Consider the following 57,671-nt stretch of genomic DNA (forward strand, 5'->3'; position numbering starts at 1 on the left):
AAGACAACAAGGTCGTTACCAACGGTTCAACTGTGACTGTAACCGATAAAGACGATGACAGTCCCAAAGCGATTACTTTCAGTAAAGTAAACCTTGGTGGTACTGAGATTGCTGGTGCAGAGATCAAGATCTTCAAAGGCGACAAGGCAGAAGGTCAAGCTGTAGAAAGCTGGACTTCAGAAGCTGGTAAGTCTAAAGAATTGAACTTGGCACCAGGCACTTACACCTTCCATGAGGAAGCAGCCCCAACTGGTTACCTCAAAGTGACCGATATCACTTTCCAAGTCAAACATGACGGCACAGTGGAAGTGACCAATGTTGGCGAAAAAGACTCTAAAGGTGAAGATAACAAGGTCGTTACCAACGGTTCAACTGTGACTGTAACCGATAAAGACGATGACAGTCCCAAAGCGATTACTTTCAGTAAAGTAAACCTTGGTGGTACTGAGATTGCTGGTGCAGAGATCAAGATCTTCAAAGGCGATAAGGCAGAAGGCCAAGCTGTAGAAAGCTGGACATCTGAAGCTAGTAAGTCTAAAGAATTGAACTTGGCACCAGGCACTTACACCTTCCATGAGGAAGCAGCTCCAACCGGTTACCTCAAAGTAACGGATATCACTTTCCAAGTCAAAACTGACGGTACAGTGGAAGTGACAAACGTTGGCGAAAAAGACTCTAAGGGTGAAGATAACCGTGTTGTAGCGAATGGTTCAACTGTTACAGTAACAGACAAAGACGACGATCTTCCACGTAAGATTACTTTCAGTAAGGTTAGCCTTGGTGGAGAAGAAATCGCAGGTGCTCAAATCAAGATCTACAAGGGCGAGAAAGCTGAAGGAGATGCAGTAGAAAACTGGACTTCAGAAGCTGGTAAGTCTAAAGACCTCAACTTGGCACCAGGCACTTACACCTTCCATGAGGAAGCAGCTCCAACAGGTTATCTCAAAGTGACCGATATCACTTTCCAAGTCAAACATGACGGCACAGTGGAAGTGACGAATGTTGGAGAAAAAGACTCTAAGGGTGAAGACAACAAAGTCGTTACAAATGGTTCAACTGTTACAGTAACAGACAAAGATGACGATCTTCCACGTAAGATTACCTTCAGTAAGGTCAGCCTTGGTGGAGAAGAAATCGCAGGTGCTCAAATTAAGATCTACAAGGGCGAGAAAGCTGAAGGAGATGCAGTAGAAAACTGGACTTCAGAAGCTGGTAAGTCTAAAGAATTGAACTTGGCACCAGGTACTTACACCTTCCATGAGGAAGCAGCTCCAACTGGTTACCTCAAAGTGACCGATATCACTTTCCAAGTCAAGCATGACGGCACAGTGGAAGTGACGAATGTTGGAGAGAAAGACTCTAAAGGTGAAGACAATAAGGCCGTAACCAACGGCTCAACTATGACTGTAACCGACAAAGACGATGACAGTCCTAAAGCTATTACTTTCAGTAAAGTTAACCTTGGTGGAACTGAAATCGCAGGTGCTCAGATTAAGATCTTCAAAGGCGATAAGGCAGAAGGCCAAGCCGTAGAAAGCTGGACTTCAGAAGCTGGTAAGTCTAAAGACCTCAACTTGGCACCGGGCACTTACACCTTCCATGAGGAAGCAGCTCCAACAGGTTACCTCAAAGTGACCGATATCACTTTCCAAGTCAAACATGACGGTACAGTGGAAGTGACAAACGTTGGTGAAAAAGACTCTAAGGGTGAAGACAACAAGGTCGTAACCGATGGTTCTAAAGTAACTGTAACCGATAAAGATGATGATCTTCCACGTAAGATTACCTTCAGTAAGGTTAGCCTTGGTGGAGAAGAAATCGCAGGAGCTCAGATCAAGATCTTCAAAGGCGATAAGGCAGAAGGCCAAGCTGTAGAAAGCTGGACATCAGAAGCTGGTAAGTCTAAAGATCTCAACTTGGCTCCAGGTACTTACACCTTCCATGAGGAAGCAGCTCCAACAGGTTACCTCAAGGTGACTGACATCACTTTCCAAGTCAAACATGACGGTACAGTGGAAGTGACAAACGTTGGTGAAAAAGACTCTAAGGGTGAAGACAACAAGGTCGTAACCGATGGTTCTAAAGTAACTGTAACCGATAAAGATGATGATCTTCCACGTAAGATTACCTTCAGCAAGGTTAGCCTTGGTGGAGAAGAAATCGCAGGTGCTCAAATTAAGATCTACAAGGGCGACAAGGCAGAAGGCCAAGCTGTAGAAAACTGGACTTCAGAAGTTGGTAAGTCTAAAGATCTCAACTTGGCACCAGGTACTTACACCTTCCATGAGGAAGCAGCGCCAACCGGCTACCTCAAAGTAACTGACATCACTTTCCAAGTCAAACATGACGGCACAGTGGAAGTGACCAATGTTGGAGAAAAAGACTCTAAGGGTGAAGACAACAAGGTCGTAACCGATGGTTCCAAAGTAACTGTAACCGATAAAGACGACGATCTTCCACGTAAGGTAACTTTCAGTAAGATCAACCAATACGGTACCGAAATTGGTAGTGCACAAATTCAAATTTTCCGAGGCAACGAGGCAACTGGTAATCCTGTAGCAGAATGGACTTCAGAAGTAAACAAATCACATGATTTAGAATTAGCTCCTGGAGTATATACTTTCCATGAAGCGACAGCCCCAGCTGGTTACCTAGCTGTTAAAGATATCACTTTCCAAGTGAACTTCGACGGAACGATAACAATTTTGAACGCTAATGGAAACACAGTAGAGTACAAGGATGGGAAGTTAGTAGTAACAGACCAAAGTATTCCAACAATTCCAAGTGTCCCAAATCAACCGAAAAAACCAAACAAACCAAACAAACCAAATAAACCTGATAAACCAGATAATAAAGATCCTAAAGATCCAGGCAATGGAAAACCAAAGGATCCGGATAAGAAAAATCCTAAAGATCCTGGTAAGACAAATCCAAAAGATTCAGAAAAACCACAAGAAAAAGATGAGACTAAGAAAACTTTACCATTAACAGGTACAGAGCTTAGCTTTACACTTCTTGCCCTTGGTTTAACTATGATTGTTGGATGGGGAGTTTATTACGGGACTCGTTTTAAAAACTAAAACAAGAAACAAGTGTCAATGAAAATTGACGCTTGTTTTTTTTATGTTTTGTACTTTTTATCAGAAATAAGTGACAGAACTGAACAGATAAAAATTGCTGATAACTGAAGAAAATTCTATGATTCTCCTAATTTTAGAAAAATCACTCATAAATATGAAAACGGCTTCATTTGTATTGAGATTATGCAACTTGTTTTATAAAATAAGGTGAAGAAAACTATAGAAATAGCTTGCTTCTGTAAAAATGGAAGCGGTTACTCGGTGGAGGACCTTATGGAAAAAGGATATTGGAATCGTAAAAGAGTCTATAGCATCCGGAAATTTACTGTTGGTGCATGCTCAGTGCTTATTGGGACTTGTGCAGTTTTGTTTGGCGCTAGTCTTTCTGCAGGAAACCCTGTTTATGCGGAAGAAGTGGCCGTTAACGCTAGTGCTGAAAGCGTCAAAGAAGAAGGAAAGATTGAGGAAGAGCACTCTGATAAGGCAGTTTCCACTAGTGAATCATCTGAGACTGCAGATGCTAGTCCAACTCTTTCAACACAGGAAACTTTTCCAGAGAAAACAGAAGAGAATTCACCTAGTCCTAAGGTAGAAAAAGAGTTTTCTGAATCAGTAAAGAGTGAAGCAAAAGAAACTAGCGAGTCCTCTGCCCAAGAAGGATCAGAAAAGGATAAGGTGAAATCTGTTACTGAGGAGGAAGTGAGTCAAATGATTGAGGATAGAAAGGTCAATTTTAATCAGAACTGGCACTTTAAATTAAACGCAAATGCTAAGGAAGCAGTAAAAGAAGAAGCTGACGTGACTTCATGGAAAAAATTAGACTTACCTCATGACTGGAGTATCCACTTTGACTTTGATCATGACTCTCCTGCACAAAATGAAGGTGGGCAGCTTAATGGTGGAGATGCTTGGTATCGCAAGCCCCTTAAATTAGATGAAAAAGATTTAGATAAAAATGTTCGCCTGACCTTTGATGGGGTCTATATGGATTCGCAAGTCTATGTGAATGGCCAGCTGGTCGGTCATTATCCAAATGGCTATAATCAATTTTCATACGATATTACAAACTATCTTCACAAAGATGGCCGGGAAAATATCATTGCTGTTCATGTGATTAACAAGCAACCAAGTAGTCGTTGGTATTCAGGAAGCGGAATCTACCGTGATGTTTCTCTTCTTATTAGAGATAAGGTTCATGTCCAAAAGAACGGAACAACTATCTTGACTCCTCAGTTAGAAAGTCAAAAAGATGGAAAGGTAGACACCCTTGTTAGCAGTAAGATTGCTAATACTGATGATAAAGATCATGAAATCACAGCTGAATATCAAATTGTGAGACGAGGTGGAGAAGCTGTAACAGAAGTGATTCGTACTGCCAGTCAAAAACTGAAAGCTCATGAGACTAGTACAATTCAGACAAAGCTACAAGTTGAAAGACCAGAACTGTGGACTGTGCTGAATGATAAGCCTGCCTTGTATGAGCTAGTAACACGGATTTATCGTGATGGTCAGCTTGTTGACGCTAAGAAAGACTTGTTTGGTTATCGCTATTATAACTGGACTCCTAATGAAGGTTTCTCTTTGAATGGTCAGAGAATCAAATTTCACGGGGTTTCCTTGCACCATGATCACGGAGCCCTAGGAGCAGAAGAAAACTATAAGGCTGAGTACCGTCGTCTCAAGCAAATGAAGGAAATGGGGGTTAATTCAATTCGTACGACCCATAATCCTGCTAGTGAACAGACTTTGCGGATTGCGGCAGAGTTAGGATTGCTAGTCCAAGAAGAGGCTTTTGATACTTGGTATGGAGGCAAGAAGCCGTACGATTACGGTCGTTTCTTTGAAAAAGACGCCACTCACCCAGAGGCCAAAAAGGGCGAAAAATGGTCTGATTATGACTTGCGGACAATGGTAGAAAGAGGTAAAAATAACCCTGCCATCGTCATGTGGTCTATCGGAAATGAAATCGGTGAGGCTAATGGAGATGCTCATTCTTTAGCGACTGTTAAACGTCTGGTCAAGGTTATTAAGTCAGTTGATAAAACCCGCTATGTCACGATGGGGGCAGATAAATTCCGCTTCGGTGATGGTAGTGGTGGCCACGAAAAAATCGCTGATGAGCTAGATGCAGTTGGTTTTAACTATTCAGAAGATAATTACAAAGCCTTGCGTGCCAAACATCCAAATTGGTTGATTTATGGTTCTGAAACGTCTTCTGCGACTCGTACACGTGGTAGCTATTTCCATCCAGAGCAAGAATGGGTTGGAAGCAATCAGTCTTGGCGAAACTATGAACAATCGGACTATGGAAATGACCGAGTTGGCTGGGGTAAAACGGCAACAGCTTCTTGGACTTTTGACCGAGATAATGCTGGTTACGCAGGACAATTTATCTGGACTGGAACAGATTATATCGGTGAACCAACTCCTTGGCACAACCAAAACAGCACTCCTGTAAAGAGCTCTTACTTTGGAATAGTGGATACAGCCGGTATTCCTAAAAACGACTATTACCTTTACCAAAGTCAGTGGGTTTCTGCTAAGAAAAAACCAATGGTTCACCTGCTTCCTCACTGGAATTGGGAAGATCAGGAATTAGCAGACAATGTTGCAGATGCTGAAAATAAAATACCAGTCCGTGCATACTCCAATGCTGCTAGTGTTGAATTATTCTTGAACAACCAATCTTTGGGACTCAAAAAATTTAATAAAAAAGAGACAAGTGATGGCCGTAGTTACCAAGAAGGGGCTAATCCTCAAGAACTCTACCTTGAGTGGAAAGTAGCATATCAGCCAGGGATTTTGGAAGCAGTAGCTCGTGATGATCAAGGTAAAGAAATCGCCCGAGATAAGATTGTAACAGCAGGTCAACCTGCAGGTGTACGCTTGGTCAAGGAAGAGCATGCTATTGCAGCAGATGGAAAAGACTTGACCTATATCTACTATGAAATCGTAGACCGTGATGGCAATGTCGTGCCAACTGCTAATAACCTCGTTCGCTTCCAGTTGCATGGGCAAGGTCAACTTGTCGGAGTAGATAATGGCGAGCAGGCTAGTCGTGAACGTTACAAGGAACAAGCAGACGGATCTTGGGTTCGCAAAGCCTTTAACGGGAAAGGGGTTGCCATCGTCAAATCAACAGACCAGGCTGGGAAATTCACCTTAACGGCTCATTCTGATTTATTAAAATCGGACCAGGTGACTATTTTCACTGGAAAGAATGATCAGAAAGACAAGACAGTTTTAGGTACGGAAGTGCCAAAAATCCGAACAGTTTTGGGACAAGCTCCAAACTTGCCAGCGACAGTTCCTTTTGTTTACAGTGACGGAAGTCGGACTGAACAGCCTGTGACTTGGTCACAAGCAGATGTTAGTCATTCAGGCATTGTAACTGTCAAAGGAGAGTCAGATGGCCGTCAGGTAGAAGCGCGAGTTGAAGTTCTAGCCGTTGAAAGAGAGTTACCAGTTATCAAACGAGTAGCACCAGGGACAGATTTGAGTGCTGTAGATAAGTCAGTTGCTCTTGCCTTAACTGATGGGAGTCTTGAACATTATGATGTGGATAAATGGGAAATTGCGCCAGAAGATAAGGAAAAACTTTCTGTCCCAGGTTCCCGCATTCAAATGACTGGGCAACTTGCAGGTACAAAGGTTTCAGCAACCTTACTGGTGACAGATAGTGAAGCAGAAGCACCTGTGAATCCAGCTGTAACTCTTGACGGTGATTCTGTAGCAGGACTAACTAGTCAGAAACCAGTTCATTACCATAGCCTGGCCTACGGATCTCAACTTCCTTTAGTAGCAGCTACTGCTGAAAATGCAGATGTCACAGTTGTTCAAGCTAGTGTTGCAAATGGGTTGCGGGCCAGCATTTATGTTCAACCTAAGGATGGCGGTGCCCTACAGACCTATGCTGTTCAGTTCCTGGAAGAAGCTCCTAAAATTGAACGTTTGAGCTTACAAGTTGAGCAAGCGAATCATTTAAAAGAGGATCAGACTGTTCAATTAACCGTTTTGGCCCATTATCAAGACGGTACTCAGGCGGTCTTACAGGCTGATAAGGTTGCTTTCTCTACAACAGGAGAGGGAGAGCTGGCTGTTCGTAAAGGAATGCTTGAATTACACAAGCCTGGAATTGTCACACTCAAAGCTGAATACGAGGGAGCAGAAGGACAAGTAAACTTGACGATTCAGGCTAATACAGAAAATAAAACGGTTCAATCCGTTCGTCCTGTTAGTGTGGTAACTGATTTGCATCAAGAACCAAATCTTCCAACCACTGTTACTGTTGAGTACGACAAAGGATTCCCTAAAGTTCATAAAGTTACTTGGCAAGCAGTGGCTAAGGAGGAACTTGATCGCTACCATACTTTTGAAGTAGTAGGAAAGGTCGAAGGTATTGATCAAAAAGCCATTGCTAAAGTTTCTGTTGAAGGGATCATTGCAGTCGAAGAAGTCAGTGTTACGACACCAATTGCAGAAGCTCCACACTTGCCAGAGAGTGTACGGACTTACCACTCAAATGGTCAGGTCTCGTCAGCAAAAGTTACTTGGGAGCCTATTGCACCTAGTCAATATCAAAAAGAAGGCGTCTTTACTGTGTCAGGACAGGTGGAAGGAAGTTCTTTACCAACCAAGCTTCATGTACGAGTATCTTCTCAAACAGAAAATGGGGCTAACATCTCTGATCAATGGACAGGTTCAGAATTGCCACTTGCTTTTGCTTCAGATTCTAACCCTAGCGATTTAGTATCTAATGTTAATGATAAAGTGATCTCTTATACGGATCAGCCAGCCAACCGTTGGACTAACTGGAACCGTCGTGAAGAAGATTCGGTAGGGGTTCTCTTTGGAGATTCTGGTATCTTGACTAAACGGTCAGTAGACAATCTAAATGTAGCCTTCCATGAAGATCACGGGGTTGGGGCACCTAAGTCTTATGTGATTGAATATTATGTTGGTAAAGCTACGCCAACAGCTCCAAAAAATCCTAGCTTTGTAGAAAGCGAAGAACATGTCTTTAATGATGATAGCAATTGGAAACCTGTGACCAATCTGAAAGCTCCAGATCAGCTAAAAGCAGGTGAAATGAATCACTTTAACTTTGATAAGGTAGATACCTATGCTGTTCGTATTCGTATGGTGAGAGCAGATGACAAACTTGGAACCTCTATCACAGAAGTTCAAATCTTCTCGAAACAAGTTGCTCCAGCTAAGCAAGCACAGACTAGAATACAGGTGGCGGGACAAGATTTGCCAAACTTTAATCCGGACTTGACGGACTACTATTTAGAAGCTAAGGATGGGAAGGCGGATGTAGTAACCGCAAGCGTCAGCAACAATGGTCTGGCAACTGTTGTACCAAGTGTCCACGAGGGAGATCCCGTTCGTGTTATCGTCAAGGCTGAAAATGGAGATATTCTAGGTGAGTATCGCATCCACTTTACAAATGATAAAGATCTGTTAGCACGTAAACCAATAGCGACAGTAAAACAAGCTCGCCTGCTCCAACTAGGTCAAAATTTAGAGTTGCCAAGCAAGGTCCCTGTTTACTTTACAGGGGAAAAAGACTATGAAGTGAAAGATTTGGCTGTCGAATGGGAACCTGTTCCAGCTGAAAGCTTATCAAAAGCTGGGCAGTTTACTGTTCATGGTCGTCTGGTTGGAAGCGACTTATCTGTCGAGCTAAGAGTCCGAGTGACTGATAAGTTAGGCGAATCTGTATCAGACAATCCTTACTATGATGAAAATAGCAATCAGGCTTTTGCATCTGAGACAAATGATGCTGATCCAGATTCTCATGATCGAGTGGATTATATCAACGACGGGGACCTTGATGAGAGCCGACGTTGGACAAATTGGTCTGCGACACCATCAGCTAATCCAGATGTTTCAGCAGGTGTTATCTTCAAAGAAAACGGTAAGATTGTCGAACGAACAATCAATCAAGCCAAACTGCACTTCTTTGCTGATAGCGGTACAGATGCTCCGTCTAAACTAGTCTTAGAGCGTTATGTTGGCCCAGACTTTGATGTTCCAACCTATTATTCAAACTATCGAGCTTATGAATCCAACCACTTGTTTAACAATCCTGATAACTGGGAGTCCGTTCCTTACAATATGAAGCAAGATATCCAGGCTGGTACAGAACTGACAGCAACCTTTAATGCTGTGAAATCCAAGGCTATGAGATGGAGAATGGATAGAAAAGCGAATAAGAATGGAGTTGCCTTGATTGAGATGACTTTCTTGGCACCAAGTGAGTTGCCTAAAGAAAGTACAAAATCAAAAATCTTGCTTAATGGCAAAGAACTTCCGGACTTCTCTGCGGAGCGCTTAGAATATCAAGTGTCCTATAGTGGTCAACGTCCTAAAGTGACAGTAGAAGAAAATGACCAAGTGGCTTCGACTGTTGTAGATAGTGGAGATAACCGTTTGCCAGTCTTGGTTCGACTTCTGTCTGAGAGTGGTAAGCAGGTTAAGGAATACCGTATTCAATTGACGGAAGAAAAAACTACTGCTGGTAAGGTAGCAGCTGCAGTTCAAGAAGAACTTCCACGTCTAGAAGTCGAAGAAAAAGCACTTCCTTATCAGACATTTGAAAAAGAAGACGCCAATCTCTACCTTGGGGAAACCCGTGTAGAAGAAGAGGGGCAAAATGGTAAGGAAAGAATCTTTACTGAAGTTGCTTCAGACGGTCAGCGAGCAGAAAAACTACGAGAAGTGGTTCAAGCTCCTATCAATCGTGTCCTGCTTGTCGGTACTAAGAAAGGAACAGCTCTTCCAGAAGATGATATCAAAGATTTGGTTCTCTATAGACCAGAGCTTCTGATAGAGGAAGAAGAGGTTGATTTCCAAGTGCAAGAGCGAAAGAATCATATGCTTCCAGCTGGTCAAACGCGTATCATCCAAGAAGGCCGTAAAGGTATTCGTGTGAACTTAGTCGAACTTGAAAATGGCAAGCGCACTCTTAAAGAAAGCTACAATAAATTAGAAGCACAAGATCAGATTCTAGAAGTGGGAACTGCCCTTTCAGAAGAGAAAACAAAGTCACAAGATACTTATAAAGCTAATTCACAAACTTCTGGGCAAGACAAAGATCAGATTATAGAAGAAAAAGTTCAAGTCACCAAAGCTGTGAAAGAAGATCATACAGAAGCTAAATCTGAAGAAGTGAAGCTTCAAGAAGCAAAAGTCAAATCAACCGAAAAAGGTTACTTACCGAATACAGGAAGTCAGTCCGATCAAGCAGCGATAACCACGGGCTTAGCTCTATTGGGCTTAGGCACGGGTCTCGCAGCAAGGAAACGTAGAAAAGAAGGCTGAGATTCAATGATAAGGTAAGAGGACAGTTAGTTGAACCAGACGAAGAGATCAGGGAGTAGTCCCTGATCTTTTTTGTACCATTAAGATCTTTCTAACAGGCTGATTCTAGCAAGATAAGCTTCATATTGTCTTCTTGTGTTGAAAGATGACAAAATTGTAAGCTTTAAAAGCCCAAATGAAAGGTTAAGTTATGGAAGCGAGTTTAAAAAAGCAGTATCCTTATAAGTGTAAAGGAAAGGGAAAGAAAGTTTCCCTTGATAAAAGCAAATGTTATAAAGGAGGCCTAATATGAAAACGAAACTTTTTAACCAAGACAAACGTCCTCTAAAAGCACAAAAGATTTCTAAAGAAGAAATCGAGAAGACTCGCTTAGGCTGTGCCTCTAGTCAATATTACTTCTGGTTGCAGTATAGTCATTAAGGAATATCCAGTTCCAACTTCTATAAAGAGAAAGTTTATCAAAACTTTCTCTTTATACGATTAAAAATCAAAGATGACAAAAATGTAAGATTAGAAGTAAGATTGTAAGGTTAGGTTATGGAAAGCCGAGTACAAATTCGGTAGAATAAGATTATCAAAAGAAAGAAGTGTTTAGAATGAAATTATTTAAGATCAGTCAAAAGAAAGACAGACCTTCCATTCGTCCAAGTCAAAAAGAAATTGAATGGACGAAATTCGGATGCCAAGCCAATCAGGCAGCTCAAGAAATGTACTTAGGATTTTAAAGGAGAAGTTATGAGTTTATTAGATGTACAACACGTAAAAAAGATTTACAAGACCCGTTTTCAGGGCAATCAAGTAGAAGCGCTCAAGGATATCCACTTCACAGTGGATGAGGGCGACTATGTGGCCATCATGGGAGAGTCTGGCTCAGGTAAGTCAACACTCCTCAATATCTTGGCCATGCTAGATAAGCCAACAGAAGGCCAAGTCTTTCTGAATGGGACTGATACAGCGACTATCAAAAATAGCCAAGCATCCAGCTTCCGCCGAGAAAAACTAGGCTTTGTCTTTCAGGATTTCAACTTGCTGGACACCTTGTCAGTCAAGGATAATATCCTCTTGCCTTTAGTGCTTTCTCGACGCCCCATCACAGAGATGATGCAAAAATTGGTCAGCACTTGTACTGAATTAGGAATTAATCAGCTACAAGAAAAGTATCCATACGAGATTTCCGGTGGTCAGAAGCAGCGGGTTGCAGTGGCGCGTGCTATCATCACTGAGCCAGAGATTTTATTAGCGGATGAGCCAACAGGAGCACTGGATTCCAAGTCATCGGCTGCACTATTAGATGTTTTTGACGATATTAACGATCGGGGTCAGACTATTTTGATGGTGACCCACTCGACATCAGCAGCCAGCAGAGCCAAGCGGGTACTCTTTATCAAGGATGGCATTCTCTACAATCAAATTTTCCGAGGAGATAAGACGGAACGTCAGATGTTCCAGGAGATTTCTGATACTTTGACTGTCATGGCAAGTGAGGTGGGTGCTCATGATTAGATTAACCGGTAAGCTTGCGCTTTCCAATCTGGTGAAAAATCGTAAGCTCTATTATCCCTTTGCCCTCGCGACCTGTCTGGCAGTAGCTATTTCCTACATCTTTTTCTCTCTGACCTTTAATCCCCATTTGGCAGAAATGGCTGGAGCGAGTGCCGTTTCCATGGTCTTGGCTCTAGGATTAATTATTGTTAGTATTACCACATCTATTATTGTTTTTTATGCCAATAGTTTTGTCATTAAAAATCGGTCCAAAGAATTAGGGCTCTATAGTATGCTGGGGCTGAATAGATTTCATCTCTTTATCATGATGATCATAGAGTTGATAGTATTTGGGCTGGTGACACTCATAATTGGTCTGGGGCTAGGACTTTTATTTGACCAGTTGATTTACGCTTTATTGCTGAAAATCATGGATCTGAAAGTTGTTTTGACTTCAACTTTTCAGCCTCTGGTACTATTCCTAGTCACTTTCTTCTATGGCTTTGTATTTTTCTTCTTGATGATTAAAAATGGCTTGTATTTGAGAAAATTAGATGCCCTCCAGCTCGTCAAGGAAAAAAATAGTGGTGAAAAGAAAAGTCGCTTCCTAGGACTGCAAACCATTTTAGGTTTAGCCTCTCTTATTTATGGTTATTACTTAGCATCAGGAGTAACCAATCCAATAGCAGCAATCCTTGTTTTCTTTGTTGCAGTTCTCTTCGTCATTTTAGGAACGTATCTTCTCTTCAATGCTGGAATCACGAAATTTTTACATTTCTTACAAAAGAGAAAAACTTACTACTATCAGCCCAATAATATGATTTCGGTGTCCAACCTAATCTTCCGAATGAAAAAAAATGCTGTTGGTCTGGCAACAATTACAATCTTGTCAACCATGGTTCTGGTGACCTTGTCTGGCGGTGCTAATATCTATGCTGGTGGAGAATATATGCAAAATGCCATGTTCCCTCATGATATCAGCCTACAAGGAAAGGGTGTGAATGGTCAGCAAATAGATCAAGTCTTGACAGAGTTTGCTCAAGAGCAGAACTTACCCGTGACTAAAAAAGCTGTCTATCAGTACTATACTATGGGAGTCAAAAGTCTAAATGGCAATCAGCTGGACTTATACCCAAGTACTCAAAAAGCAGTAGCGCCCAATATCTATATCTTGGCTGTCTCTGAAGCGGTTTATCAAGACATGACTGGAAAGTCACTTAATCTTGAAGAAAATGAAGTGGCAGTATTCCAACAAGGTTTGAAACTGCAAGATCAAGAAACACTGACAATCGCTGACCAAACTTTGAAAATCAAGAAAGTATTAAAAGAAGACTTTATTTTTGGTCATTTACCAGATCAGATGAATATGATTGTTCCTGGGAAAATCTATATGGTGGTTAAAGATTCAAGTAAGACCTTCGCTAGCATGATGGAAAAATATGCTGTCAATAGCAACTATTACGGAGGTCTGAATCTGGATCTGCCAAAAGACCAGCAAAGTAAATTGAGAGATGCCTATCAAGAAAAGCTCAGTGCCTATAATACAACTCTGCCTGAAAATCATGCAGTCTATGGATCAATATCGACTTCTGATAAGCAAGAAATCAAGGGGATGCTGGGAGGTATGTTCTTTATCGGAATCTTCTTATCCGTCGTCTTTATGCTTGGAACTGTACTCATCATCTATTACAAGCAGATATCTGAAGGTTATGAAGATCGAGATCGCTTTGTGATCCTGCAAAAGGTCGGTTTAGATGAAAAACAAATCAAGCAAACCATTCGTAGACAGATCTTGATAGTTTTCTTCCTACCTTTGGCCTTTGCCTTTATCCATCTAGCCTTTGCTTACCATATGCTAAGCCTCATCTTATCAGCTCTTGGAGTACTCAATGCTAGCTTAATGTTGGCAGTAACCTTGGGAGTCTGTGCAATCTTCTTTATCAGCTATATTATTGTCTTTGCGATTACATCACGTAGCTATCGCAAAATCATTTCAATGTAAGAAGTTGGGAATTTCCCAACTTCTATTTTTATGGATGGAAGCAAAGTCAAAAGTGATGTTGCTATTTCTAAATACGGAAACTTGTGATATAATGAACCGTCTATATTTTGGAGGAGATGGTGATGGATATTTTTCGTAAAAAAGATGTCAGCAAGTCTAGGACTGGGATGAAAAGACATCTAAAGATTCACGATTTGATTTTATTAGGAATTGGAGCTATGGTGGGAACAGGGATTTTCACTATCACAGGGATTGGAGCAGCCAATTATGCTGGTCCGTCCTTGATTATTTCGATTATCATTTCAGCGCTTTGTGTGAGCATGTCAGCTCTTTTTTACGCTGAATTTGCTTCTCGCATTCCGGCCAATGGTGGGGCTTATAGCTATATCTATGCTGTCTTTGGTGAGTTTCCGGCATGGATTGCTGGCTGGCTGACTATTATGGAATTTATGACTGCTATCTCAGGTGTTGCTTCTGGCTGGGGATCCTATTTAAAGGGGCTATTGAGTGGCTTTGGCATCCAGCTCCCTACTGCCTTAAATGGCACCTTTAATCCTAAAGAGGGGACTTATGTAGATCTCTTGCCTATCTTGGTTTTACTTTTTGTCACCGCAGTTGTCTTGTTAAATTCTAAAGCTGCTCTGCGCTTTAACTCAGCCTTGGTAGTTCTGAAATTTTCAGCTTTAGCACTTTTTGTTATTGCGGGTCTTTTCTTTATCAAGCCAGAAAATTGGTCTAACTTTGCTCCTTTTGGTTTTGGTGAGATTTATGGCGGGAAGGTCGGTATTATGGCTGGGGCTTCGCTCATGTTCTTTGCCTTTCTAGGCTTTGAGTCCATTTCTATGGCGGTCGACGAAATCAAGGAACCTCAAAAGAATGTTCCGCGTGGGATTGTCCTGTCCTTAACCGTTGTGACCATTCTTTATATTTTGGTGACCTTGGTCCTGACAGGGATTGTTCACTATACTAAGCTTAATGTTTCAGATGCGGTAGCCTTTGCTCTTCGCAGTGTTGGCCTTGGCTTGGCGGCAAATTACGTTTCAGTTGTGGCGATTCTGACCTTGATTACCGTTTGCATTTCCATGACCTTTGCCCTGTCTCGAATGATCTACAGTATTGCGCGTGATGGTCTCTTACCTCGATCATTTAGACAATTGACAGAGACCAGTCGGGTACCAAAGAATGCAACGATTCTGGTAGGGATTGCTTCAGCCATCTGTGCGGGTATCTTCCCCTTGGCTAGTATCGCATCTTTCCTTAATATCTGTACCTTGGCCTATCTGATTTTATTAGCTGTGGCAGTCTTGAAATTGCGGAAAGACAAAGGAATGCCCAAAGCTGGAGAATTCAAAACGCCTTTAGTCCCTCTGACGCCAATCTTGTCCATTGTTATCTGTCTATCCTTTATGACCCAGTATACTAAGGAAACCTGGCAAGCTTTCGGTATTGCTTTACTGGTGGGAAGTTTGATTTATTTTGGATATGGCTACAAGCATTCTGAGATTTATGCAGATCATTAATTTTTATCGCGAAAATATTAGACAGAGCTGTTTGTAGCTCTGTCTTTTTTAAGAAAAAAATCAGATTGATATGAGAAAGCAAAAGTTTTCCAAATAGAATCTTTCGTCTAAAGAAAATCGGAAGAAGAACGGTCACCTGAAGACAGCAGGGAAGGCTACTTTTCTGATATAATAAAATGTAAAACGAGGTGACAAATGATTCGTAAAGTAAAACTAAGTGACGCCGCAGCCATTCAGCGAATTAATGCTGAGAGTCTAGGATATGATTTTGATAGGGAAGCGACGGAAGCGCAACTAAAGAGGCTTCTAGAGAATGACCAGCATTTGATTTTGGTAGCTGAAGAAGGCGGTCAGGTCATAGGCTACGCTCATGCGGCTAGCTACGACTGTCTCTATTTCCCGTCCTTGCTCAATCTCTTGGCTTTGGCCGTCGCTCAGGATTTTCAAGGGCAGGGACATGGCAGAGCGCTAATGCAAGCATTGCGTGACGAGGGAAAAGCGGCAGGTTACACAGGAATTCGGATTAATTCAGGCATTGCCCGCACATCAGCCCATAAATTTTATCGTAGTCTTGGCTGCAGCGAAAAAGCAGACCAAAAACGATTTTATTGGGGATTTTAGAGAAACTAAGGAGACGGTCATGAGAAAAAAGAAGTTAGTATATGTTTTATTGAGTATTCTTTTGTTGGGAGCTTTAGGTCTACTCTCCTTATGGGTTATTGGAATAAATACTAAAGTTTATATCAATAGACAAGAAACAAAATTCAAAAGCATTCAGCTTTTCGATAATAATAAGTTTGTATTGGTTGCTGTAGGTGAGAAAGATAATTATGGTCATATTTACTATGGACAAAATTATGTTTCAACTATTGCTGTTCATTCTTGGCGAATTGGAGAAGTTAAAAACTCTCCACCAATTGGGAAAGAAGAATACTATAAGATAATCAGCTACGATTTAAATAGCCCTAATCTATCAAAGAAAGAACTAGACCTGTATGAATTACCTAGAATTCAGACACAAAAATTTAGACTCAATGAAGTCTTAAGCAGTTATTATGGTAATGGGAAAGACTATATGGCACGAGACAATCTTTACCAATATGTTAATGGAGAATATTTTGAGCAAAGTTTTTTACTGGATATTGATAATGAGGAGCTCTTTTTCAAAGATGTTGCTCAAAGAAGAAATGAGATGGATACAAATAGCTCTTATAATCAAAATATTAGTTTCGGACCTGGAAATCTTTTTGATAGCTTTCGATTTAAGTTGGAGGAGCTACATTTAAGTGAAAGTGATGGGAAACTTAGGCCAGATCCTGATTATCGCAATAAAATTGATATTTCCAATACCAACTTTGCTCAACTATATCCAGAAGTAGCTAAGAATATGAAAGATATAGATCGACTTTATTTCCGACCTGAACAGTATAACCAAAAAGAATGGTTTGATAACCTCTTGCATTGGTTTGCGCTTAAGGGGCAGGATGTAATGGAAGTGTATGCGACGGATTCTGCAACAGGTGAGAAAACACAAATCAAGTCATTTGATGACTATTTAGCATGGCGAGAAGCCCACCCTGAGGAGGTGAAAAAACATGAGTAATAAAATTAAACCGCTAACTCAGAAGCATGCTTTGGAAATTGCTAAGGACTGGCATTATGAGGCGCCCTATGATTTTTATGATATGAAAAATGACCTGGAGGATTATGAAGAAATAATCTCCCCAGAGGCGCGTGGGGACCGTTATTATCAAGTCATGCGAGAGGGGAAGCTATATGGATTTTTCTGCTTGGAGCAGAAAGGAGAGCGAAATTTGGAGCTTGGTTTGGGCATGAAGCCGGAGCATTGTGGAAAGGGTCAGAGCGCTACATTTCTGCAGGAAATTCTGGACTTTATCATGGCAAATTTTGCGCCCCAAGTCATAAGTCTATCAGTGGCTGACTTCAATCACCGAGCCCAGCAACTTTATCTCAACATGGGCTTTGAAGTGGTGAGGCGCATTCCGCAGGAAAGCAATGGCGATATCCATCTCTTTGTGGAGATGGAGAAAAACGCTGATTTTTAGATCATCTTTCAGAAGGAAGATAAGATTAAATTGAACTTTCTGATTATAAAGATGTTTTAAACCGTGGTGATTAAATATGAGAAAAATAATTTTTATTGGACAGAGCGGTGATGAGGCTGTCTACTATAATACACGAACGAGAGAGGCCTTAGTGGCGAGTAAAAGTGCCCTCTTAAATACAGAAGGCGCAAGGAAGTCCAATAGGGCCATTATTCCTTTGATGTTGGTTTTTGCGTTATTTGGTGGAGGTGTTGGACTTGCTATTTTTCCCTTTATTTCTCCATTTAGATTAAACGAGAGGATGATTCCAATCATTTTACTAGCCATATTTTTAGTTTTTGTTGGAAGTATTTATATGTTGGAAAAAGCATTGTATAAAAATGTTCGTTCCACAGTTTTGGCAAACGAAGAACAATTTAAAGCTGCAGTGAATGGAAATTTATTTTGGGAAGGATTTTCCGATAAGAAAGCAACATTAGGTAAAATTTTCTTTTTCTTGTTTGTTATCTTGGTTCTTCTATTTTGTTTAGGAATTGTAAGTTTATTTGGAATACCAGGAATGCTTATTCCTTATTATAACCATGAGTGGTTTGATCTTTCATTATTATTTTCACCAGTGGCAGGGGTACTTCCAGCAGTGGTCGTAATTGCTCTATTCCAAAACAACCCTATCCGCTGGTTCTTAGCTGTGCGGAAGTATGAGCAGGGGAAAGTGATATTTGAGGAAGAGAAGTGAGAGGAGGATAGGATGAAAGATAGATACTTATTTTTCTGCTTCTTCCGGACCTAATGGTATTAGGAGATACAATACAATGATTTGATCACAGAAGGAGCAAACTAATATGAAAAAAACTATCCTAAGTCTCTTCGTCCTCCTTGTAGCAGGTCTCTGTATCTTTGGTTTTCTGAGATATCGAGACTATGACTCTCTAAAAAACCCAATTGATGAAATCTATTATGCGAGTGTTCATTATAAAAATATTCTGGGCTTACCAGATATGAGTAAGATTATAGAAAGTAATACGGCTTATGTAGGTGAGCCAGCCTGGATATACTATCGTCGTGCCAAACCTAGGTTGGCAGATGATGAAGATTTGCAGCTATATATCAATTCCGATGGTCTGCTTGCTGTTCTGTATAGTAAAAAGTTATCAGGAGATACTTATCTCAATATTGACTATGTATATGAGGACAGTCTCGTTAAACAAAATGTTTCCATTGCTTTCTCCAAAGTTTCAGATTTTACTGTTCAAGCATTAATTGATCAGTCTAAAAAAATGGGATATGATGAAACTGCTAGTGAAATATATCGCTTTAATGGAATGGAAGAGCCACCGCCTAAGAGTCTAGTGTCAAAAGAGGAGATATTGGACTATCTGAAGGATTACGATATTGGTCAGGCTTGGTTGGCAGAAAAATCTGATCAAATTCTCTACACCTATTTTCTAGATATTTGGTTTAAAGAGGGAAGTCAGCGCTATTCAAAAGAAAATATGGGCGATTTGAAAGTGAAATACTCGGATACCATAGGAAAACAGTGAGTATGCCATATAGAATTTAATAAGTTTTTTTCATTAAAAAAGTTATACACCTTTTCGATTCAAAGGTGAATTATCATAAGACAGTGTAGCTCTTAGAGGATATTAATACGAAATTGAAATAGATCGACTATCGCTATATTTCCGTTAGAATCTGTATGGTATTTTTCCCTTGTTTGAATTGGTTCACAATCAAAATGATTTACTGATTGACTGAGTGGTAATTTTTGGGGGAACGCGAATGCGTAAGAGATTTTGATCTGATAGTTTTCTCTCTTAAGACTGGTATAATATCTGTAGAGATATTGAAACACTTTCTACTCCCTATTTAGTTAATATAATTGGGAATTTCTTATCAACATCTATGATGAGATCAGACATGATAAAATTGAACTTTCTGATTATAAAAATGTTTTAAACCATGGTGATTGAATATGAGAAAAATGATTTGTTAAGCAGAAGAGGTACACTAGATGACAAAAAATCTGAATAAGATATGTAAATTTATTATTTGTTTAATATCTATATTGTTTATTTCAGCTTGTTCTTCAAAAGAGAAAAATGAGAAATCAAGTAATATAAAGGAATCTTATCAATATACAATTTATAATGCTAATGCAGATATTCAAAATTTTGAATTTATCCATAATAAAAACGGCATCGTTGTTGAATGGAAATTTGATGAAAAAGAACGTAAAGAATCAATTGCGTCTCCGGATTCATCAGATTGGGTTAGGGTAAATTCAAATTATTTGGTTAGGCACAGGGAGCGAGTGAGAGGGGTTGTTCCGTCTATAAAAATGAAGTCAGATGAATACGCCTATCTAGATATCTTTGATTTAACCAATAAAAAAGCTACTAAAAAAGAAGTTGACGTTTGGAAATTGATGGTCAACTATTTGAAAAATGACAATATTGAGCTACATGGGACCTTACCAACCCTTAGAAGAATAGGTGACAACGATTATGTTGTACTTTCAATAACCGAACAGAAAAAATATCGTTATTTTTTACTAAATCTAAAAACTCTTAAAATAGATGCAGAAAAAACAGAGCAAGAGTTGAATGAGAAAAATAAAATAGATCTCATGTTAGATACGAAAGAGGCTCTTAGAGCAGGTGTGGAACCTTTTGATAATGGATTTTGGAAATCAGAAGATTATAAGGGGGATATCAATTTAAGAAATTCTAACTCATCAGCCTTCAAGCTATTTTCTAAAAAGAACAGCTTTGCTTATAAGGTAATTCAATCAGAGAATGGGGCCATTACAAATGGTAAGGAGCTCATTGAACTCGAAACGGAATTTTTGAAAACAGGAGTATCTGTTTATGATGGATTATACTTGCCGGGTAAGTGGAGCACTGAAGGGCAGGACACAAAAATCATGAGCTATGAAGATATTCAGAAATATTATAATGGCAAATTAGAGTTAGAATAATGAGCACAATCTTGGGCAAAATTTCATATCTCAACCAGAGAACCAAATTGCCAAGAGCAATCATCGTCTAATATAATTACTAATGCTAAGTAGTAAATTTGTAAGTAAATATCAATAAAACAAAGGAGAAAACCATGACATTTGAAGAGATTTTACCTGGCCTTAAGGCCAAGAAAAAATATGTGCGTACAGGCTGGGGCGGGGCAGAAAACTACGTCCAGCTTTTTGACACGATTGAGCAGAATGGGGTGGCTCTTGAAGTGACACCTTATTTCCTCATCAATGTTTCAGGTGAGGGGGAGGGTTTCTCCATGTGGAGTCCGACTCCTTGTGATGTCCTTGCGACAGATTGGGTGGAAGTAGATGACTAAGACAGTACTAGTGACGGGGGCTAGCTCTGGTATTGGTAGAGCTCAAGCCCAGAGCTTTTTGGAAAATGGTTACCGAGTTTACGGGGTGGACAAGGATGAAAATCCTGGCTTTCTAAATGAGCTTCGTTTTGTCAAGTTGGATTTGACAGGTGATTTGACACCACTCTTTACCAGCTTGCCTGAGGTAGACATTCTCTGCAATACAGCAGGAATCTTGGACGATTACCGTCCCCTAAACGAGACCAGCGATGAGGACTGGGATCAGATTTTTGCGCTTAATCTGACCGCTACCATGAAAATTACCCGCTTTTACCTACAGAAAATGCTGGAGAAAAAGTCTGGTATCATCATTAATATGTGTTCGATTGCTAGCTTTCTGGCTGGCGGTGGCGGTGTTGCCTATACAGCCTCTAAGCATGCTCTGGCTGGTCTGACCAAGCAGATAGCATTGGACTATGCGGATAAAAATATCCAAGTCTTTGGCTTGGCGCCTGGCGCTGTCAAGACAGCTATGACTGCCGCAGATTTTGAGCCAGGCGGACTAGCTGACTGGGTTGCTGAGGAAACGCCAATCAAGCGCTGGCTGGATCCTCAGGAAGTAGCTGATGTCAGCCTCTTTCTAGCCAGTGGTAAGGCAGCTGCTATGCAGGGCGAGATTATCAAAATCGACGGTGGCTGGAGTTTGAAGTAAGTGAATGAAGAATGCGAACAATGAAAAAGCTAAGAATTTTTTCAAATCCTGGACCAAAAATATGGTACTTTACGGTTTGGATGCTGGCCTAGGGCAGTTCTTTGTGAACGCGCCTGAGACATCCTGCCTTTACCAACTAGGAAATTTCATTTTTCCGGCTGGTCAGGTGGATTTGGATTTTTGGCAGGATTATAGTAGCCAGTATGGTCTGGCTGATAAGATTATCATCTCTGAAGATTTCAGCTGGCAAGAGTTTCTGGATAGTCAGAGTGGACTGGAGCGGTTTACTCGCTACGCTTTTTCGGACAGGGCTGATTTTGATACAGAGGATTTGGAGAAATGGCTGAGCAGGCTACCAGCAAACTACCACCTTTGTTCGATCGATGTGATGAGCTATGAGCGTTTGGCTGAGGAAGTCTGGTCTCAGGATTTGCAGGGTAACTTTTCCGATTTTGACCATTTTCAAGTGTCGGGTGGCTTTGGTTTTTTAGTATATTCAGGAGAGGAAATCATCGCTGCTGTATCGACAGGATTAGTCTATCGTGGAGCCCTTGAGATTGAAATTGCTACCAAGCCAGCCTACCAAAGGCAGGGCTTGGCCAAAATCTTGGGTGCCCAGATGATTTTAGAAGCCCAAAACCATTCACTCTTTCCTCTCTGGGATGCGCACAATGAAGCTTCCAAGAAGGTTGCAGAAAGCTTGGGCTATCAGTGTCTAGGAGCTTATCCGGCTTATGAATGGAAAGGGACTTTTGACCAATGAAGAAAAACCAAACCTATGACTTAAAAGATATCATTCAGGCTGTAAAATCGGAAGAGCTAGATGATTTCTGTTTATATGCTAAGGAAAATGGAAAACTGAATTTTCAGGACAGCTACTTGCTTGCTGATTATCCTCAAGTAGTGGACAATAAGGATGTTTATCCTAGACAAGTAAGGGAGCAAGAGCTGGAGCTGATTTATTACGGTGAAGATTTTGCGGATGTTCTCTTGTCAGTCATGGAGCAGAAAGCAGAAGCGACTGATCAAGAGTGTTTACAGGCTCTGCTTTACTATTATGAGCATGATGACTTTATGGATTTTGATAAAGATACAGTTTTGTAGGAAGATTTTTTATAAACAATAATTTTCATTTTAGAAAGACAGGAGAAGTGATGACTCCAAAAGAAATGTGGCAGGCATACAAGAAAATCAATCTAGAGATTGGCGACGAGATTGACGCCTGGGCTTTCGGTGCTTCGGCAGATGAGCTTGCCGACTTAGTGCTATGTGGTGAGAAGACAGCGACGTCTTCGGCCTATGAGCTCTATAAGCTTGAAAATGAGCCCTTGCCTCAGGCAGGAAGCTTTGATGTCATTTTAGACAGTCAGGAAAAGGCTGTTTGTATCGTTGAAATCACCAAAGTCTCTGTTTTACCTTTTAATGAGGTTTCAGCTGATCATGCCTTTAAGGAAGGAGAAGGAGATAAATCCTTGGCATATTGGCAGCAGGTCCATGAGGCATTTTTCACAGAGTGTCTTGCGGAAGCCGGTTTGGAATTTTCCCAAGAAACGGGTGTCGTCTTAGAAGAATTTCGCAAGGTCTATCCCTTGAATGAAGAGTAGAGTTTATTTTGAATTCGCATAGTATTTTTAAAAATTTTCTTTTAGTGGTATAATAATGGTACTATCTTACAGAAAAGAGTTGTTTTATGACAAATTACGCGATTATTTTGGCTGCGGGTAAGGGTACTCGCATGAAGTCAGATTTACCAAAGGTACTGCACAAGGTGGCAGGAATTTCTATGCTAGAGCACGTTTTTCGCAGTGTCAATGCCATTAATCCAGAAAAGACAGTGACAGTTATCGGTCACAAGGCCGAGCTGGTGGAGCAAGTCTTGGCAGGTCAGACTGAGTTTGTTCGTCAGACTGAGCAACTGGGAACGGGTCATGCCGTTATGATGGCCGAGCCTGTTTTGGAAAATCTGACAGGTCAGACGCTAGTCATTGCTGGCGATACTCCCCTGATTACAGGAGAAAGCCTGAAAAACCTGATTGACTTCCATATCAACCATAAGAATGTTGCGACCATTTTGACAGCAGAAGCAGACGATCCTTTTGGCTACGGCCGTATCGTTCGCAACCAGCACGGAGAAGTCTTGAAAATTGTGGAACAAAAAGATGCTTCGGACTTTGAGCAACAGATCAAGGAAATCAATACTGGGACTTACGTCTTTGACAATGCCCGTCTCTTTGAAGCCCTCAAAAATATCAATACTAATAATGCTCAGGGCGAATACTATATCACAGATGCGATTGGTATTTTCCGTGAAAATGGTGAAAAAGTCGGTGCTTATACGCTCAAAGACTTTGATGAGAGTCTGGGGGTTAATGACCGCGTAGCTTTGGCTACAGCTGAGAGTGTTATGCGACGTCGGATTAACCAGCAGCATATGGTCAACGGTGTCAGCTTTGTCAATCCAGATGCGACCTATATCGATGTGGATGTGGAAATTGCGCCTGAAGTTCAAGTTGAAGCAAATGTGACCCTGAAAGGTCAAACCAAGATTGGGGTTGAGACTATTCTGACTAATGGTACCTACATCGTGGACTCTGTTATTGGAGAACGGACCGTTATTACCAGCTCTATGATTGAGGAGTCAAGTGTTGCAGATGGAGTAACGGTCGGACCTTACGCTCACATTCGTCCAGGTTCTAGTTTGGCCAAGGATGTCCATGTAGGAAACTTTGTAGAAGTTAAAGGATCATCAATTGGAGAAAATACCAAGGCTGGTCATTTGACCTACATTGGAAACTCTGAAGTTGGTGCTAATGTCAACTTTGGTGCAGGTACGATTACGGTCAATTATGATGGCCAGAAGAAGTACAAGACTATCATCGGTGATAATGTCTTTGTTGGTTCTAATTCGACCATTATTGCCCCAGTTGAGCTGGGTGATAACTCTCTGGTCGGTGCGGGTTCTACCATCACGAAGGATGTACCAGCAGATGCCATTGCTCTGGGACGTGGCCGTCAGATTAACAAGGAAGATTATGCTAAGCGACTTCCTCATCACCCTCAAAATAAGTAGGTTTAGTCATGGAATTTGAAGAAAAAACCGTCCAACGGACGGAGATTTATCAGGGACCGATTTTTAAAGTGGTTCAGGACCAGGTAGAGCTGCCAGAAGGGAAAGGCCAAGCTCAACGGGATTTGATTTTTCATAATGGAGCAGTGGCTGTGATTGCCCTTACTCCAGAAAACAAGCTGATTCTCGTTAAGCAGTACCGTAAGGCTATTGAGAAAACTTCTTATGAAATTCCAGCTGGTAAGCTAGAAGTGGGAGAAAATGCTGATCCGCATGCAGCTGCCCTGCGAGAATTAGAAGAAGAAACTGGTTACACGGGTCAGCTAGAGCTAGTTTATGATTTTTATTCTGCTATTGGTTTTTGCAATGAAAAGATTAAGCTATATAAAGCTAGCCAATTGACAAAAGTAGAAAATCCTCGTCCTCAGGACGAAGATGAAACCTTGCAACTTTTTGAAGTCAGTCTGGAGGAGGCACATCAGTTGCTGCAAAACGGTGACATCTGCGATGCCAAGACCATCATGGCTCTTCAATATTGGGAAATGCAGGAAAATCAAAGATAGGGGGAAAACCTATGGGAAGACCTTTATTAACTGATGAAATCATCGAGCGGGCTAACCGTGGTGAAGTCATATCGGATCCTCCTCTCGTGGATGATGAGGAAACTAAGATAATTAGAACTGACCAAGGAAGATTTGGTTATGCTACACCGCAAGGAGAGTTTAATCAGGACACCATGCAAATTGAAGTTGATCGGGAAGTTGTGAAAAGCCGACGCATTGAAAATCAGAAGCGAGGGGTCTTTCAAGCTAAACTCAATAAAATTTTGTTGTGGATTATTCTCCTGTTGGTGGTTTTGATTGCAGCCATTATTTGGCTATAAAAATAAGCGATAAGCCTAAGGCTTTCGCTTTTTTAGAAAAGGTTGGAAATAATGAAAATTGGAATTATCGCGGCTATGCCCGAAGAGTTAAAAGTATTGCTGGAGCATTTAGAAAATCCAGAAAAGCATCTTCGATTGGGACATGTCTATCATACGGGTTCTATTGGCCGTCATGAAGTAGTCTTGGTTGAGAGCGGAATTGGAAAGGTCATGTCTGCGATGAGTGTGGCTGTTCTGGTCAATGATTTCAAGGTTACTGCTGTCATTAATACAGGCTCAGCTGGAGCGGTGGCTGAAGGTCTAGCTATCGGAGATGTGGTGGTTGCAGATCGTCTGGTCTACCATGATGTGGATGTGACAGCCTTCGGCTATGACTATGGTCAGATGGCTCGCCAGCCACTCTATTTTGAGGCTAGTCGCTATCTGGTCTCTGAAATGAAGAAAATTTTAGATAAGACCCATCAAAAGGCAAGGGTAGGTTTGATTGCGACAGGTGATAGCTTTGTTGCTGGTCAAGAAAAGATTGATCGCATCAAGGAGCATTTTCCAGATGTCTTGGCTGTCGAGATGGAGGGCGCAGCTATTGCTCAAGCCACACATTCGATTGGTCTGCCTTTTATGGTCATTCGGGCTATGAGCGACACAGCTAGCCATGATGCCAATGTCACTTTTGATGAATTCATTCTTGATGCCGGTAAACGCTCTGCAGAAACCCTGATTCAGTTTTTAAAAGAGTTAATCTAGAGTAAGGTCGACCTAGTCGGTCTTTTTCTATTCTTGCCAAAAAATCCCTTTTGATGGTATAATCAAGAAGTTGCAATCAATGATAGAGGAGAAAAAGATGAGTATTTTAGAAGTAAAAAATCTTAGCCACGGTTTCGGTGACCGGGCTATTTTTGAGGATGTATCTTTCCGCCTGCTCAAGGGTGAGCACATTGGCCTTGTTGGTGCTAATGGCGAGGGGAAATCAACCTTTATGAGCATTGTGACGGGTAAAATGCTACCGGACGAAGGTAAAGTCGAGTGGTCCAAGTATGTGACGGCTGGCTATCTGGACCAGCATGCTGTGTTGGAGCAGGGCCAAACTGTCCGTGATGTTTTGCGCACAGCCTTTGACGAACTTTTCAAGACAGAAAGCCGCATCAACGACATCTATATGAGCATGTCTGAAGAAGGAGCCGATGTTGATGCCCTTATGGAAGAAGTGGGTGAGCTGCAGGACCGCTTGGAGAGTCGAGATTTCTATACCCTAGATGCTAAGATTGACGAAGTTGCGCGGGCACTAGGTGTTATGGACTATGGTATGGAGAGTGATGTGACGGAGCTATCTGGTGGGCAACGGACCAAGGTTCTCTTGGCTAAGCTACTTCTGGAAAAACCTGATATCCTGCTTTTGGACGAGCCAACCAACTATCTGGATGCCGAACATATTGACTGGCTTAAGCGCTACCTACAGAACTATGAAAATGCCTTTGTTCTCATCTCGCATGATATTCCTTTCCTGAATGACGTGATCAATATCGTCTATCATGTAGAAAATCAGCAACTGACCCGTTATTCTGGTGATTATTACCAGTTCCTAGAGGTCTATGAGATGAAAAAATCTCAGCTGGAAGCAGCTTACGAGCGCCAGCAGAAGGAAATTGCGGATCTCAAGGACTTTGTTGCCCGTAATAAAGCTCGCGTGGCGACCCGTAATATGGCCATGTCCCGCCAGAAAAAGCTGGATAAGATGGACATTATTGAGCTGCAAAGTGAAAAGCCTAAGCCTTCCTTTGACTTCAAACCTGCCCGGACACCTGGTCGCTTTATCTTCCAAGCCAAGGATTTGCAGATTGGTTACGACCGTCCGCTAACTCAGCCCCTTAATCTGACTTTTGAACGCAATCAGAAGGTAGCGATTATCGGGGCAAACGGGATTGGGAAAACAACCCTACTCAAGAGTCTGCTTGGTATTATCCCACCTATCGCAGGTCAAGTTGCGCGAGGGGACTATCTAGAGCTGGGCTATTTCGAGCAGGAAGTTGAAGGTGGCAATCGTCAGACACCGCTGGAAGCAGTCTGGAACGCCTTTCCGTCCCTCAATCAGGCGGAAGTGCGAGCGGCTCTAGCTAGATGTGGCTTGACTTCTAAGCACATCGAGAGCCAGATTCAAGTCCTTTCAGGTGGAGAGCAGGCCAAAGTCCGCCTGTGTCTTCTCATGAACCGAGAAAATAATGTTCTGGTGCTGGACGAGCCGACCAACCACCTGGATGTCGATGCCAAAGAAGAGCTTAAGCGAGCTCTGAAAGAATACAAGGGTAGCATTCTTATGGTCTGCCATGAGCCTGATTTCTACGAAGGCTGGATGGATCAGATTTGGGACTTCAATCAATTGACATAAAGATTTTTTTCTGTAGAAAAAGTATTTTGTTTTTTAGATAAAAGAGAAAGAGGCTGGTCATATACTGACCAGCCTCTTTTTGAACTTAATAATTTAAATATTCATTAATATCTTGTTTTTCAATCTCTTTGCCATATTCGCAGACAGGGCAAAGTACATAATATTTTCTACCATAAGGGATGAGAGGAATCCAGTAGAGGGAAAACTTCCGACCTGTTTCAATAAGATCCCAAGGAGCAGTTTGTTGACAGTTTCCACATTGGATAGCAGACTGAGTATGTCCTAGTTCTTTTTTATATCCTTTGTAACCCCAAATAATCATATGAATTTATTCCTTTCTTAGTTGAACTAGAGGATTATTTTTTAAAGTTGTAATCCTTGATCACTTCGATCTTTTGAATCTTGATCTCGTTTTTAGGTTTATTGTTTTCATCAGTTTCGCTTTCGGCAATCTTATCGACAATATCCATGCCGTCTATGACTTGGCCAAAGACTGTATAATCACCATCTAAAGAAGGATTTCCACCTTTCTTGTATGCCTTAATAATCTGAGCTGGATATTTGCTTTCAGATAATTTGCTTGAGCTGTCTGTCTGGTTTTGGTTGATAAAGAATTGACTACCATTAGTATTATCAGATGCTGCATTGGCCATAGATAGAGCCCCGCGGAGGTTGTATAGGTAGGCAGAAGTTTCATTCTTAAAGCCTTTTCCTGAGTCAATTTTTTGATTCTTTCCATGCCATATTGACTCTCCACCTGTACCGTTTCCTTTAGGGTCACCACTTTGAATCATGAAGCCTTTAATGACGCGATGGAAGATAACTCCATCATAGTAGCCATCTTTGGCATGAGTTAGAAAATTTTCAACAGCTAGAGGTGCATATTTGGGAAAGAGTTTGAGAGTGATGTCACCAGCTGTCGTTACGATTTTAACTTTTGCTTCATCTTTGGCAACTTTGGTTGATAGTTGAGGGAAGTTGGCATTTTTATTTGTCAATGCTTCCTTGGTTTCAGCTTCTTTTTTGCTAGCTTCAGCACTGCTTGCACTAGCTGCTAGACTAGAGTCTACATATTCATCGCCCCGCAAGACGCGTTGGATACTAGTACAGCCTGCTAACAAAAGGCTGGCTGAAAGACCCAAAATTAATAATTTTTTCATCATGATCCTTTCTGAAATAGAAACTACTCACATTTTACTATAAAGATCAACGATTTTCAAATCTTGTGAAAAAAGAGAGAATTCTTACTTGCAAGTCTTTTGGTCTGAATGGGAAATGGGGGAAGTCAGAAAGACTGATCCACCTAGCTTCATATAGGTTTTGAGAATGACTGCGTTCCTTTTCCTCACCACCTATCGTTAAGTTTTCTAAGCCCGTATAGATTATCAAGAAATAAATGTGTTGATTTTTGTCAGTGTCGTATGTGAAGGCAGGTTTTAGTTCTTCTGGCTTAAACGTAAGCTGGACTTCTTCTTTGATTTCTCTTATAGCCGCTTCGATTGGACTCTCACTCTCCTCAATTTGCCCACCTGGAAGGACGTAGTAGTGTTGTCCATTTTTATATCGATAAATGGTCAGAATGCTATTTAGTTTGGGATGATAGATAAGTATGCCAGCTCTCATAAACAACTCCTTAATTTTTCTATTCATCAAGTTTAACAAAATAATGTTTAGAATACTAGATTGGAAACGTATTAACGAAAAAAGTTGCGATTGTGAAATCTAGCTAGTCACTAGGGCTTTTATTTAGTCGGTCATAATTTTTGTTTTATTCCTAAAATCATTCTGACGCTATCTAGGGAAGGAGAAGGTGAGAAATTTGATGAAAGCGACAAGAGTCTAATTAGAATCTAATGTAAGGTGATGAGATGCTAGTTCTTATCTTTACCTGAAAGGTTGTGCATACAAGAAGATTATGGTAAAATGAAAAAAATAAAAATTAATAGGAGCACTTTCCATGGAGAAAAGACTTACACGAGATACTAAGAATCAAAAAATTGCTGGTGTTTGTGCTGGTTTAGCTAAATATTTCAACGTAGATCCTACACTTGTTCGCGTACTGTGGATTATTTCAGTGTTTGCTCTTGGAACTGGGGTTCTTGCTTATGCAGTTTGCTGGTTCGTTATGCCAGAAGAGGGAGCAACCCAAGACTAAAAGAAGACTTGATCTTTTAAAATCCAAAGCCAGCTAAGCTGGTTTTTTTCTTTTCGTAAGAAGTATTAAAGGTGAAGATTAAGTGTGTCAAAGCGTAAAATTTATCGTTTCTTGTCAATAGTTATTGTGGTATAATAAAGGTTATGGCAAATAGTAAAAATACGAAAAAAGGCCGAACAACACGTCGGCCAACAAAAGCAGAATTAGAAAGACAAAGAGCTATTAAAAGGATGTTACTGAGTTTTGGCTTGGCCTTCATTCTTCTTTTTGCTGCCTTAAAACTAGGTGTTTTTGGGGTGACTATTTACAATCTGATTCGATTAGTAGTTGGTAGCTTAGCGTACTTAGCAATTGTAGCGACTTTGATTTATCTTTTCTTTTTCAAATGGTTAAGCAAGCGCGAAGGTCTGATTTCAGGTTTTATTAGCATTTTTGTTGGTTTACTTCTAATCTATCAAGCTTACTTTGTAGATGTCTTATCACTCAAAGGTCAAGTCTTGTCTAGCACTTTAGCCAGAATTTTTTCTGATTTAACTGCTTTTAAAGTTAGTTCATTTGCTGGTGGTGGTTTATTAGGATCACTCTTGCACTTACCCATCTCTTTTCTCTTTTCAAATTTTGGTTCTTACTTTATTGGTATTCTCTTTATTTTAGTAGGTGCTCTACTAATCAGTCCTTGGACCATTTACGATATTTCTGAAAAGCTGGTTGAAACATTCCACCGTCTTAGTGAAAAACGTGAAGAAAAGCGACAACAGCGTTTTATTGAAAAAGAAGAACAGGCTGCTTTAGAAGCAATGCAGGCGATTGAAGTGGAGCAAGAAGGACCTGAAGTCGATTTGGAAACGGGCGAAATTTTGGATGATGAAAATCAGGCAAGAACTCCCGTTGTCATTGAAGAAGAGGGATATGAAGATTTAGGAGAATTTGAACTAGAAGAAGTTCAAGATTTAAAAATTCAGCAGGAGTCAGAAGAAGCAGACGCGGACACAGATGTTGAGGTAGACTTCACAGCTAAAGAAAGTTTGGATTATAAGCTACCGACCATTAACCTTTTTGCGCCTGATAAACCAAAAAATCAGTCTAAAGAGAAGCGGATTGTTCGTGAAAACATCAAGATCTTGGAAGAAACTTTTGCGAGTTTTGGCATCAAGGCTACTGTTGAGCGGGCTGAAATCGGCCCTTCCGTCACCAAGTACGAGGTTAAGCCGGCTGTCGGTGTTCGGGTCAATCGGATTTCTAATCTGGCAGATGACTTAGCTCTAGCTTTGGCTGCAAAGGATGTGCGGATTGAGGCGCCGATTCCTGGAAAATCTCTTGTCGGGATTGAAGTGCCCAACTCTGAAATTGCAACTGTAACTTTCCGAGAACTCTGGGACCAATCTAAGACAGATGCTAGCAAGCTTCTAGAAATCCCACTTGGTAAGGCTGTCAACGGCTCTGTTCGTTCCTTTGACTTGGCTAAGATGCCTCACCTCTTGGTAGCGGGTTCTACTGGATCGGGTAAATCTGTAGCTGTTAACGGCATTATCGCCAGCATTCTCATGAAGGCCAGACCGGACGAAGTCAAGTTTATGATGGTGGATCCTAAGATGGTGGAGCTGTCCGTTTATAATGACATTCCCCACTTGCTTATCCCTGTTGTGACCAATCCTCGCAAGGCCAGTCGTGCCTTGCAGAAGGTTGTGGATGAGATGGAAAATCGCTATGAACTCTTCTCCAAGGTTGGTGCTCGTAACATTGCAGGCTACAATGCTAAAGTAGCCGAGTACAATGCCCAATCAGAATACAAGCAGGTGCCCCTACCTTTAATCGTCGTCATCGTGGATGAGCTGGCTGACCTTATGATGGTAGCCAGCAAGGAAGTAGAAGACGCTATTATTCGTCTGGGACAAAAGGCGCGTGCGGCTGGAATTCACATGATTCTGGCTACCCAGCGACCATCAGTAGATGTTATCTCCGGTCTGATCAAGGCCAATGTGCCCTCTCGGATTGCCTTTGCTGTATCCAGCGGGACAGACAGCCGGACCATTCTGGATGAAAATGGAGCAGAGAAGCTCTTGGGGCGTGGGGATATGCTCTTTAAGCCCATTGATGAAAACCATCCGGTTCGTCTGCAGGGCTCCTTTATCTCAGATGAAGATGTTGAGCGAATCGTAGCCTTTGTCAAGAACCAAGCTGAAGCGGATTATGACGATAGCTTTGATCCTGGCGAAGTATCTGAAAGCGATATGGAGTCTGGTGGTAGCGATGATGGAGGAGATCCGCTCTTTGAAGAAGCTAAGGCCCTTGTTATCGAGACTCAAAAAGCCAGCGCTTCTATGATCCAGCGGCGTCTCTCGGTCGGCTTTAACCGAGCTACACGTCTCATGGAAGAGCTGGAAGCGGCAGGCGTTATCGGACCAGCCGAAGGCACCAAGCCTCGAAAGGTTTTGCAGACGAATTAATTCTAATTTCACTAGTCTGCTAGCAAGATAATCATTTGATAAAAACAAATCTGCCAGCAATCAGCCGGCAGATTTTCTTTACTCACTCAACGGAAAGGAAAGAAGGTATGAAACTGGACACTATTCACCACATAGCTATTATCGGTCATGATTATGCCAAGACCAGGGAGTTTTATGTAAACAAGCTGGGCTTTGAGCAGCTGGATGAGCACCACCGGCCAGATAAGCAGGATATTCTCTTTAATGTCCGCAAGGGAAATCTAACTCTAGAGATTTTTATCAAGAAAGAAGCACCCAAAAGACCAGCTCTTCCTAATCCAGAACATACCGGGCTACGACACCTGGCCTTTCAAGTGACAGATGTCGAAGAAACGCTAGTGGAATTTGACCATTTGGAGATTCCCCATACCGAGCTACGCTATGATGACTTCGACGGTCGTAAGATGGCTTTCTTCTTTGATCCGGATGGCCTACCTCTGGAAATTCACGAATGAAAATGTAATTCTATTTTACAAGGGCAATTTTAAATATCCATACTTCAGCCTAAAGTCTGAAGAAATGTTGCCCTGTTTTTGCTACAATAAGTAAAGCGAATTCAATAAGGAAAACTCTATGCATCAGAATCAATTTCAAGGACTTAGTCAAGCACAAGTTGAAGAACGTCGCCAAAAAGGTCTGACTAATCAGGTTACCATCTCTACAGAAAGAACGACCTGGCAGATTGTTCGGTCCAATATTTTTACCTATTTTAATTTTATTTTTCTTGTACTGGCCATTCTCTTGGTCCTAGTTCAGTCATGGAATAATCTCCTCTTTGTTCCCATCGTTGTCATTAATTCCTTGATTGGGATTTTTCAGGAATTTAGGGCTAGAAAAGTTCTCAACCAAATGAAACTCTTACACACTTTCTCAGCCAATGTGATTCGAGATGGAGAAGAGCAGGTGCTCTCTGTCGAAGAACTTGTTCAGGATGATGTGGTTAAATTTTCTGCTGGGAATCAGATTTACGCCGATGGGCAGGTTCTCTCAGGAAACTTGAAAGTAAATGAATCCCAGCTGACTGGTGAGGCTGATGAGATTGAAAAAAATTCGGGAGATGAGGTCCTATCTGGTAGCTTCGTGGTTGCTGGCCAAGCCTATGCTCGTCTGGACAAAGTAGGAGACCAGGCTTACATTAACCAGCTAGCTAAAGAAGCCAAAGAAATAAGCGGTGTAGAAGAATCCAAGATGGTTCATGCTGTCAATCGCCTAGTGCAGATCATTGGGATATTGATTATTCCTTTAGGGCTTCTGCTTTTCTTCCGCAGTTTTATCAGTAATCAAGAAACTCTGCAAGTCAGTGTGACTTCAACGGTCGGAGCTATTGTGGGAATGATTCCGGAGGGACTCTATCTACTGATGACACTTGCCCTAGTTCTAGGGGCTGTTCGCCTAGCAAAACAGCAGGTTCTTCTAAACAGTATGAAGGGAATTGAGACTCTGTCGCGTGTAGATGTCCTTTGTGTAGATAAGACGGGGACCATCACAGAAAATAGCATGACAGTAAGTCAGTTGATTCCAGTAGGGGATCAAAAAGAAGTTGCCTTGGAAGCACTGAGTCACTATCTTGAGGCTAGTCAGGACACCAACGATACAATTGAAACCTTGCGTGCTTGTCCTAGGATTGAAAAAAGTGGACAAGCCTGGTCTATTAAACGGCAGTACCCTTTTAGCTCTAAAAACAAATACGCAGCAGTATCGTTTGACCAAGGGACCTTTGTTTTAGGAGCTCCAGAGTATGTCCTTCGACAAGATTTAGAAAATTATCAATCATATTTTCAGGATGCAGCAGAAGAAGGGAGCCGAGTGCTAGTGTTTGGTCTCTATGAGGGCTCAAACTTGGAAGCTAGCTTGGAGGCGCCTGTTAGCCCGCTTCTGTTTATCCTTTTGGAAAATCCTGTCCGAGAGAATGCTACAGAGACTTTTTCATATTTTGAAAGACAAGGTGTGACAGTTAAGGTCATCTCAGGAGATAATCCTATTACAGTAGCCGCAGTTGCTAAGAAGGCAAATATTCCACATGCAGCAAACTATGTCGATGCTAGAAGTTTGGATTCGGATCAAAAGATCATTCAAGCTGCAGAAACGTATACGGTCTTTGGTCGAGTTAGTCCAGAACAGAAGCAAAAATTGATTCAGGCATTACAAGGTCATGGGCATAATGTTGCCATGACAGGCGACGGTGTCAATGACATTCTTGCCATGAAAAAGGCTGATTGTAGTATCGCGATGGAATCTGGGAATGATGCAACCAAGCGGATAGCGCAAGTGGTCTTGCTGGACTCAGATTTCTCACATATGCCCCACATCGTTGCAGAAGGACGGCGTGTAGTTAATAATATTCAGAGATCGGCCAGTCTTTTTCTAGTTAAAAATATATTTTCTATCTTACTAGCCCTGACTTCGACCATATTTGCTTTCACATATCCTTTGCAAGCTTCGCAGATGTCCTTGATCAGTGGTTTTACAATTGGGATACCCGGATTCTTGCTGGCTTTAGAACCCAATAAGGCACGGATTAGAGGACGTTTTTTAGAGACGGTTTTGAAAAATGCCTTGCCAGCTGCAATTGTAGATTATCTAGCGGTTTTAGTGGCAGTATATTGTGGTCATTGGCTTGGACTCTCTCCTAAGGAAATCAGTACAAGTTCGATTATTCTTCTCGCAGTGGTAGGCTTTATCATAATGTACAAGCTTATTCGACCTCTTAATCGCATTAAGATTGGCATTATGCTCCTGAATATTACAGGGATGAGTCTTGCTGCTTTGCTTTTACCTCGCATCTTCAATTTAAGTGGCCTTTCAATCGAAGCAATTCTAATGACTGTCTTGCTTTCATTACTTTTGGAAAGACTGATATGGTTCTTTCAATTTCTAACTAACAAGGCAGTAGCTCTATGCAAAAAACGTAAATAAAATGAAGTTGGGATTTTCCAACTTCATTTATTTTGATAAAAAGAGGCCAATGACCATTGCCAGGTATAAAAAGAATGTCAACATAAAGCCAGCCCGCCAAAAAAATTTTAAGAATTTTGGATAGTAGAAAGTCTGCTTTTTCTTGAGAAAATAGACCGTAATTCCGATCGCCAAGGCAGATAAAGCCAGTACCAGCTGTGGCAACATGCTATGGTAGTATGCTCGGTCAGAAATAATATAGAATTCCAAAAAGAACATTGGGAAGGCTAGATCTGCAAAGTTAAGACCAAAGCGTTTTAATCGTAAAAATTTTATTAAAATAATAGATAAAGCAATAGTTAAAAAAATAAATAAAACGGAAGCAATTCTTAATAACATCATAGCTATATTTTATCACAAAAAAAGTTAAAAAAGAAGAGAATTATCCTTGCATTTTCAATTCTTTAGTGTATAATAGAAAGGTATGCGATAAGCATGCTTGTGGGAGGTAATGCTCAAGTTTTATTGAGTAAATTCTACCGCCTAACCACAAAGGAGGATTTAAAATGGCTAAAAAAGTCGAAAAACTTGTAAAATTGCAAATCCCTGCTGGTAAAGCTACTCCAGCTCCACCAGTTGGTCCTGCGCTTGGTCAAGCCGGTATCAACATCATGGGATTCACTAAAGAGTTCAACGCTCGTACAGCTGATCAAGCTGGTATGATCATTCCAGTTGTTATCTCAGTATACGAAGACAAATCATTTACTTTCGTTACAAAAACACCACCAGCTGCTGTTCTTTTGAAAAAAGCTGCAGGTGTTGAAAAAGGTTCAGGTACACCTAACAAAACGAAAGTTGCAACTGTTACTCGTGCACAAGTACAACAAATTGCTGAAACTAAGATGCCAGATTTGAACGCAGCAAACATTGAGTCTGCAATGCGTATGATCGAAGGTACTGCTCGTTCTATGGGATTCACTGTTACTGACTAATTGTAACAATCCTATTTGCCCGCAATACACTTGATCATGAGACGAGTGACGTGGGAGATGAAAATCGATATGACCACATTACAAGGAGAAAGATAAAATGGCTAAAAAAAGCAAACAACTTCGTGCTGCTCTTGAAAAAATCGACAGCACAAAAGCATACAGCGTAGAAGAAGCTGTAGCTCTTGCAAAAGAAACTAACTTTGCAAAATTTGACGCAACTGTAGAAGTTGCATACAACTTGAACATCGACGTTAAAAAAGCTGACCAACAAATCCGTGGTGCAATGGTATTGCCAAACGGTACTGGTAAGACAGCTCGCGTTCTTGTTTTCGCGCGTGGTGCGAAAGCAGAAGAAGCAAAAGCTGCTGGTGCAGACTTCGTTGGTGAAGATGACCTCGTTGCTAAAATCAACGACGGTTGGTTGGACTTCGATGTAGTTATCGCTACACCTGACATGATGGCTCTTGTTGGACGTCTTGGACGTGTCCTTGGACCACGTAACTTGATGCCAAACCCTAAAACTGGTACTGTAACTATGGATGTTGCTAAAGCAGTTGAAGAGTCTAAAGGTGGTAAAATCACTTACCGTGCAGACCGTGCAGGTATCGTACAAGCTATCATCGGTAAAGTTTCATTTGACGCTGACAAATTGGCTGAAAACTTCAAAGCTTTCAACGAAGTTATCCAAAAAGCAAAACCTGCTACAGCTAAAGGAACTTATGTAACTAGCTTGACAATCACAACTACTCAAGGACCTGGTATCAAGGTTGACGTAAACTCACTTTAAAAATAATAAATGACTCTGGTTTTACCAGAGTTTTTTTCTGGAGAAAAATCAAAATATTTTACTTGGTGCATGAAAGTTTATTCAAATTTTAACAATGTTAGCAGACTAAGTGTATAAGAGAGGCTAAGAAATATCATGCTAAAACTGGCTGTTCCTCCAATAAGCCTAGTTACAAGTCCAGATAAACATGTTATAATATGGTGAAACAATTTATTTATCTAAAAAGGAGACGATGCGATGAAAAAAGATCAGAATCAGCTTACTTGGCTGATGGTGTCCCTGATTGCCTTTAATATGGTTTGGGGGCTTGGAAATGTCGTCAATAACTATTCCCAGCAGGGAATCTCTGTTATTGTTTCCTGGATTCTTATCCTAGCTCTATACTTCATTCCGTATGCTCTGATTGTAGGACAACTGGGGTCAACATTTAAGGAAAGTGGGGGAGGTGTCAGTGACTGGGTTGAGAAGACCTCTACCAAGCGCTTGGCTTATTTTGCTGCCTGGACTTACTGGGTTGTACATATCCCTTATTTGGCTCAAAAGCCTCAGGGAGTTTTGATTCCGCTTGGTTGGGCCCTTCAAGGGAATGGTAATTTTTTAAGTAATCTCGACATTCATTGGATCGTGATTTTGAGTTTGCTAATTTTCGGAGCCTTTCTCTACTTGTCTACTAAGGGACTTTCTACCCTCAAGGTAATTGGTGGTCTAGCAGGAAGTGCTATGCTCATCATGTCTATCCTTTTTGTTCTTTTAGCTGTAGGTGCGCCTTTTATCAAGCCTGATATGCAATTTGCAACGGCTAATATGGATAAGCTTAGTACCTATATTCCTAATTTTGACTTTTCATATTTTACTACAATTTCCCTCTTGGTCTTTGCGGTCGGTGGAGCTGAGAAAATTTCCCCTTACGTTAACCAAACCCGCAATCCTGCCAAGGAATTTCCAAAAGGGATGATTGTCATGGCTGTTATGGTTGGAGCTTCTGCTATTTTGGGGTCTCTAGCTATGGGAATGCTATTCGATGGAAGTAATATTCCAGACGATTTGATGCGTAATGGTGCTTACCAAGCTTTCCAAAAACTTGGAAATTACTGGGGTGTCGGTAATCTCTTGGTTGTAATCTACGCCTTGACAAATATGGTAGGACAAATTGCCGCCCTGGCATTCTCTATCGATGCACCTCTGCAGATTTTACTTAATAATGCTGATGCTGAATTTGTTCCAAGCTGGTTGCGTAAGCGCACTTCAAAAGGTGTGTTGATTAATGGTTATATCTTAACAGGGATTTTGGTGAGTCTCTTGATTATCCTGCCAATCTTTGGAATAAAAGAAATTGATGGTTTGGTTAAATGGATGACCAATCTCAACTCCATCGTTATGCCGATGCGTTATCTCTGGGTTTTCCTTGCCTATATGTTGTTAAACAAGGCTTGGAAGAAGTACAAAAATGCGGAGTATAAATTAACAAAGAATCCTAAAGTTGGCTTTGTTATTGGAGCTTGGTGCTTCCTCTTTACAGCTTTCGCTTGTATTCTGGGGATGGTTCCAAAAGTGGATTATGCTCAAGATCCAGCTGGTTGGAAATTCTCTCTCTTGACTAATGTTTTGACTCCTCTTGTTCTGATTAGTTTGGGAATTATTTTGCCTTTACTAGCTAAGCGTGAGAAAAGACAAGCTCGTCGACAAGAAATCGCTGAGAAATAAATTAAGTAATATATATAAATCGGTCCTATCTGATGATAGGGCTGATTTTAATTGAGACAGATAGTTGATAATCGAGATGGACAGTGGAGTAGTGAACATTTTATACTTAAATTAGGATGATAAGAAAGGTTATTGAGGTATCTTACTTCAATCAAGGCAAAATTTGTTGAAAGCTCCTCGTACTTATTATGGAGTGTTTGAATTAAACAAGCGAATTCGCTATAATGTAGATACTATAATAAGACTAGCAAATAGGGGAATGATGAATTAGATGAAAAGTATTGTTTTAGCAGGGGATTATGGCTATATTCGTCAAATTGAGACAACTATAAAGTCTTTATGTTGCTATCATGAAGATCTGCTTATCTATGTTTTTAATCAAGATATACCACAAGAATGGTTCATTAATACTCGAAAAAAAGTAAAAGGGACAGGAAATAATCTGCTTGATATCAAGCTTTTACGAGATGATTTAAGGATGAAGTGGGAAGAATCAACCTACTCTCATATTAACTATATGGCCTATGCTCGCTATTTTATTCCAGAATATGTGAAGGCTGATCGAGCTCTTTACCTTGATTGCGATTTGGTTGTCACTCAGAACTTGGATCACTTATTTGATTTGGATCTGGAAGATTATTATATTGCAGCAGTAAGAGCTACCTTTGGTTTGGGAATTGGATTTAATTCTGGTGTCATGCTCCTAAATAACAAGCGTTGGCGGGAGGAAAATATTTCTCAGCAATTAGTTGAGTTGACTGACAGGGAAATTGAAAGGGTCTTGGAAGGAGATCAGAGTATTTTAAATATGCTCTTTGTGGGACAGTACTTAGAGCTAGAGGATAGCTATAATTTCCAAATTGGTTTTGATATGGGAGCCGCTCAGTATGGGCATGATTTTGTCTTCGATATTCCTCTGTCTCCTCTGCCAGCTATTGTTCACTATATTTCCGCTCTAAAACCATGGAACCTTCTAACAAATATGAGACTGAGGGAAGTTTGGTGGTTTTATAATGACCTTGATTGGACGACTATCATTGCGAGCAAGACACTTAAAGGTATAGAAAAGCATGGTCAAGATCTAGACCAAGTCTATAAGAAAGAATTATTGACCTTGACCAACAGTGACTCTTTGGAGCGCATCAAAGAGTTGATTCAAGCTTTGCCAGATTGTCTTTTCCATATCGCTGCTTACTCAGATATGTCAGATCGTTTGATCAGTCTTTTGTCCTACGAGAATGTTCGCCTGCACCGCTTGGTTCTACCGATTCCGTTGAAGCAGTTAGCTGTGGCTTGCGATCTTTATCTAGACATTAATCATGACCACAAGTTTCGAGATTTTTTGGAGATGATTGAAAAACAAGGAAAGCCGATTTTTGCTTTTGAGACTACTCAGACAGAAGGAATTACGGAAAGAATTTTTGCTACTGACAAATACCAAGAAATGATAGAAGCTATTCGCCAATATCCTTCTTAAGGAAAAAATCATCCAACATATTTGTTTATCTCTTGAATTAAGCTAGTCTTATCTTCTGACAAGGCTGCTTTTTCTTTGCTACTGATTGAGCAGAATATCGATTTATCAAAAAAGAAAATTTTGAAAGATTTAACTATATAAAAATCATAAAATGTGGTAAAATAGTACAGATAAAATAAGGAGTGTAAAAATGGTAGAACCCAAGTATAAACGTATTCTAATCAAGTTGTCCGGCGAAGCTCTTGCTGGTGACAAAGGTGTTGGTATCAATATTCAGACCGTTCAAAAAATGGCTGAAGAGATCAAGGAAGTTCACGATTTAGGAATCGAAATTGCTCTTGTTATCGGTGGTGGTAATCTCTGGCGTGGAGAACCAGCTGCCGAAGCTGGAATGGATCGTGTACAAGCTGACTATACTGGTATGTTGGGGACTGTTATGAACGCTTTGGTCATGGCTGATTCTCTACAGAGAGTTGGGGTTGATACTCGCGTTCAGACTGCAATTGCTATGCAACAAGTCGCAGAGCCATATATTCGCGGACGTGCACTCCGTCATTTACAAAAAGGACGTATTGTTATTTTTGGAGCTGGTATTGGGTCACCCTACTTTTCAACCGATACAACAGCCGCCCTTCGTGCTGCAGAAATTGAAGCAGATGCGATTTTGATGGCTAAGAATGGTGTTGATGGGGTCTACAATGCGGATCCTAAGAAAGATAAGACTGCTGTTAAGTTTGACGAATTGACCCACCGTGATGTCATCAGCAAGGGATTGCGAATCATGGATTCTACAGCTTCTACTCTTTCTATGGACAACGATATCGATTTGGTTGTCTTTAACATGAATGAAGCTGGGAATATCAAACGTGTTGTCTTTGGAGAGCAAATCGGGACAACAGTATCAAATAATTTATAAGAAATTGGAGATGAAAAACTTATGGCAAATGCAATTGTAGAAAAAGCAAAAGAAAGAATGAGTCATTCGCATCAAAGTTTGGCGCGTGAATTTGGAGCTGTCCGTGCGGGTCGTGCGAATGCAAGTTTGTTAGACCGTATCAGTGTTGAATACTATGGTGTAGAGACTCCGCTCAATCAAATTGCTTCTATTACTATTCCTGAAGCACGTGTTCTCTTGGTGACACCTTTTGATAAGTCTTCTCTCAAAGATATCGAACGTGCTATCAATGCGTCTGATCTTGGTATTACACCAGCTAGCGATGGCTCTGTTATCCGTTTGGTTATTCCTGCTTTGACAGAGGAAACTCGTCGTGACTTGGCTAAAGAAGTGAAAAAAATTGGCGAAAACGCTAAGATTGCGATTCGAAATATCCGTCGTGATGCTATGGATGAAGCTAAGAAGCAAGAAAAAGCAAAAGAAATCACTGAAGACGAATTGAAGACTTTAGAAAAAGATATTCAAAAAGTAACAGATGACGCCGTCAAGCATATTGATGAAATGACTGCGCACAAAGAAAAAGAACTATTAGAAGTTTAAAATTTTATTAAATGAACACTCAGTTGGCACTGCTGACTGAGTTGTTTTAACATAAATATCCTTGCCCTTCAAAAAATGCAAGGTAGAAGAAGGAATCAATGAATACAAATCTTGCTAATTTTATTGTGGGTTTGGTTATAGATGAAAACGATCGTTTTTACTTTGTCCAGAAGGATGGTCAGACCTACGCCCTAGCTAAGGAAGAAGGCGAGCATCAGCTGGGCGAGTCTGTTAAGGGATTTGCCTACACTGATATGAAGCAAAAATTACGCCTGACGACTCTAGATGTAACAGCAACCCAAGAAAGCTTTGGCTGGGGAACAGTGACTGAAGTGCGTAAGGACTTGGGTGTCTTTGTCGATACTGGACTTCCTGATAAGGAAATTGTTGTATCGCTGGATATTTTACCTGAGTTAAAGGAGCTTTGGCCCAAAAAGGGTGATAAGCTCTATGTACGCCTGAGTGTAGACAAGAAAGACCGAATCTGGGCTAATCTGGCCTATCAGGAAGACTTTCAACGTTTGGCTCGTCCGGCCTATAACAATATGCAAAATCAAAATTGGCCAGCTATTGTTTATCGCCTGAAGCTTTCAGGTACCTTTGTTTACCTTCCGGAGAATAATATGCTGGGGTTTATCCATCCAAGTGAGCGTTATACAGAGCCACGTTTGGGGCAGGTCTTAGATGCGCGGGTCATTGGTTTCCGTGAAGTAGACCGTACTCTTAATCTTTCTCTTAAACCTCGCTCTTTTGAGATGCTGGAAAATGACGCCCAGATGATTCTGACCTACCTAGAAAGCAACGGTGGCTTTATGACCTTAAACGATAAATCCTCCCCAGAAGATATCAAGGCAACTTTTGGTATTTCTAAGGGACAGTTCAAAAAAGCTCTGGGTGGTCTGATGAAAGCAGGAAAAATTAAGCAAGATCCGACTGGCACTGAGCTACTTTGAGGAATCATTTAAAACTTATGAATTTGGAAGGAAGCCAAGCGAATTTACCCCTTTTCCAATGATAAGATTCTCCTCCATCAGGAGACATTCCTCTTATAATCTGGGCTTCTTTCCCAGATTATTTTTTATCTTTTTGTGGTAGAATAGAAGAAACTTTTACTAGAATGAGAGAAAATATGCCTAAGAAAGAAAGAAAATTTGATAGCCATTCTATTCCGAAACGCTTAAATCTCCTATTTGGAATGGTGATTATATTATTTGTGACTTTGATTGGCCGTCTGGCTTATATGCAAGTCTTCAACCAAGATTTTTATACTAAAAAATTAGCAACTGCTAGCCAAACAAAGATAAAACTAAGCTCGGTTCGTGGGCAAATTTATGACGCATCTGGGAAGCCTTTGGTTGAAAATGCAACCAAACAAGTTGTTTCCTTTACTCGCAGTAATAAGATGACTGCTGCCGATATCAAAGAGACTGCCAATAAGTTACTGGATTATGTGGATGTGACAGATGTAGACTTAAGAAAGCGCCAGATTGCTGATTATTATCTAGCGGATCCAGAGGTTTACCAAGAAGTAGTTGCCAAGCTACCGAAGAAGAAGAAGTTTGACTCAGATGGAAACCGACTGTCTGAATCAAAGATTTACAACAACGCTGTAGAGAGCGTGGATGTGTCTAGTCTTAACTATAGTGATCAGGAAAAAAAGGCTATTTTTCTCTTTAGTCAGATGAATGAGATTGCTAATTTCGAGACGGGAAATATTCGTACGGACGATTTATCAACAGAACAAGTGGCTCTAATTGCGTCTAGTAGCAAGGAATTAACTGGAATTAGTATTTCAACTGCCTGGGAGCGCAAGGTTTTGGACACTCCATTAGCTTCTATTATCGGTAGTGTTTCAAGTGAAAAAGCAGGTATTCCCGCTGAGGAAGTAGATGCCTATTTGAAGAAGGGTTATTCTTTGAAAGACCGTGTGGGAACCTCTTATCTTGAAAAAGAATATGAGTCGGTCCTGCAAGGAGAACGGGCGATTAAGGAAATTCACCTGGACAAGAACGGAAACATGGAAAGTATCGACACAATTTCTGAAGGGAGCAAGGGAAAAAATCTCAAGCTGACTGTGGAAATGGCTTTTCAAAATGGTGTAGATGAGATTCTAAAAAACGCTTTTGTTGCAGAATTAACTGCAGGGAATGCCACTTATTCTGAAGGTGCCTATGCTGTTGTCATGAACCCGGAAACTGGAGCTATTCTTGCTATGGCCGGAGTTAAGCATGATTTGAAATCAGGAAATGTCAGCTCAAACTCTTTGGGAACTGTGACAGATATCGTAGTACCAGGATCAGTGGTTAAGGCGGCAACTTTGACAGCAGGCTGGGCTAATAATGCTATCTCAGGCAACCAGACCTTGACGGACCAACCAATAGTCTTCGGTCAGGACTCGTCATCGATTACATCATGGTTTACTAGTTATGGGAATCGGGATATTACAGCTGTGGAAGCCTTAGAGTATTCGTCAAATACTTATATGGTGCAAGTTGCCCTCAAGATGATGGGAACACCTTATACTCCGAATATGGGAGTGGATTTGAAGAATTTAGACTCTTCCATGGAAAAATTGAGAGAGACTTTTGCAGAATATGGCTTGGGTGCTAAAACGGGAGTGGACCTTCCGACAGAATCTCAAGGTTATACTCCTAAAGAGTTCACTTTTGCTAATTACTTGACCAATGCTTTTGGTCAGTTTGATAACTACACACCTTTGCAATTAGCCCAGTATGCAGCTACAGTCGCGAATAATGGTAAACGGGTTGCCCCGCATTTAGTTGAAGGTATTTATGCTAACGACAAAAATGGTGGCCTAGGAGACTTGATTGAAAAGAAAGAAACCAAGGTTTTGAATCAAGTGAACATTTCTGAAGAGAATATGAAATTGATCAAGGAAGGTTTCTACCAAGTGGTTCACGGGGGAAGTGGTTTTACGACAGGAAGAACCATTTCTCAAGGTGAGTCAGTTCCAATCAGTGCCAAGACAGGAACGGCTGAAACCTTTGTTAATAATGGTCAGCAGGCTATCAACACTAATGTTGTAGCCTATGCACCAAGTGATAATCCTAAGATCGCAGTGGCGGTTGTTTTCCCACATAATACCAATCTATCATCAACGGTTAGCCACAGCGTTACTCGGGATATTATCAATCTATATAATCAACTACACCCTATGAATTAGAAAGGATGCTATGTTATATCCAACCCCTATCGCTAAGCTCATTGATAGTTTCTCAAAACTGCCTGGTATCGGTATCAAGACAGCTACACGTTTAGCCTTTTACACCATTGGAATGAGTGATGATGATGTCAACGAATTTGCTAAAAATCTTTTGGCGGCTAAGCGTGAACTAAGTTACTGCTCAATTTGTGGTAATCTGACGGATGAAGATCCCTGCGCTATTTGTCGAGACGAATCGCGTGATCAATCTACAATCTTAATTGTTGAGGATAGTAGAGATGTCTCAGCCATGGAAAATATTCAAGAATACCACGGGCTTTATCATGTTCTGCATGGCTTGATTTCACCTATGAACGGTATTGGACCGGATGATATCAATCTTAAAAGCTTGATTACTCGTCTGATGGATAGTGAGGTGACAGAAGTTATTGTTGCGACAAATGCGACAGCAGACGGAGAGGCAACCTCTATGTATATCTCAAGGGTCTTGAAACCTGCTGGTATTAAAGTTACTCGACTAGCGCGTGGTTTAGCAGTTGGCTCCGACATTGAGTATGCGGATGAGGTTACGCTGATTCGCGCTATCGAAAATCGTACAGAATTATAAAAATAAGGATTCTTCTATTCTTGAAGAATCTTTTTTCTATTCAAAAAAAATCGGAATTATGATATACTAAAACGGTCTAAAGAGAATCAATCTCAAGTATAAAATCTTTAAAGAATAGGATAGACGAGATGGCAAAGAAAAGTTTAATTTTGTTGTACGGTGGTCGTAGTGCAGAGCGGGAAGTATCAGTCTTGTCGGCAGAAAGTGTTATGCGGGCTATCAATTATGATCTATTTTCTGTAAAAACATACTTCATCACGAAAGAGGGCTACTTTATCAAGACACAGGAATTTGAAGCAAAGCCAGTAGCTGATGAAAAGCTGATGACCAATGCCACAGTGGACATGTCTCGGAAGATTAAGCCTAGCGATATTTACGAAGCTGGAGCAGTTGTCTTTCCAGTCCTGCATGGTCCCATGGGCGAAGATGGCTCAATTCAAGGCTTCCTAGAAGTACTCAAAATGCCTTATGTCGGCTGTAATATTCTATCTTCTAGCCTGGCCATGGATAAAATCACGACCAAGCGAGTTCTGGAATCAGCAGGTATTGCTCAAGTACCTTATGTAGCGGTGGTTGATGGTGAGGATCTAGAGCAAAAAATCCAGGAAATCGAAGAGAAATTGTCCTATCCCGTCTTCACCAAACCTTCTAATATGGGCTCCAGTGTCGGCATTTCAAAATCTGATAATCAGGAAGAACTGCGTGTTTCTCTGGAACTGGCTTTCAAATATGATAGTCGGGTACTAGTCGAGCAAGGTGTAACAGCTCGTGAGATTGAGGTCGGGCTTCTTGGTAACGCTGATGTCAAAAGTAGTCTTCCAGGGGAAGTTGTTAAGGACGTGGCTTTCTATGACTATCAAGCCAAATATATTGACAATAAAATCACCATGGCAATCCCGGCTCAGCTTCCTGAAGGAGTGGTGAATACCATGCGTCAGAATGCTGAGACAGCTTTTCGTGCTATTGGTGGTTTAGGACTATCTCGCTGTGATTTTTTCTACACAGAAGATGGTCAGGTCTTTCTCAACGAGCTCAACACTATGCCAGGTTTCACCCAGTGGTCTATGTATCCACTGCTCTGGGAAAATATGGGGCTGGCCTATCCTGACTTGATTGAGAAGTTAGTCAGACTTGCTGAAGAGGCGTTTGCTAAGAGAGAGGCGCATCTTCTCTAAAATATGATATAATAGAGGGGCTGAAAATTTTCGGTCCTTTCTTTTTGCGAGCAAACCGAAAAACGAGGAAGAAGTATGAAATTAGATTTATATGAAATCGCAGAAGTCCTATCTGCGAAAAATGATGTGACTCAGTTTGAAAATGTCGTGCTTAGAAATGCTGAGTTTGACAGCCGTTTGATTGAGTCGGGTGACCTTTTTGTGCCGCTTAAGGGAGCGCGTGACGGCCACGACTTTATTGCGACAGCCTTTGCTCAGGGAGCTGCTGCCACCCTATCTGAGCGTCCAGTGGCAGAGGCTCCGTATATCTTAGTTGACGATGTCCTGAAGGCCTTCCAGTGCTTGGCCAAATACTATCTGGAAAAGATGCAGGTGGATGTGCTGGCGGTGACAGGTTCCAATGGTAAAACGACAACCAAGGATATGCTGGCTCAGCTACTAGCAACCAGCTACAAGACCTATAAGACACAAGGTAATTACAATAACGAAATCGGTCTGCCCTACACAGTTCTTCACATGCCTGAGGATACAGAGAAACTTGTCTTAGAAATGGGGCAGGATCACTTGGGTGATATCCATCTCCTGTCTGAACTTGCCAAACCTAAGACGGGCATTGTGACTCTGGTCGGAGAAGCCCATCTGGAATTTTTCGGTAGCCGAGCTGAGATTGCCCAAGGCAAGATGCAGATTGCGGACGGCTTGAGAAAAGATGGTCTCTTGATTGTTCCGGCGGATAAGATTGTCAATGAATTTCTGCCAGCAGACTGCAAACTGGTTCGCTTTGGTCCTGATGCAGATATCTTCCTGACGCGTCTGGAAGAGCGCAAGGACAGTTTGAGTTTTGAATGCAACTTTTTAGAGCAAAGGATTGACCTGCCTGTGACTGGTAAGTACAATGCAACCAACGCCATGATTGCGGCCTATGCAGCTCTGCAGGAGGGTGTATCTGAGACAGCTATTGCTCAGGCTTTTTCTAAGCTGGAGCTGACCCGCAATCGAACAGAATGGAAGAAAGCTGCTAATGGCGCAGATATTTTATCGGATGTCTACAATGCCAATCCAACAGCTATGCGCTTGATTCTTGAGACTTTCTCGACCATTCCGGCTAATCCAGGCGGACGAAAATTGGCAGTGCTGGCGGATATGAAAGAGCTGGGAGCGGACTCTAAGTCTATGCACGGCTCGATGATTACCAGTCTCAATCCAGAAATTGTGACCGACCTTTTCCTCTATGGACAGGACATGGAAGCCCTCTATGACTATGCCAAGGAAATCTACCCGCCAGGAAGAGTCCATTACTTTGTCAAAAATGACGAGAAAGACCAGTTTGAACAGCTGACCAAAGCTGTCAGAGAGAGCCTGACTCCTGCCGATCAAATCCTTCTCAAAGGCAGCAATTCCATGAATCTGGCCAAGCTGGTAGAGGACTTGGAAGATGGAAACTAAAGAAACTGCAAAAATCATTCAACGTCTCCTTTCTATTACAGAGACAGGACTGGCATTTAGTCGTGATGAATTTGATCAAGAGCGTTACTTAGAACTCCGTCAGCTTTTGGGACACCTCCTGGCTGATTGGTCAGATTTGGATGGGAAAGAATTGACAGAGCTGTTGCGCCCAACGGATTTTTATGCCACTCCCTTGATTGATGTCCGAGCTGTACTGGTTCGAGACGGAAAAGTCTGTTTGGTCAAGGGGAAAAATGAGAATACTTGGGCTTTACCTGGCGGCTTTTGTGAAGTCGGCCTATCTCCTAAGGAAAATATCGTCAAGGAAGTCCAAGAAGAAACGGGATTTAATGTTTCAGTTTCTAGTCTGCTTGCAATCTTTGATACTAATAAATTTCAATTTCAGAGTAAGCAATATGCTAAACTGGTCTTTGAGTGTCAGATAGAGGATGGAGATTTTCAGCCTAATGCAGAAATAGAAGAGTTAGCCTTCTTTGATATTCAATCTTTACCAGAATTATCTTCTAAGAGGACTACAAAAGAACAGTTGGAAATCCTTTGGGAGATTTATCAAGGAGACAGAGAACAGTATTTGGATTAGTTGAAAAATTAGTCAAAGACTATTAAATACTTTATTATTAATTTTAAAAATAGGAGATGAGAATGGGAGATTTTTTTACAAGTCAAAAAACAGAACCGCCCGTATTAACACCTCTGGGATTAGTGCTCATGCTACTTGCTTTATTTATTGTAATCTATAGCGCAAGTAGATTTTACAAACAAAAAAGCTTTCAAAGAATTTTTCAAGGACTGCAGATTGTCCAATTGGTTCTTTTGTATGGTTGGTACATGGCTACTCAGGCTCCCTTGACTGAGAGTTTGCCTTTCTACCATTGTCGGATTGCTATGTTTGCAGTCTTGCTCTTGCCAAGGAGAACATCTTATAAACAATACTTTGCCTTATTGGGGGTATTTGGACCGATTTGTGCCTTGCTTCACCCAATTTTTGATCCTTACCCGCTTCCGCATATTACCTTATTTTCTTATTTAGTTGGGCATTTGGCTCTTTTGGGAAACTCTATTGTTTATTTGATGAATGAGTACGACTATAAAATTTTATCCAATCGTCGGATTATTGAAATAACTTTTGGCATGAATGCTGTCATTTTCCTTGTGAATCAGCTAACTGGTGGAGACTATGGATTCCTCAAAAATCCTCCTTTAGTTGGTGACTATGGTATGTTAGGAAATTTCCTCTTAGTATCTACAGTATTAGTTGTAGCTCTGTGTGGTTTTTCCCTTCTTTTTAAACGCTTAAAAGAAGCTCAGGAAAACAGAATATTCCTTTTAAAAGATTGGAGAGAATGAAATGATTCCATTTTTAACGACAAATCAGACAGCTCCGCCTTTGATCTCGGCTCTTGCCTATGCTTTAATGATTTCCCTTGTCGTCTTATCCATTTATGGTGCAGTTAAATATCATGATAATCCAGGCCTTGTTAAGGCGTTTAAGTGGATCCAGTTTGTTCAGCTTTTGGCTCTCTATGCTTGGTATATCGGCTTCCGTCTTCCTTTGGCCAACAGTCTTCCTCTTTATCATTGTAGACTAGCTATGTTTGCTATGATTTTCTTACCAGATAAATGGAAGATAAAGCAGTATTTTGCTCTACTTGGAGCTAGTGGTGCTATTTTTGCCTTAGGTTATCCTGTATTTGATCCTTATGACTTTCCACATATTACAAGCTTTTCATTTTTGATTGGTCATTATGCACTTTTAGTTAATTCTTTGATTTATCTATTTAATCATTATGACAAGCGTTTATTAAAAAAAGTCGAGATTATTGCCTATACCTTGATGTTAAATCTCTTCTTGATCGGGGTCAATCAAGTAACAGGAGGAAATTATGGCCTTCTAGCTAGACCTCCTTTTATCAGTGGTGACAACCTCTTGATCAACTATTCTTTGGTCTCTTTTATTCTGATTATAGCCTTGCTTCTCTTTGACGAATTATTTAAAAGAAATATTTTCAAGAGAAAGCTTTTTAGAAGAAAAAGGTCGGTTTAAGAGGGCTTGAAAATAAGCAGGTTTCTAATATTAAAAGCAGCACTTCAAGGGCTGCTTTTGTTTAAGTCTTTATGATTTGGTATCAAGAATTATAAGAGCATCTCGCAGTTCATCTGCCAGGTGATTTTTCTTATAGTCAAGAAATTCTTCTAAATCTTTAATAGTGTTATATCGCTTGTGAAGACGATACATCTGTGAAATCTTATACTGAGGAAAGTCATTAAAAAAGTTTTGAGTCAGTTTCCATTCACGAACATAGCCCAAAGGACGCATGTGATAGCGAACACCATCAATGACTCGGCTATGGTGACGATGATGAAGATGGCCAAAAACGACATCTTTCACCCCATATTTGACAAAGAGCTGGTGAAAAGCTTGGCTACCTAGGAAGGCGTTGAAACGTTGGAAATAGGGATGGTCATAAAGAAAGTCTTGATGGGGGACAAAATGCATAGCAATAATAATGGGACCATCCAAAGAAGAAAGTAGTTTTTCTAACTGAAGGAGGCTGTAAGCTGTAATGCTAGGATCGTCCAGTTCCCGATCTAATCTACGATCAAACCAGAAGTTATTTTTTGTTCTCAGGTGCTCTTCCTTACTTTTTTCTGGAACAAAGCTGTAATCATACCAGCCAGAAAAGCTGATGAGCTTGGTCTGACCAAACTGCTGGACCTGAAAATCATAACCAGAAATCTCTTGTTCAGAAAGTCCCAGCATATCGTGGTTGCCGAGATTAAATGAGATGGTAAGTTCTTGTCTCAATTCTTCAATAAAGGGCAAACTAATATGGGCTAGATCATTAGATAAATCCCCTGCAATGTGAAGATGGTCAATTCTTTCTTTTTTTAAAATATACTTAAGTGTCTCTAGTTCAAAGTGATCAAACTGATTGGAGTCCAGATGGAGGTCGCTCATAAATCCGATTCTTGTCATGGTTTTAGTCTAGCACAAAATTGTTTACATGAACATATATAAGTTTAATTAGTTGCGCAGAGAAGATTTTAAGGGATGTTCAAAGAAGAACAGTAAAGATATTAGGAAAGGAACAGACATTTTCATGTCGTAAAATTTACTTTTCTAACAATTTTGTAACAAGGAGTCCCTTGGCTTGCTATTCATTAAAAAGTATCATACACTGGATTCTGGACTTCTTGAATTTTATTTCAAAAAATAGTCAAACGTGTATAAGTATGGTATAATTAAACGATATGTGAAAAGAGGTAGTTATGGATATTTCAGAAATTCGTCAAAAGATTGACGCAAATCGTGAAAAATTAGCTTCTTTCAGGGGGTCTCTTTGACTTAGAAGGTCTGGAAGAAGAAATCGCCATCTTAGAAAATAAGATGACAGAACCTGACTTTTGGGATGATAATATTGCCGCTCAAAAGACATCTCAGGAATTAAATGAACTCAAACAAACCTATGAAAATTTCCACCAGATGACGGATCTTTTTGATGAATCGGAGATTTTGCTTGATTTTCTAGCTGAGGACGATTCGGTTCAAGAGGAGTTAGAGGAAAAGCTGGCAGAACTCGAGAAAATGATGACCAGCTATGAAATGACTTTGCTTTTGTCTGAACCATATGATAATAATAATGCGATTCTCGAGATTCATCCAGGCTCTGGAGGTACAGAGGCTCAGGATTGGGGAGACATGCTGCTCCGTATGTATACACGTTTTGGCAATGCCAAGGGCTTCAAGGTAGAGGTTCTAGACTATCAGGCAGGTGATGAAGCTGGTATTAAATCAGTCACTCTTTCTTTTGAGGGGCCGCATGCCTATGGTCTGCTTAAGTCGGAAATGGGAGTTCACCGTTTAGTTCGAATTTCTCCATTTGACTCAGCTAAACGTCGCCATACGTCCTTTACTTCCGTAGAGGTTATGCCTGAATTGGATGATACCATTGAAGTAGAAATTCGAGAAGACGATATTAAGATGGACACCTTCCGTTCGGGCGGAGCTGGTGGTCAGAACGTCAATAAGGTTTCTACTGGTGTGCGACTGACGCATATTCCTACTGGAATTGTGGTGCAGTCTACTGTTGATCGGACTCAGTATGGGAACCGTGATCGTGCAATGAAGATGCTTCAGGCTAAGTTGTATCAACTTGAACAAGAGAAAAAAGCAGCTGAGGTTGACTCATTAAAGGGCGATAAAAAAGAAATTTCGTGGGGAAGTCAAATTCGCTCTTACGTCTTTACACCTTATACTATGGTTAAAGACCATCGGACCAGTTATGAAGTGGCCCAGGTTGATAAGGTAATGGACGGCGATTTAGATGGCTTTATCGATGCTTATTTAAAATGGCGTCTCAACTAACAGAAGGGAATTTTAGTAATAAATGTCTATTATTGAAATGAGAGATGTTGTCAAAAAATACGACAACGGAACAACAGCCTTGCGAGGTGTGACGGTAAAAGTAGAGCCAGGGGAGTTTGCCTATATTGTAGGACCCTCAGGGGCAGGTAAATCTACCTTTATTCGCTTGCTCTACCGTGAAGTTGCACTTGATAAGGGTGCGTTGACAGTAGCTGGCTTCAATTTGGCTAAGATAAAAAAACGTGACGTACCAATGCTTCGCCGTAAAGTAGGAGTAGTCTTCCAAGACTATAAACTGCTTCCAAAGAAGACAGTATATGAAAATATTGCTTATGCCATGGAAGTAATTGGTGAACGCAGAAGTCACATTAAGAAACGGGTTATGGAAGTCTTAGACCTAGTGGGACTTAAGCACAAGGTTCGTTCTTTCCCTAACGAACTTTCTGGGGGAGAGCAGCAGCGGATTGCTATCGCTCGTGCAATTGTCAATAACCCTAAAGTTTTGATTGCTGACGAGCCAACTGGGAACTTGGACCCAGATAACTCTTGGGAAATTATGAACTTGTTAGAGCGGATTAACCTGCAAGGTACAACTGTTCTAATGGCGACCCACAATAGCCAAATTGTAAATACTTTACGCCATCGCGTCATTGCGATTGAAAATGGCCGTGTGGTACGTGATGAAGCGGAAGGAGAATACGGATACGATGATTAGTAGATTTTTCCGTCATTTGATAGAGTCGCTAAAAAGTTTGAAGCGAAATGGTTGGATGACGGTAGCCGCAATCAGTACGGTAATGATTACTCTTAGTTTGGTTGCTATTTTTGTTTCGGTTATTTTGAATACGACAAAATTAGCCAATGACTTGAAAAACAATGTTCGAGTGATGGTTTATGTTCGTAAAGACATTGAAGACAATAGTATGACGGTTGTTAAAGAAGGTCAGACTGTTGATAATGAAAATTACCATAAAGTCTATGATGCTTTGAAAAAAATTGATCATATTGAGAAAATCACTTTTTCAAGTAAGCAAGAGCAATATGAAAAATTGACAGAGACTATGGGAAGCGATTGGAAAATCTTTGATGGTGACGCCAATCCCCTATATGATGCCTACATCGTTGAGACAACCGATCCAAAATATGTTTCTTCAGTGAAAGAAGAAGCCCAGAAAATCGACGGGGTCTCAGATGTACAAGATGGTGGAGCAAACACCAAGCGGATTTTCTCTTTGGCTGACTTTATTCAGACTTGGGGCTTAATCTTGGCTGGTATGTTGATATTCATTGCTATCTTCTTGATTTCCAATACTATTCGGATTACCATTATTTCTCGGAGTCGGGAGATTCAAATTATGCGATTGGTAGGAGCAAAAAATAGTTATATCCGCGGACCTTTCTTGTTAGAAGGTGCTTGGATTGGTCTACTTGGAGCTGTTATGCCGGCAGCCCTGGTTTATTTTGCATATAATATTGCCTATCGATCAGTCAATAAAGGTTTAGTGGCGCAAAATCTCTCAATGATTGCACCTAAACTCTTTATTCCGATCATGATTGCCTCTCTCTTTGTTTTGGGAATCATTATTGGCTCAATTGGATCTGTCTTCTCAATGAGACGTTTCTTGAAGATATAAACAAAAGGATTAGCTTAGCTAATCCTTTTCATTCTGTCCTTTTATTTTAAAAATGGATTGAACATTTTTTCATGGGCAATTGTTGTAGCAGGTCCGTGTCCTGGATAGACATCATATTCTTTCGGCAAATGAAGTAATTCTTGTTTGATACCAGCAATCAGCTGGTCAAAATTTCCAGTTGGAAGGTCTGTGCGTCCAATAGATTCTCTAAAGAGGGCATCACCAGAGAGAACGAAATGACCTTCAGGGAAAACAAGTGAGACCCCTCCGATAGAGTGTCCCGGAGTGGGGAGGACATAAAATTTAAAACCATCTAAATCATAATTTTGATGATAAGTAAAGAAATGCTCAGCTGGTTTCAAGACAAGTGTTTCGATATCGTTATGGCGATCGAGCCCTGAAAGATTCAACTCAGGTGTATAGAGCCAGCTGGCTTCGGTTTCTGCCACATAGACTGGAGGGTATCCGAATGCTTCTCGAACCAAATCCAGGCTCATGATATGGTCATAGTGGGTATGGGTTAGTAAAATTACTGAAATAGGTTTAGCAATTTCAGTGATTTTCTTTTGGATGGCTTGAAAGTTACTACCGGGATCAACTAGGATCAGATGACTATCATTTTCTATATAATAGGTATTTTCGTAAGCTAAAGGATTTAATGTTTTATGTACTTTCATGATTTTTCCTCTCTATCTATGATGAGTGTATCAAAAAAATTAAGTTTTAGCAGAAATGAAGCTTGAAAATGGGATATCTATCTTTTGTTAAGGCTAGATTGTCTAATCAAGAAATCATCTAAGTGCTCTCTGGCTTTCATTATTCTAGCCTCGCATCTTGACTGCAAACATGGTATAATTTTGATAAGATGAAACGAAAAAATATGAAGTATGCTATTGTCGATTTGGAAGCAACAGGAACAGGTAGCACTGCAAAAATTATTCAAGTAGGAATTGTCATTCTAGAAGATGGAGAGATTAAGCAGACCTACCAGACAGATATTAACCCTCATGAGGCTTTAGAAGAACATATCAAACAGCTGACAGGTTTGTCTGATCAACGCTTGAGCCAGGCACCTGATTTTTCTCAGGTGGCGCGTGAGATCTATGAATTGATTGAAGATGCTGTCTTTGTAGCCCATAATGTTAAATTCGATGCAAATTTATTAGCAGAATCGCTTTTTTGGGAAGGTTTTGACTTATTGTCTCCTCGTGTCGATACTGTAGAGTTGGCTCAAGTCGTGTTTCCAACTTATGAAAAATATGGGCTCTCCAGTCTCTGTGAACTACTGGAAATTCCTTTGGAACAAGCCCATACGGCTATTTCAGATGCTATGGCGACAGCCCTGCTATTTTTAAAAATCCAAGAAAAAATTCAAAGTCTGCCCAAGCCCTTACTAGAACGCCTTCTTATTTTGTCTAACAGCTTGATTTATGAGTCCCGCTTGGTACTAGAAGACTGTTTTGAGAAGATGCCAGAAGGAAGAGCTTGTGACTGGCTTGATTGTCACGGTATTTATCTAAAAAAGCAGGCTAAGGTTGGCAAAGAAAGGTATTTATCCACTGATTTTGCTAAGAATATTTCTTTGCTTGGGCTAGAAGAAAGACCGGAGCAGCAAAAGTTTGCTTCTCTCATAGAAGAGGCCATAAAAAATCCTTTACCTAATTTCTTGCAAGCTCAGGCTGGCTTAGGAAAGACCTATGGTTATCTGCTACCACTTTTAGCACATTGTCAGGAAAAGATCGTAGTCAGTGTACCGACTAAGCTTTTGCAGGATCAAATTGCAACTGGAGAAGGAAGAGCGATTGAAGAAGTTTTTCAAGTGGCCTTTCATAGTTTGAAAAGTCCAAAATCCTATATCAAGTTGGATACTTTTTACCAGAGTTTAGAGCGCTTGGATGATAATCGCTTGCTTAATCGTTGCAAGATGCAACTTTTAGTTTGGCTTACTGAAACTAAAACAGGAGACTTAGAAGAAATTGGTCAAGCTCATCGTTACCAAGCTTTTTTCGAGGAGCTAGGGCATGATGGCCAATTGAGCAAAAAATCTTTATTCTACGGTGTGGATTTTTGGCAAATTGGTCAGGAAAAAGCAAGGGAGAGTAGACTATTATTGACTAATCACGCTTACCTCCTCACTCGTTTAGAAGATGATAAAAGTTTGATTGAAGGACGTATTTTAGTAGTAGATGAGGCTCAGAAGCTCTTTTGGGCTTTAGAAAGTTTTTCTCAAAAAAGTCTCAAGATGAATCAGCTACTGCAGACAATTCAGCAAGAAATTCTTCGTGTGGATTCTCTTCTGGAACAACGTCTACTTGAAAGTCTGCAGTTTGAGTTAGCACAGTTAGTGGAAGTTTTTCATAACGAAAGAGTGAGTGAAGTAAGGGAGAAAACCTTGCTTAAGCTGAGACAGGATCTGTCTGAGCTTCCAGCTCACTATCTTCCAGAATTGCGCGAGATTTTGGATCAAAGGTATGAACAATTTTGGTTGGAAGATGAATATTTCGAACAACATCGAGTAACTAGTCTTCATGCAGCTAGATTATCTTTAATGAATTTTCAGGATTTTCTGCCTGAAAGGGTCCAGCTCTTTTTCATATCTGCAACCTTGGAAATCAGCCGAAAGGTGAATCTAGCTCAGCTACTTGGCTTCCAAGCCTATCAGTTTTATCATTTACCAGCTAAGAATTATCACCAACAGAGAATTTGGGTGGATAAAGACTTTCCGGACTTGGTTGATTTGCCACTTTCTCAGCATGCCCGATTGATTGCTGAGAGGATTGAAAGTTTATCCAGCTTAAACCTTCCGATTTTGGTTCTGTTTACTTCTAAGGAGCTCTTGTTAGAAGTATCAGAAAACTTGTCTTTGCAGCATTTAGCTCAGTATAAGAATGGAGATGCTAGTAACATTAAACGCCGCTTTGATCGAGGAGAAGCTCCAATATTACTGGGGACAGGTAGTTTCTGGGAAGGAACGGACTTTTCTAGTCAGGATAAAATGATTCAAATCATTACACGTCTACCTTTTGACAATCCGCAAAATGTTTTCACGCAAAAGATGAATCGTCGGCTTCGTCTTGAAGGGAAAAACCCCTTTTATGATTATGGCTTGCCAGTTGCGATTTTACGCTTGAAACAAGCTTTGGGGCGAACAGTTCGCCATCGCAAACAGCAGTCTGCTGTTCTTATCTTGGATAATCGTGTCTATACGAAACGATATAGTCGCCAGATTAGAGGAGTCTTGACGAAGACAGCACCAATTGAGCAGTCTTCTTTTGAGCAGATTCTGCAAGATATGAGATTTTATTTTAAAAATAAAACTGTTAAAAAGAAGAACTAGTGGATGGGTGCAAAATTTTGAAGAAAGATAAAATTTCTCCAAATAATTCTCTGACTCAAGTA

Annotated in this window: 51 protein-coding genes; 45 read left to right on the forward strand and 6 right to left on the reverse strand. The window is 40.8% G+C overall.

The genetic code is table 11. The features are described 5' to 3' along the window. The 23 genes from HMPREF0847_RS01035 to HMPREF0847_RS01135 form a co-directional block, all read left to right on the forward strand. Positions 1-3,080, forward strand: a 3,080-nt coding sequence (locus HMPREF0847_RS01035) for a SpaA isopeptide-forming pilin-related protein (RefSeq protein ID WP_020992592.1), incomplete at its 5' end; no start/stop codon positions are given. 273 nt (positions 3,081-3,353) lie between these two features. Continuing rightward, positions 3,354-10,406, forward strand: a complete 7,053-nt coding sequence (gene bgaA / locus HMPREF0847_RS01040) for an LPXTG-anchored adhesin/beta-galactosidase BgaA (RefSeq protein WP_008809423.1) — start codon at positions 3,354-3,356, stop codon at positions 10,404-10,406. 288 nt (positions 10,407-10,694) lie between these two features. After that, entirely contained in the window at positions 10,695-10,826 is a 132-nt protein-coding gene (locus HMPREF0847_RS11505) for a hypothetical protein (protein WP_008809422.1), read from the forward strand. A gap of 176 nt (positions 10,827-11,002) precedes the next feature. After that, on the forward strand, positions 11,003-11,131 hold the full coding sequence (locus HMPREF0847_RS11510) for a hypothetical protein (RefSeq protein ID WP_012130575.1): 129 nt from the start codon (positions 11,003-11,005) through the stop codon (positions 11,129-11,131). 10 nt (positions 11,132-11,141) lie between these two features. Further along, the gene (locus tag HMPREF0847_RS01045) at positions 11,142-11,909 is read left to right on the forward strand and encodes an ABC transporter ATP-binding protein (RefSeq protein ID WP_020992593.1); all 768 of its coding nucleotides are present in this window, start codon (positions 11,142-11,144) and stop codon (positions 11,907-11,909) included. After that, the gene (locus HMPREF0847_RS01050; protein WP_008809420.1) at positions 11,902-13,890 is read left to right on the forward strand and encodes an ABC transporter permease; all 1,989 of its coding nucleotides are present in this window, start codon (positions 11,902-11,904) and stop codon (positions 13,888-13,890) included. The genes HMPREF0847_RS01045 and HMPREF0847_RS01050 overlap by 8 nt, the downstream gene beginning before the upstream one ends. 122 nt (positions 13,891-14,012) lie before the next feature. Continuing rightward, on the forward strand, positions 14,013-15,410 hold the full coding sequence (locus HMPREF0847_RS01055) for an amino acid permease (protein ID WP_008809419.1): 1,398 nt from the start codon (positions 14,013-14,015) through the stop codon (positions 15,408-15,410). A gap of 195 nt (positions 15,411-15,605) precedes the next feature. Further along, positions 15,606-16,031 (forward strand): GNAT family N-acetyltransferase, encoded by a 426-nt coding sequence (locus tag HMPREF0847_RS01060; RefSeq protein ID WP_008809418.1) that lies wholly within the window; start codon positions 15,606-15,608, stop codon positions 16,029-16,031. Positions 16,032-16,050: 19 nt separating this feature from the next. Next, positions 16,051-17,013 carry a hypothetical protein gene (locus tag HMPREF0847_RS01065; protein WP_008809417.1) on the forward strand — a complete coding sequence of 321 codons (963 nt, stop codon included), beginning with the start codon at positions 16,051-16,053 and terminating at the stop codon, positions 17,011-17,013. Further along, positions 17,006-17,476, forward strand: coding sequence for a GNAT family N-acetyltransferase (locus HMPREF0847_RS01070; RefSeq protein ID WP_008809416.1), 471 nt, complete (start codon positions 17,006-17,008; stop codon positions 17,474-17,476). Before HMPREF0847_RS01065 ends, HMPREF0847_RS01070 begins: the two co-directional genes overlap by 8 nt. A 76-nt stretch (positions 17,477-17,552) precedes the next feature. Continuing rightward, the gene (locus tag HMPREF0847_RS01075) at positions 17,553-18,212 is read left to right on the forward strand and encodes a hypothetical protein (protein ID WP_008809415.1); all 660 of its coding nucleotides are present in this window, start codon (positions 17,553-17,555) and stop codon (positions 18,210-18,212) included. A gap of 106 nt (positions 18,213-18,318) precedes the next feature. Next, positions 18,319-19,017: a TipC family immunity protein gene (locus HMPREF0847_RS01080; RefSeq protein ID WP_008809414.1), complete on the forward strand. Its 699-nt coding sequence runs from the start codon at positions 18,319-18,321 to the stop codon at positions 19,015-19,017. A 470-nt stretch (positions 19,018-19,487) separates the two neighbouring features. Continuing rightward, positions 19,488-20,453 (forward strand): hypothetical protein, encoded by a 966-nt coding sequence (locus tag HMPREF0847_RS01085; protein ID WP_008809413.1) that lies wholly within the window; start codon positions 19,488-19,490, stop codon positions 20,451-20,453. A gap of 134 nt (positions 20,454-20,587) precedes the next feature. Continuing rightward, positions 20,588-20,824: a DUF2829 domain-containing protein gene (locus HMPREF0847_RS01090; RefSeq protein WP_002899859.1), complete on the forward strand. Its 237-nt coding sequence runs from the start codon at positions 20,588-20,590 to the stop codon at positions 20,822-20,824. Continuing rightward, the gene (locus tag HMPREF0847_RS01095; protein WP_008809412.1) at positions 20,817-21,515 is read left to right on the forward strand and encodes a 3-oxoacyl-ACP reductase; all 699 of its coding nucleotides are present in this window, start codon (positions 20,817-20,819) and stop codon (positions 21,513-21,515) included. The genes HMPREF0847_RS01090 and HMPREF0847_RS01095 overlap by 8 nt, the downstream gene beginning before the upstream one ends. Positions 21,516-21,519: 4 nt before the next feature. After that, a complete protein-coding gene (locus tag HMPREF0847_RS01100; protein ID WP_008809411.1) occupies positions 21,520-22,278 on the forward strand; it encodes a GNAT family N-acetyltransferase in 759 nt (252 codons plus the stop codon). Further along, a complete protein-coding gene (locus tag HMPREF0847_RS01105; protein ID WP_008809410.1) occupies positions 22,275-22,619 on the forward strand; it encodes a DUF7716 domain-containing protein in 345 nt (114 codons plus the stop codon). Before HMPREF0847_RS01100 ends, HMPREF0847_RS01105 begins: the two co-directional genes overlap by 4 nt. 50 nt (positions 22,620-22,669) lie before the next feature. Beyond that, entirely contained in the window at positions 22,670-23,119 is a 450-nt protein-coding gene (locus HMPREF0847_RS01110) for an ASCH domain-containing protein (RefSeq protein WP_008809409.1), read from the forward strand. A gap of 86 nt (positions 23,120-23,205) precedes the next feature. Further along, positions 23,206-24,585, forward strand: coding sequence for a bifunctional UDP-N-acetylglucosamine diphosphorylase/glucosamine-1-phosphate N-acetyltransferase GlmU (glmU, locus tag HMPREF0847_RS01115; protein WP_008809408.1), 1,380 nt, complete (start codon positions 23,206-23,208; stop codon positions 24,583-24,585). Positions 24,586-24,593: 8 nt separating this feature from the next. Next, positions 24,594-25,145 carry an NUDIX hydrolase gene (locus tag HMPREF0847_RS01120; RefSeq protein ID WP_008809407.1) on the forward strand — a complete coding sequence of 184 codons (552 nt, stop codon included), beginning with the start codon at positions 24,594-24,596 and terminating at the stop codon, positions 25,143-25,145. 11 nt (positions 25,146-25,156) lie between these two features. Continuing rightward, positions 25,157-25,465: a cell wall synthase accessory phosphoprotein MacP gene (gene macP, locus HMPREF0847_RS01125; RefSeq protein WP_020992595.1), complete on the forward strand. Its 309-nt coding sequence runs from the start codon at positions 25,157-25,159 to the stop codon at positions 25,463-25,465. 51 nt (positions 25,466-25,516) lie between these two features. Continuing rightward, complete coding sequence (locus HMPREF0847_RS01130) at positions 25,517-26,209, forward strand: 5'-methylthioadenosine/adenosylhomocysteine nucleosidase (RefSeq protein WP_008809405.1); 693 nt, start codon at positions 25,517-25,519, stop codon at positions 26,207-26,209. 97 nt (positions 26,210-26,306) lie between these two features. Beyond that, positions 26,307-27,848, forward strand: a complete 1,542-nt coding sequence (locus HMPREF0847_RS01135) for an ABC-F family ATP-binding cassette domain-containing protein (RefSeq protein ID WP_008809404.1) — start codon at positions 26,307-26,309, stop codon at positions 27,846-27,848. Positions 27,849-27,933: 85 nt separating this feature from the next. Here the strand turns inward: HMPREF0847_RS01135 and HMPREF0847_RS01140 are convergent, their stop codons facing one another. Genes HMPREF0847_RS01140 through HMPREF0847_RS01150 form a run of 3 tightly spaced genes read right to left on the reverse strand, consistent with a single transcriptional unit; the run spans position 27,934 to position 29,471 of the window. Then, a complete protein-coding gene (locus HMPREF0847_RS01140) occupies positions 27,934-28,170 on the reverse strand; it encodes a zinc-ribbon domain-containing protein (protein ID WP_008809403.1) in 237 nt (78 codons plus the stop codon). Positions 28,171-28,204: 34 nt separating this feature from the next. Beyond that, positions 28,205-29,008, reverse strand: coding sequence for a peptidylprolyl isomerase (locus HMPREF0847_RS01145; RefSeq protein WP_008809402.1), 804 nt, complete (start codon positions 29,006-29,008; stop codon positions 28,205-28,207). 46 nt (positions 29,009-29,054) lie between these two features. Next, the gene (locus HMPREF0847_RS01150; protein ID WP_008809401.1) at positions 29,055-29,471 is read right to left on the reverse strand and encodes an NUDIX domain-containing protein; all 417 of its coding nucleotides are present in this window, start codon (positions 29,469-29,471) and stop codon (positions 29,055-29,057) included. A gap of 334 nt (positions 29,472-29,805) precedes the next feature. Here HMPREF0847_RS01150 and HMPREF0847_RS01155 point away from each other — a divergent pair, with 334 nt between their 5' ends. The 4 genes from HMPREF0847_RS01155 to HMPREF0847_RS01170 all read left to right on the forward strand — a co-directional run bounded on the left by HMPREF0847_RS01155 (position 29,806) and on the right by HMPREF0847_RS01170 (position 35,405). Then, entirely contained in the window at positions 29,806-30,003 is a 198-nt protein-coding gene (locus HMPREF0847_RS01155; protein ID WP_008809400.1) for a PspC domain-containing protein, read from the forward strand. 143 nt (positions 30,004-30,146) lie between these two features. Continuing rightward, entirely contained in the window at positions 30,147-32,450 is a 2,304-nt protein-coding gene (locus HMPREF0847_RS01160) for a DNA translocase FtsK (protein ID WP_008809399.1), read from the forward strand. A gap of 107 nt (positions 32,451-32,557) precedes the next feature. Beyond that, positions 32,558-32,944 (forward strand): SMU1112c/YaeR family gloxylase I-like metalloprotein, encoded by a 387-nt coding sequence (gene gloA2, locus HMPREF0847_RS01165; RefSeq protein WP_008809398.1) that lies wholly within the window; start codon positions 32,558-32,560, stop codon positions 32,942-32,944. A gap of 118 nt (positions 32,945-33,062) precedes the next feature. Beyond that, positions 33,063-35,405: an HAD-IC family P-type ATPase gene (locus HMPREF0847_RS01170; RefSeq protein ID WP_008809397.1), complete on the forward strand. Its 2,343-nt coding sequence runs from the start codon at positions 33,063-33,065 to the stop codon at positions 35,403-35,405. Between the two features lie 27 nt (positions 35,406-35,432). Here the strand turns inward: HMPREF0847_RS01170 and HMPREF0847_RS01175 are convergent, their stop codons facing one another. Further along, positions 35,433-35,786 carry a DUF3397 domain-containing protein gene (locus HMPREF0847_RS01175; protein ID WP_008809396.1) on the reverse strand — a complete coding sequence of 118 codons (354 nt, stop codon included), beginning with the start codon at positions 35,784-35,786 and terminating at the stop codon, positions 35,433-35,435. Between the two features lie 164 nt (positions 35,787-35,950). Here HMPREF0847_RS01175 and rplK point away from each other — a divergent pair, with 164 nt between their 5' ends. The 14 genes from rplK (at position 35,951) to HMPREF0847_RS01245 (ending at position 50,316) form a co-directional block, all read left to right on the forward strand. After that, on the forward strand, positions 35,951-36,376 hold the full coding sequence (gene rplK / locus HMPREF0847_RS01180) for a 50S ribosomal protein L11 (RefSeq protein WP_008809395.1): 426 nt from the start codon (positions 35,951-35,953) through the stop codon (positions 36,374-36,376). A gap of 97 nt (positions 36,377-36,473) precedes the next feature. Next, on the forward strand, positions 36,474-37,163 hold the full coding sequence (rplA, locus tag HMPREF0847_RS01185) for a 50S ribosomal protein L1 (protein ID WP_008809394.1): 690 nt from the start codon (positions 36,474-36,476) through the stop codon (positions 37,161-37,163). Between the two features lie 237 nt (positions 37,164-37,400). Next, entirely contained in the window at positions 37,401-38,867 is a 1,467-nt protein-coding gene (locus HMPREF0847_RS01190; protein ID WP_008809393.1) for an APC family permease, read from the forward strand. Positions 38,868-39,138: 271 nt separating this feature from the next. Beyond that, complete coding sequence (locus HMPREF0847_RS01195) at positions 39,139-40,344, forward strand: glycosyltransferase family 8 protein (RefSeq protein ID WP_008809392.1); 1,206 nt, start codon at positions 39,139-39,141, stop codon at positions 40,342-40,344. Between the two features lie 190 nt (positions 40,345-40,534). Continuing rightward, positions 40,535-41,260, forward strand: coding sequence for a UMP kinase (gene pyrH, locus HMPREF0847_RS01200; protein WP_008809391.1), 726 nt, complete (start codon positions 40,535-40,537; stop codon positions 41,258-41,260). 21 nt (positions 41,261-41,281) lie between these two features. Next, positions 41,282-41,839, forward strand: a complete 558-nt coding sequence (frr, locus tag HMPREF0847_RS01205) for a ribosome recycling factor (protein WP_008809390.1) — start codon at positions 41,282-41,284, stop codon at positions 41,837-41,839. 98 nt (positions 41,840-41,937) lie between these two features. Continuing rightward, complete coding sequence (gene cvfB / locus HMPREF0847_RS01210) at positions 41,938-42,792, forward strand: RNA-binding virulence regulatory protein CvfB (protein WP_008809389.1); 855 nt, start codon at positions 41,938-41,940, stop codon at positions 42,790-42,792. A 164-nt stretch (positions 42,793-42,956) separates the two neighbouring features. After that, a complete protein-coding gene (gene pbp2b, locus HMPREF0847_RS01215) occupies positions 42,957-45,023 on the forward strand; it encodes a penicillin-binding protein PBP2B (protein WP_187364085.1) in 2,067 nt (688 codons plus the stop codon). 10 nt (positions 45,024-45,033) lie between these two features. Further along, the gene (gene recR, locus HMPREF0847_RS01220) at positions 45,034-45,630 is read left to right on the forward strand and encodes a recombination mediator RecR (protein ID WP_008809387.1); all 597 of its coding nucleotides are present in this window, start codon (positions 45,034-45,036) and stop codon (positions 45,628-45,630) included. A gap of 128 nt (positions 45,631-45,758) precedes the next feature. Continuing rightward, complete coding sequence (locus HMPREF0847_RS01225; RefSeq protein WP_008809386.1) at positions 45,759-46,805, forward strand: D-alanine--D-alanine ligase; 1,047 nt, start codon at positions 45,759-45,761, stop codon at positions 46,803-46,805. Positions 46,806-46,880: 75 nt separating this feature from the next. After that, entirely contained in the window at positions 46,881-48,251 is a 1,371-nt protein-coding gene (locus HMPREF0847_RS01230; RefSeq protein WP_008809385.1) for a UDP-N-acetylmuramoyl-tripeptide--D-alanyl-D-alanine ligase, read from the forward strand. Then, entirely contained in the window at positions 48,241-48,852 is a 612-nt protein-coding gene (locus HMPREF0847_RS01235) for an NUDIX hydrolase N-terminal domain-containing protein (protein WP_008809384.1), read from the forward strand. The genes HMPREF0847_RS01230 and HMPREF0847_RS01235 overlap by 11 nt, the downstream gene beginning before the upstream one ends. A gap of 56 nt (positions 48,853-48,908) precedes the next feature. Then, the gene (locus tag HMPREF0847_RS01240) at positions 48,909-49,619 is read left to right on the forward strand and encodes a YwaF family protein (protein ID WP_037622216.1); all 711 of its coding nucleotides are present in this window, start codon (positions 48,909-48,911) and stop codon (positions 49,617-49,619) included. A gap of 1 nt (position 49,620) precedes the next feature. Next, positions 49,621-50,316 carry a YwaF family protein gene (locus tag HMPREF0847_RS01245; protein WP_008809382.1) on the forward strand — a complete coding sequence of 232 codons (696 nt, stop codon included), beginning with the start codon at positions 49,621-49,623 and terminating at the stop codon, positions 50,314-50,316. Between the two features lie 69 nt (positions 50,317-50,385). Here the strand turns inward: HMPREF0847_RS01245 and HMPREF0847_RS01250 are convergent, their stop codons facing one another. After that, positions 50,386-51,249: a metallophosphoesterase gene (locus HMPREF0847_RS01250; RefSeq protein ID WP_008809381.1), complete on the reverse strand. Its 864-nt coding sequence runs from the start codon at positions 51,247-51,249 to the stop codon at positions 50,386-50,388. A 293-nt stretch (positions 51,250-51,542) separates the two neighbouring features. Here HMPREF0847_RS01250 and prfB point away from each other — a divergent pair. From prfB to ftsX, 3 genes are all read left to right on the forward strand, one after another. Further along, positions 51,543-52,638 (forward strand): peptide chain release factor 2 gene (prfB, locus tag HMPREF0847_RS01255; RefSeq protein ID WP_012130522.1). Its coding sequence is split into 2 segments (ribosomal slippage): positions 51,543-51,614 and positions 51,616-52,638, totalling 1,095 coding nucleotides; the frame shifts between segments, so codons are not numbered across the junction. Positions 52,639-52,660: 22 nt separating this feature from the next. Next, positions 52,661-53,353, forward strand: a complete 693-nt coding sequence (ftsE, locus tag HMPREF0847_RS01260; RefSeq protein ID WP_008809379.1) for a cell division ATP-binding protein FtsE — start codon at positions 52,661-52,663, stop codon at positions 53,351-53,353. Continuing rightward, a complete protein-coding gene (ftsX, locus tag HMPREF0847_RS01265) occupies positions 53,346-54,272 on the forward strand; it encodes a permease-like cell division protein FtsX (protein ID WP_020992596.1) in 927 nt (308 codons plus the stop codon). The genes ftsE and ftsX overlap by 8 nt, the downstream gene beginning before the upstream one ends. Positions 54,273-54,313: 41 nt before the next feature. Here the strand turns inward: ftsX and HMPREF0847_RS01270 are convergent, their stop codons facing one another. Continuing rightward, positions 54,314-54,949: an MBL fold metallo-hydrolase gene (locus tag HMPREF0847_RS01270; protein ID WP_008809377.1), complete on the reverse strand. Its 636-nt coding sequence runs from the start codon at positions 54,947-54,949 to the stop codon at positions 54,314-54,316. Positions 54,950-55,137: 188 nt separating this feature from the next. Here HMPREF0847_RS01270 and HMPREF0847_RS01275 point away from each other — a divergent pair, with 188 nt between their 5' ends. Next, a complete protein-coding gene (locus tag HMPREF0847_RS01275) occupies positions 55,138-57,609 on the forward strand; it encodes a bifunctional DnaQ family exonuclease/ATP-dependent helicase (protein ID WP_037622221.1) in 2,472 nt (823 codons plus the stop codon). Positions 57,610-57,671: the final 62 nt, after the last annotated feature.

The sequence above is a fragment of the Streptococcus sp. 2_1_36FAA genome, from assembly GCF_000161955.2.
GTDB lineage: Bacteria > Bacillota > Bacilli > Lactobacillales > Streptococcaceae > Streptococcus > Streptococcus gordonii.

What these genes read in the sequence shown, in the direction of transcription:
- bgaA (WP_008809423.1), top strand. Translation starts at nt 3,354, where the DNA reads ATGGAAAAAGGATATTGGAATCGTAAAAGAGTCTATAGCATCCGGAAA.
- HMPREF0847_RS11505 (WP_008809422.1), top strand. Translation starts at nt 10,695, where the DNA reads ATGAAAACGAAACTTTTTAACCAAGACAAACGTCCTCTAAAAGCACAA.
- HMPREF0847_RS11510 (WP_012130575.1), top strand. Translation starts at nt 11,003, where the DNA reads ATGAAATTATTTAAGATCAGTCAAAAGAAAGACAGACCTTCCATTCGT.
- HMPREF0847_RS01045 (WP_020992593.1), top strand. Translation starts at nt 11,142, where the DNA reads ATGAGTTTATTAGATGTACAACACGTAAAAAAGATTTACAAGACCCGT.
- HMPREF0847_RS01050 (WP_008809420.1), top strand. Translation starts at nt 11,902, where the DNA reads ATGATTAGATTAACCGGTAAGCTTGCGCTTTCCAATCTGGTGAAAAAT.
- HMPREF0847_RS01055 (WP_008809419.1), top strand. Translation starts at nt 14,013, where the DNA reads ATGGATATTTTTCGTAAAAAAGATGTCAGCAAGTCTAGGACTGGGATG.
- HMPREF0847_RS01060 (WP_008809418.1), top strand. Translation starts at nt 15,606, where the DNA reads ATGATTCGTAAAGTAAAACTAAGTGACGCCGCAGCCATTCAGCGAATT.
- HMPREF0847_RS01065 (WP_008809417.1), top strand. Translation starts at nt 16,051, where the DNA reads ATGAGAAAAAAGAAGTTAGTATATGTTTTATTGAGTATTCTTTTGTTG.
- HMPREF0847_RS01070 (WP_008809416.1), top strand. Translation starts at nt 17,006, where the DNA reads ATGAGTAATAAAATTAAACCGCTAACTCAGAAGCATGCTTTGGAAATT.
- HMPREF0847_RS01075 (WP_008809415.1), top strand. Translation starts at nt 17,553, where the DNA reads ATGAGAAAAATAATTTTTATTGGACAGAGCGGTGATGAGGCTGTCTAC.
- HMPREF0847_RS01080 (WP_008809414.1), top strand. Translation starts at nt 18,319, where the DNA reads ATGAAAAAAACTATCCTAAGTCTCTTCGTCCTCCTTGTAGCAGGTCTC.
- HMPREF0847_RS01085 (WP_008809413.1), top strand. Translation starts at nt 19,488, where the DNA reads ATGACAAAAAATCTGAATAAGATATGTAAATTTATTATTTGTTTAATA.
- HMPREF0847_RS01090 (WP_002899859.1), top strand. Translation starts at nt 20,588, where the DNA reads ATGACATTTGAAGAGATTTTACCTGGCCTTAAGGCCAAGAAAAAATAT.
- HMPREF0847_RS01095 (WP_008809412.1), top strand. Translation starts at nt 20,817, where the DNA reads ATGACTAAGACAGTACTAGTGACGGGGGCTAGCTCTGGTATTGGTAGA.
- HMPREF0847_RS01100 (WP_008809411.1), top strand. Translation starts at nt 21,520, where the DNA reads ATGAAGAATGCGAACAATGAAAAAGCTAAGAATTTTTTCAAATCCTGG.
- HMPREF0847_RS01105 (WP_008809410.1), top strand. Translation starts at nt 22,275, where the DNA reads ATGAAGAAAAACCAAACCTATGACTTAAAAGATATCATTCAGGCTGTA.
- HMPREF0847_RS01110 (WP_008809409.1), top strand. Translation starts at nt 22,670, where the DNA reads ATGACTCCAAAAGAAATGTGGCAGGCATACAAGAAAATCAATCTAGAG.
- glmU (WP_008809408.1), top strand. Translation starts at nt 23,206, where the DNA reads ATGACAAATTACGCGATTATTTTGGCTGCGGGTAAGGGTACTCGCATG.
- HMPREF0847_RS01120 (WP_008809407.1), top strand. Translation starts at nt 24,594, where the DNA reads ATGGAATTTGAAGAAAAAACCGTCCAACGGACGGAGATTTATCAGGGA.
- macP (WP_020992595.1), top strand. Translation starts at nt 25,157, where the DNA reads ATGGGAAGACCTTTATTAACTGATGAAATCATCGAGCGGGCTAACCGT.
- HMPREF0847_RS01130 (WP_008809405.1), top strand. Translation starts at nt 25,517, where the DNA reads ATGAAAATTGGAATTATCGCGGCTATGCCCGAAGAGTTAAAAGTATTG.
- HMPREF0847_RS01135 (WP_008809404.1), top strand. Translation starts at nt 26,307, where the DNA reads ATGAGTATTTTAGAAGTAAAAAATCTTAGCCACGGTTTCGGTGACCGG.
- HMPREF0847_RS01140 (WP_008809403.1), bottom strand. Translation starts at nt 28,170, where the DNA reads ATGATTATTTGGGGTTACAAAGGATATAAAAAAGAACTAGGACATACT.
- HMPREF0847_RS01145 (WP_008809402.1), bottom strand. Translation starts at nt 29,008, where the DNA reads ATGAAAAAATTATTAATTTTGGGTCTTTCAGCCAGCCTTTTGTTAGCA.
- HMPREF0847_RS01150 (WP_008809401.1), bottom strand. Translation starts at nt 29,471, where the DNA reads ATGAGAGCTGGCATACTTATCTATCATCCCAAACTAAATAGCATTCTG.
- HMPREF0847_RS01155 (WP_008809400.1), top strand. Translation starts at nt 29,806, where the DNA reads ATGGAGAAAAGACTTACACGAGATACTAAGAATCAAAAAATTGCTGGT.
- HMPREF0847_RS01160 (WP_008809399.1), top strand. Translation starts at nt 30,147, where the DNA reads ATGGCAAATAGTAAAAATACGAAAAAAGGCCGAACAACACGTCGGCCA.
- gloA2 (WP_008809398.1), top strand. Translation starts at nt 32,558, where the DNA reads ATGAAACTGGACACTATTCACCACATAGCTATTATCGGTCATGATTAT.
- HMPREF0847_RS01170 (WP_008809397.1), top strand. Translation starts at nt 33,063, where the DNA reads ATGCATCAGAATCAATTTCAAGGACTTAGTCAAGCACAAGTTGAAGAA.
- HMPREF0847_RS01175 (WP_008809396.1), bottom strand. Translation starts at nt 35,786, where the DNA reads ATGATGTTATTAAGAATTGCTTCCGTTTTATTTATTTTTTTAACTATT.
- rplK (WP_008809395.1), top strand. Translation starts at nt 35,951, where the DNA reads ATGGCTAAAAAAGTCGAAAAACTTGTAAAATTGCAAATCCCTGCTGGT.
- rplA (WP_008809394.1), top strand. Translation starts at nt 36,474, where the DNA reads ATGGCTAAAAAAAGCAAACAACTTCGTGCTGCTCTTGAAAAAATCGAC.
- HMPREF0847_RS01190 (WP_008809393.1), top strand. Translation starts at nt 37,401, where the DNA reads ATGAAAAAAGATCAGAATCAGCTTACTTGGCTGATGGTGTCCCTGATT.
- HMPREF0847_RS01195 (WP_008809392.1), top strand. Translation starts at nt 39,139, where the DNA reads ATGAAAAGTATTGTTTTAGCAGGGGATTATGGCTATATTCGTCAAATT.
- pyrH (WP_008809391.1), top strand. Translation starts at nt 40,535, where the DNA reads ATGGTAGAACCCAAGTATAAACGTATTCTAATCAAGTTGTCCGGCGAA.
- frr (WP_008809390.1), top strand. Translation starts at nt 41,282, where the DNA reads ATGGCAAATGCAATTGTAGAAAAAGCAAAAGAAAGAATGAGTCATTCG.
- cvfB (WP_008809389.1), top strand. Translation starts at nt 41,938, where the DNA reads ATGAATACAAATCTTGCTAATTTTATTGTGGGTTTGGTTATAGATGAA.
- pbp2b (WP_187364085.1), top strand. Translation starts at nt 42,957, where the DNA reads ATGAGAGAAAATATGCCTAAGAAAGAAAGAAAATTTGATAGCCATTCT.
- recR (WP_008809387.1), top strand. Translation starts at nt 45,034, where the DNA reads ATGTTATATCCAACCCCTATCGCTAAGCTCATTGATAGTTTCTCAAAA.
- HMPREF0847_RS01225 (WP_008809386.1), top strand. Translation starts at nt 45,759, where the DNA reads ATGGCAAAGAAAAGTTTAATTTTGTTGTACGGTGGTCGTAGTGCAGAG.
- HMPREF0847_RS01230 (WP_008809385.1), top strand. Translation starts at nt 46,881, where the DNA reads ATGAAATTAGATTTATATGAAATCGCAGAAGTCCTATCTGCGAAAAAT.
- HMPREF0847_RS01235 (WP_008809384.1), top strand. Translation starts at nt 48,241, where the DNA reads ATGGAAACTAAAGAAACTGCAAAAATCATTCAACGTCTCCTTTCTATT.
- HMPREF0847_RS01240 (WP_037622216.1), top strand. Translation starts at nt 48,909, where the DNA reads ATGAGAATGGGAGATTTTTTTACAAGTCAAAAAACAGAACCGCCCGTA.
- HMPREF0847_RS01245 (WP_008809382.1), top strand. Translation starts at nt 49,621, where the DNA reads ATGATTCCATTTTTAACGACAAATCAGACAGCTCCGCCTTTGATCTCG.
- HMPREF0847_RS01250 (WP_008809381.1), bottom strand. Translation starts at nt 51,249, where the DNA reads ATGACAAGAATCGGATTTATGAGCGACCTCCATCTGGACTCCAATCAG.
- ftsE (WP_008809379.1), top strand. Translation starts at nt 52,661, where the DNA reads ATGTCTATTATTGAAATGAGAGATGTTGTCAAAAAATACGACAACGGA.
- ftsX (WP_020992596.1), top strand. Translation starts at nt 53,346, where the DNA reads ATGATTAGTAGATTTTTCCGTCATTTGATAGAGTCGCTAAAAAGTTTG.
- HMPREF0847_RS01270 (WP_008809377.1), bottom strand. Translation starts at nt 54,949, where the DNA reads ATGAAAGTACATAAAACATTAAATCCTTTAGCTTACGAAAATACCTAT.
- HMPREF0847_RS01275 (WP_037622221.1), top strand. Translation starts at nt 55,138, where the DNA reads ATGAAACGAAAAAATATGAAGTATGCTATTGTCGATTTGGAAGCAACA.